Raw genomic sequence first — 57,671 nt, forward strand, 5'->3', positions numbered from 1 at the left:
ACCGGCACTGCAGAGGTTTTCATGACCGCGCGGCCGAGGTTTCCGCTCAGCACCTTGGTGCCGCCATGACGGGAGAACGGTTTATCAAACGTGGCGATAACGGCTTCATCGAGAGGCTCACGCGCACCGTCGCGCCAGTCCAGTTCACCGTTATTCAGCCATGGCTCCATGGTGTAGCGCTGCAGGCCAAAGCCCGCAACGGTGTTAACGTCTTCGTGTAGCAGACCGCCTTTCAGCAACTCGCGGATCAGAACTGGTACGCCGCCAGCCGCCTGGAAGTGGTTGATGTCTGCCGGGCCGTTCGGGTAGAGGCGTGCCATCAGCGGAACCACATCGGAAAGCTCAGAGAAGTCATCCCAGTTAATCAGAATGCCCGCTGCGCGTGCCATCGCCACCAGGTGCATGGTGTGGTTCGTTGATCCGCCCGTTGCCAGCAACGCGACAATACCGTTCACCACCACTTTTTCGTCAACCATTTTGCCGAGCGGCATCCACTCGTTTCCGTTGCCGGTCAAGCGCGTGACCTGACGCGCTGCCGCTTCAGTCAGCGCCTGGCGCAGCGGGGCATCCGGTTGAATGAACGATGAACCCGGCAACTGCATACCCATAAATTCCACGACCATCTGATTGGTGTTGGCCGTGCCGTAGAAGGTACAGGTGCCCGGTGCGTGATAAGAGGCCGCTTCTGCTTCAAGCAGGGCAATACGATCGGCTTTGCCCTCGGCATAGAGCTGACGAATACGCACCTTTTCTTTGTTCGGCAGGCCGCTCGCCATCGGGCCAGACGGCACGAATATAGCCGGTAAATGGCCGAATGAGAGCGCGGCCATCGCCAGACCTGGGACGATTTTATCGCAGACGCCAAGGTATAATGCGCCGTCAAACATATTGTGGGACAAACCAACCGCGGCTGACATGGCAATGATTTCGCGGCTCAGCAATGACAGCTCCATGCCGTCCTGGCCCTGCGTCACGCCATCGCACATCGCCGGAACGCCGCCTGCGACTTGTCCGACTGCGTTGGCACTGTGCAGCGCTTTACGGATGATTTCTGGATAGTGTTCGTAGGGCTGATGCGCGGACAGCATGTCGTTGTAGGAGGTGATAATCGCAATATTGTTACGCAGCATGCTTTTCAGCGACGCTTTATCCTCTGGCTGACAGGCGGCAAACCCGTGGGCCAGATTACCGCAGGCCAGCTGGGAGCGATGGACGGTGTCGGTTTTGGCCTGCTGGATGCGGGCGAGATAGGCAGAACGTGTCTTTTGCGAGCGTTCGATAATACGCTGCGTTACCCGTAACATTACTGGATTCATAAAGGCTCCTCAAATTTATCTGTCCGTGCTCGTGGTTAACAAGGTGACGCGCAAGTATTAACATGGCTGAAACGCTTGTAGTCAGGAGCCCAGGGGCAAAATCTCTGAGGCCAGTGTAATAAAAAAAGCTCCGCGGGTGAATCCACACGGAGCTTAAATGCTTAAAAATTGTGCCACAATCTGTGTTAGATCATGTTACCGGTAAAATAACCCCTTAGGATTATCAGCCGGTTCTACTCAAACTCGTTCCAGGAGCGGCCATCACGGGTGATCATCGCGACAGATGCAACGGGTCCCCAGGTGCCTGCCTGATACGGTTTTGGCGCATCCTGATCGGCGGCCCACGCTTCCGTGATGGAGTCGACCCATTTCCAGGCTTCTTCAACTTCATCGCGACGCACAAACAGTGCCTGAATACCGCGCATGGTTTCCAGCAGCAGACGCTCATAAGCATCGGCAAGGTGCGTTTCATTGAAGGTTTCGGAGTAGCTCAGATCCAGTTTGGTGGTCTGCAGGTTGTGCTTATGATCCAGACCAGGCACTTTGTTCAGAACCTGAATATCGACACCTTCGTCAGGCTGCAGACGAATGGTCAGTTTGTTCTGCGGCAGTTCTTGCCAGGATTCTTTGAACAAATTCAGCTCTGGATTTTTGAAATACACCACCACTTCGGAACATTTCGTCGGCAGGCGTTTCCCGGTGCGCAGATAGAACGGAACACCCGCCCAGCGCCAGTTATCGATATCCACACGGATAGCGACAAAGGTCTCGGTGTTGCTGGACTTATTCGCGCCCTCTTCTTCCAGATAGCCCGGTACTTTTTTACCCTGCGCAAAGCCCGCGGTGTACTGCCCACGAACGGTCTTCTCACGCACGTTCGAGCGATCGATACGGCGCAGCGACTTGAGAACTTTCACTTTCTCGTCACGAATGTTATCCGCAGACAGGTCAGACGGCGGAGACATCGCAATCATGCACAGGATTTGCAGAAGGTGGTTTTGGATCATGTCGCGCATCTGACCGGCCTGGTCGAAATAGCCCCAACGGCCTTCAATACCCACTTCCTCGGCCACGGTGATTTCAACGTGATCGATAGTGCGGTTATCCCAGTTATTGGCAAACAGGGAGTTAGCAAAACGCAGCGCCAGCAGGTTTAGCACCGTCTCTTTGCCGAGATAGTGGTCGATACGATAGACCTGACACTCTTCGAAATATTCGCCCACCTGATCGTTGATTTCGCGTGAAGTCGCCAGCGAGGTACCCAGCGGTTTTTCCATCACGACGCGCGCAGGTTTTGCGTTCAGCTTCGCTTCGCCCAGACCTTTGCAGATCGCGCCAAACGTGCTAGGCGGCATGGCGAAGTAGTTGATCGTTACGCGGTTTTCCTGGTCAAGCATCTCCCCGAGGCGTCCGAACGCGGTGGTATCGTTGACATCCAGGTTGCAGAAATCAAGACGTTTGCTCAGCGCATCCCATAAACTTTCATCGATTTTCTCTTTCATGAAGGTTTCGAGCGCTTCACGCACCACTTTGGTGTAGGCGTCTTTATCCCAGTCGGCGCGACCCACACCCAGGATGCGAGTTTCCGGGTGGATCTGGCCTGCTTTTTCCAGTTGATACAGGGAAGGCAGCAATTTTCGGCGTGCAAGATCGCCTTTCGCGCCGAAAATGACCAGGTCACATGCCTGGGCTGTTTGCGTTACCGCCATGTCATTCTCCTCAGTTGGATTCCCTGGTGCTTATGCCAGGATATCGTTGTAATTTTATTACAATGCACTGTACTGCTTTTACGTCATTCCCGAAACCATTTGCGCTTATCCTCACGTGCGATAACGCGTTTTTTCGCTGTTTATCCGTTTCAGTGAGGGGAATCACGATGAAACCGTTGAATCTTTGTTCGACCTGATTTTTGCCAAAACTCGACAGCGATCAAGTAATGAAAAAAAACAACAACTTTTAATGTCGTTCATTAGCCCTCGACAAGGCCGGAGGGGTATATTCTTCCTCATTAGAATCACGATTTCTTCTATTAATGAAATCGCTTCCACACGTGAGTGCCTTGTCATAATGAACATGCTGGAAAAAATCCAGTTTCAACTGGAACACCTTAGCAAATCCGAGCGAAAAGTGGCTGAAGTTATTCTCGCCTCCCCTGCACAGGCCATTCATTCAAGCATCGCTACGCTGGCACAAGAATCCGGTGTGAGCGAGCCCACCGTTAACCGCTTTTGCCGCAGTCTGGAGACACGCGGTTTTCCCGATTTTAAACTGCATCTGGCGCAAAGTCTGGCAAACGGCACGCCTTATGTAAATCGCAATGTCGATGAAGATGACAGCGTTGAAGCCTACACCGGTAAAATTTTCGAATCGGCGATGGCAACACTCGATCATGTTCGCCAGTCGCTGGACAGAACGTCAATCAATCGCGCCGTGGATTTGCTCACCCAGGCGAAAAAGATTGCCTTCTTTGGTCTTGGCTCATCCGCCGCGGTCGCGCATGATGCGATGAACAAATTTTTCCGTTTTAACGTGCCGGTGATCTATTCCGATGACATCGTGCTGCAACGCATGAGCTGTATGAATTGCGATGAAGATGATGTGGTCGTGCTAATCTCGCACACGGGGCGGACTAAAAGTCTTGTCGAACTGGCGCAGCTAGCGCGTGAAAACGATGCCATGGTCATCGCAATCACCACCGCTGGCACTCCACTGGCGCGAGAAGCCACCTTAGCCATTACGCTTGACGTACCCGAAGATACGGACGTTTACATGCCCATGGTGTCCAGACTGGCGCAGTTAACCGTCATTGATGTACTGGCAACCGGTTTTACGCTGCGTCGTGGAGCAAAATTCCGAGATAACTTGAAGCGGGTCAAAGAAGCGCTTAAGGAATCGCGTTTTGATAAAGAGTTGCTCATTAAGGGCGATGTACCCTAAATGATGTTATAAGGTTGTTACTTTTTTCGGTATTCGGTAAGTTTCTACACAGCGCCGAATCAATGTTCACGCAACACCAAAGTTGTTTCAGTCAACGGAGTATTACATGTCCAGAAGGCTTCGCAGAACCAAGATCGTTACCACCTTAGGTCCGGCTACCGACCGCGATAATAATCTCGAGAAAATTATTGCCGCAGGCGCCAACGTGGTACGCATGAACTTCTCTCACGGTACACCTGAAGACCACAAATTACGTGCAGACAAAGTCCGTGAGATCGCGGCTAAACTGGGGCGTCACGTGGCTATCCTCGGCGACCTTCAGGGTCCGAAGATCCGCGTGTCGACATTTAAAGAAGGCAAAGTTTTCCTCAATATCGGCGACAAATTCCTCTTAGATGCCAACCTGGGTAAAGGTGAAGGCGATAAAGAGAGAGTCGGCATTGACTATAAAGGTCTGCCCGCTGACGTTGTGCCAGGCGATATCCTGCTGCTTGATGATGGTCGCGTACAGCTGAAAGTGCTGGAAGTTCAGGGCATGAAAGTGTTCACCGAAGTCACCGTGGGTGGCCCGCTGTCGAACAATAAAGGCATTAACAAACTGGGTGGCGGTCTGTCCGCAGAAGCGCTGACCGAGAAAGATAAAGCCGATATCATCACTGCCGCGCAGATCGGCGTCGACTATCTGGCCGTCTCCTTCCCGCGCTGCGGCGAAGATCTGAATTATGCTCGTCGTCTGGCGCGCGATGCCGGCTGCGATGCAAAAATCGTCGCGAAAGTCGAACGCGCAGAAGCCGTTTGCAGCCAGGACGCCATGGATGATGTGATTCTGGCCTCCGACGTGGTGATGGTGGCTCGTGGCGATTTGGGTGTCGAAATTGGCGATCCAGAACTGGTGGGTATCCAGAAAGCGCTTATTCGCCGCGCGCGTCAGCTTAACCGCTCGGTGATCACCGCGACTCAGATGATGGAGTCAATGATTACCAATCCGATGCCAACGCGTGCAGAAGTCATGGACGTGGCAAACGCCGTGCTGGATGGGACGGATGCCGTCATGCTGTCGGCAGAAACCGCAGCGGGTCAATACCCTGCTGAAACCGTTGCTGCTATGGCGCGCGTGTGCCTGGGCGCTGAGAAGATCCCAAGCATTAACGTGTCTAAGCACCGCCTGGATATTCAGTTCGACAATGTGGAAGAAGCGATTTCCATGTCCGCGATGTACGCGGCAAACCATCTGAAAGGCGTAACCGCCATCATTACCATGACGGAATCAGGCCGTACGGCGCTGATGACGTCACGTATCAGCTCAGGTCTGCCTATCTTCGCCATGTCCCGCCATGAGCGCACGCTGAACCTGACGACGCTGTACCGTGGCGTCACGCCAGTGTACTTCGACAGCACCAGTGATGGCGTTGCGGCTGCTAACGATGCCGTTAACTTGCTGCGAGACAAAGGCTATCTGGTGTCTGGCGATATCGTTATCGTGACCCAGGGCGACGTGATGAGCACCATCGGCTCAACGAACACTACGCGTGTCATGACCGTCGAGTAAATGCGTTAGCTGTCGCGCATAAAAAAATCCCCCGTTTCCGGGGGATTTTTTATTTCTTCGGATATAACTCTTTACGCCGGTAAGGCTCTTTTTCGCCCGGCTTACGTGTTTTCAAGAGCTTGAGGATCCAGGTGTACTGTTCTGGATGCGGTCCCACCAGAATTTCGACCTCTTCATTCATGCGACGCGCAATCGTGTGATCATCTGCGGTGAGCAAATCATCCATAGGTGGGCGGACTTCAATGGTCAGTCGATGGGTTTTCCCGTCGTAGATAGGGAACAGCGGTACGACGCGTGCGCCGCACACTTTCATCAAACGGCCTATCGCGGGCAGCGTCGCTTTGTAGGTGGCAAAGAAATCAACGAACTCGCTATGTTCAGGGCCATGATCCTGGTCCGGCAAATAGTAACCCCAATACCCCTGACGAATGGATTTGATAAAGGGTTTAATGCCATCGTTACGCGCATGCAAGCGCCCACCAAAGCGGCGGCGAACGGTGTTCCAGACGTAATCGAAAATCTTATTGCCCTGGTTATGGAACATCGCCGCCATTTTCTGGCCCTGCGATGCCATTAACATGGCGGGAATATCCACCCCCCAGCCGTGCGGCACCAGAAAAATCACTTTCTCATCGTTGCGACGCATCTCGTCGATGATTTCCAGTCCTTTCCAGTCGACCCGATTCATCACTTTTTCAGGCCCACGTAACGCCAGTTCACCCATCATCGCCATCGCCTGCGGTGCGGTCGTGAACATGTCATCGATAATCACTTCGCGTTCGGCATCGCTTTTATCCGGGAAACAGTAGTACAGGTTAATTTGCGCACGGCGACGGGCACTTTTACCGAATCGACCAGCAAGTAAACCCATTTTACCGAGCACAGGGTCACGCACAGCCGCGGGAAGTAAGGCTATGCCTGCAAAGGCATAAACACCAAGCCAGGCACCCCAGTGGCGTGGATGGCGAAACGATTTCTCAAACTCGGGAATATATTCAATATTATTTTTTTGGGTTTCCATGCTGGTTCCAGGGTCTGGTGACGCACAAAATTATAATGAGGTAGTTTAGCGAGGCAGGCTCAAAGGCACAAAAGAAAAAGCCGGCGCATGCTCGCACCGGCTTCCTAGACGCAAGAGCACTAGTCGAAACGCAGTTGCGGCATCACTTCTTTCACCTGCGCCAGGTAGTCGCTGCGATCTTTACCGGTCAGCCCTTCGGTGCGCGGCAATTTAGCCGTCAACGGGTTAACCGCCTGCTGGTTAATCCACACTTCGTAGTGCAGATGTGGCCCCGTTGAGCGCCCGGTGTTGCCTGAAAGCGCAATGCGGTCACCACGTTTCACCTTCTGACCCGGCTGAACCAGCAGTTTACGCAGGTGCATATAGCGGGTGGTATAGGTGCGACCGTGACGAACGGCAACGTAATACCCTGCAGCGCCACTGCGTTTTGCAATCACCACTTCACCATCACCCACAGAGAGTACTGGCGTGCCTTGCGGCATCGCGAAGTCAACACCACGGTGCGGCGCGACGCGCCCGGTTACCGGGTTCAGACGACGTGGATTAAAGTTGGAGGAAATACGGAACTGCTTTGACGTTGGGAAACGCAGGAAGCCTTTCGCCAGCCCGGTCCCGTTACGGTCGTAGAATTTACCGTCTTCTGCGCGAATCGCGTAATAATCTTTACCTTCAGATCGTAAACGCACGCCCATCAGTTGGCTTTGCTCGCGCTTGCCGTCCAGCATTTCGCGGGACATCAAAATAGAAAACTCGTCGCCTTTTTTCAGCTTGCGGAAATCCATCTGCCACTGCATCGCTTTGATGACGGAGCTGATTTCACCGCTGGTTAAACCGGCGTCACGAGCGCTGGCTACAAAACTGCCGCCAACAGTACCTTTCAGCACGTTGTTAACCCAGTCGCCCTGCTGCATTTCGCTGGTCATTTTGAAACCGTTTCCAGCACGATCGTAAGTTCGGGTTTCGCGGCGGGAGACTTCCCAGGTCAGGCGCTGTAAATCACCGTCGTTAGTCAGCGTCCAGGAGAGCTGTTGACCAATTTTCAGGTTACGTAATTCTTTATCTGAGGCAGCAAGCTGGCTGATATCGCCCATCTCAATGCCGTACTGATTCAATACGCTGCTGAGTGTATCACCTGTCGAAACGACGTATTCGTGGATACCCGCTTCATTTGCAGTTTTGTCATCCAGCTCATCCTGAGGGATCGCTTCATCTTCCTGCGGAGCTTGATCGATTGGCTCGCTGGCTTCAGGTAGCAACGAACGGATTTCATTCTTTTCCAGCTCGATGGTTTTGACGATAGGGGCAGAATGCGGGTGGTACACATAGGGCCGCCATACGGCGACCGCTAAGGTGAGAACGGTAAGAGACCCCAGCATGACGCGGTGGGGTCTAGGCAGATTGTTAAATGCCAGGGCGACAGAGCGGGCTATCTGTTGCACGTATTCACTTCCTCGTTAATCTCCTTTCAGGCAGCTTGAATACTGGTTCGCCAATTGGCTGAGAAACTGCGAGTAGCTCGTTTTGCTCAACGTAATATTGGTTCCAAGCGGGTCCAGGGTTCCCATGCGCACGGAAGTTCCCCTGGCCACGGCTTCAACGACCGCTGGCCTGAACTGTGGCTCAGCAAAAACGCATGTCGCTTTTTGCTCAACCAACTGTGTTCTTATTTCATGTAAACGCTGCGCACCAGGCTGGATTTCCGGGTTGACGGTGAAATGCCCCTGCGGGGTCAGACCGTAGTGTTTTTCATAGTAGCCATAAGCATCATGAAAAACGAAATACCCTTTTCCTTTCAATGGTGCGAGCTCGTTACCTACCTGCTTATCGGTTGCGGCTAATTGTGCCTCAAAATCCTTCAGGTTGGCGTCTAGTTTGGCTCGACTTTGCGGCATAAGTTCCACTAATTTATCGTGGATTGCAACCGCTGAGAGCCGCGCTATCTCTGGAGAGAGCCAAAGATGCATGTTGTACTCGCCATGATGGTGATGGTCGTCACCTTTTTCACCTTGGCCGTGGTCGTGCCCTTCGTCATGATCGTCGTCATCTGACCCTTTCATGAGCAGCGGTTTCACACCGGCAAGTTCAGCGATGGTGACCTTTTTCTGCGCAGGTGTCTGGCTCGCGGATTTCTGCATGAACGCTTCCATCTCTGGACCAACCCAGACGACTAAGTCCGCGTTCTGTAAGCGTTTTGCATCAGATGGACGAAGTGAATAGTCATGTTCTGACGCACCGTCAGGCAGCAATACTTGCGTTTCAGTGACGCCATCGGCGATGGCAGAAGCGATGAATCCCAGCGGTTTAAGCGAAGCGACAACGGCGGCGTTAACATCTTGTGCTGTGGAGCCCAAAAGGGCAGCGGATAATGCTGCGAAAAGAAGCGTATTTTTATGTAACATAATGCAACTTATGATCGTAATGAATGAGTTGGATGTGATATTATAACATTCGATGACTTCTGCAAGCTTAAATTGACATGATGAATTTAGTTTCTATCGAAAATATCTCGGTCTCATTCGGTCAGCGCCGCGTCCTTTCTGACGTGTCCCTGGATCTGAAACCGGGCAAAATATTGACGTTGCTCGGCCCCAATGGTGCAGGTAAATCGACGCTGGTTCGCGTGGTTCTTGGTCTGGTAGCACCTGACACGGGTGTGATCAAGCGCGACGAAAAACTGCGAATTGGCTACGTCCCGCAAAAGTTACACCTGGACTCTACCCTGCCGCTGACCGTGAGTCGTTTTCTGCGACTGCGCCCCGGTACGCGTAAAGCCGATATTCTCCCTGCGCTAAAGCGCGTTCAGGCAGGCCATCTGATTGAAGCCCCCTTGCAGAAACTCTCGGGTGGCGAGACGCAGCGCGTATTGCTGGCGCGAGCGTTGCTAAGCCAACCGCAGCTTCTGGTGCTCGATGAACCGACTCAAGGCGTGGATGTTAACGGTCAAGTTGCGCTGTACGACTTAATTGACCAACTCCGTCGCGAGCTGAATTGCGCGGTGCTGATGGTTTCGCACGATCTGCATTTGGTGATGGCAAAAACCGACGAAGTGCTCTGCCTGAATCATCACATCTGTTGTTCGGGTACGCCTGAAGTCGTATCCATGCATCCAGAATTCATTTCGATGTTTGGCTCCCGCGGCGCCGAACAGCTGGGGATTTATCGCCACAACCATAATCATCGCCATGATTTACAGGGACGGATTGTCCTGCGTCGGGGAAATGGACACTCATGATTGAATTGTTATTACCCGGCTGGCTTGCCGGGATTATGCTCGCCTGCGCGGCGGGTCCGCTGGGTTCATTTGTCGTCTGGCGTCGTATGTCCTATTTCGGCGATACGCTGGCACATGCTTCACTGTTAGGCGTGGCATTTGGTTTACTGCTGGATGTGAATCCATTCTTTGCGGTCATTGCCGTCACGTTGATGCTGGCCGCGGGCCTGGTATGGCTCGAAAAACGCCCTCACCTCGCAGTCGATACCCTGTTGGGTATTATGGCGCACAGCGCGTTGTCTCTTGGCCTGGTGGTGGTGAGCCTGATGTCGAACATTCGTGTCGATTTGATGGCTTATCTGTTTGGCGATTTGTTGGCGGTGACACCAGAAGATCTGATCTTTATCGCGATTGGCGTTGTGATTGTGCTGGGGATTTTGCTGTGGCAGTGGCGCAATTTGCTCGCCATGACCGTCAGCGAGGATTTGGCCTTTGTCGATGGCGTTAAGCTTCAGCGCGTGAAGCTGTTGCTGATGCTGGTGACCGCGCTGACAATTGGCGTCGCAATGAAATTTGTCGGCGCACTGATTATCACGTCATTACTGATTATTCCGGCCGCGACGGCACGTCGTTTTGCTCGCACACCTGAGCAAATGGCGGGAGTCGCCGTGGTTATCGGCATGATTGCGGTAACGGGTGGATTAACCTTCTCGGCGTTTTACGATACGCCTGCTGGCCCGTCGGTGGTGCTCTGCGCCGCGCTGATGTTTATCTTCAGTATGATGAAAAAGCCCGCCAGTTGACGTGAATACCCTCTCCCACCGGAGAGGGTAAAAAAAAGTTAAGGCATTTCCGGAGGGGTGATGCCAAAGTGGTTCCACGCACGCACCGTCGCCATACGTCCACGCGGGGTGCGCTGCAAAAAGCCCTGCTGAATCAGATAGGGTTCCAGAACGTCCTCAATCGTTTCGCGCTCTTCACCAATCGCCGCCGCCAGGTTATCCAGCCCGACCGGCCCGCCAAAGAATTTATCCAGAATCGCCAGCAGCAGTTTGCGATCCATGTAATCAAAACCTTCGGCATCAACGTTAAGCATATCCAGCGCCTGAGCCGCGACGTCCAGGGAGATCGTACCGTCGTGTTTCACTTCGGCAAAATCGCGCACACGCCGCAGCAGACGGTTGGCGATACGTGGCGTACCACGAGAGCGCTTCGCCACTTCTAATGCGCCCTCATCGCTGAGTTCCAGGCCCATAAACCGGGCGCTGCGACCCACGATATATTGCAGATCGGGCACCTGATAAAATTCAAGACGCTGCACAATACCGAAACGATCGCGAAGCGGTGAGGTCAAGGAACCTGCCCGCGTCGTCGCGCCGATGAGGGTAAACGGCGGCAGGTCGATTTTAATAGAGCGCGCCGCAGGGCCTTCGCCAATCATGATATCCAGCTGATAGTCTTCCATTGCCGGATACAGCACTTCTTCGACCACTGGCGAGAGGCGGTGGATCTCGTCGATAAACAGAACATCGTGCGGCTCAAGATTGGTGAGCATTGCCGCCAAATCCCCTGCTTTTTCCAGCACCGGGCCTGACGTGGTACGCAAATTAACGCCCATCTCGTTAGCGACAATATTCGCTAACGTGGTTTTCCCCAGCCCTGGCGGGCCAAAAATCAGCAGATGATCGAGCGCTTCACCGCGAAGCTTCGCCGCCTGGATAAAGATTTCCATTTGCGAGCGTACCTGCGGCTGGCCGATGTACTCCTCCAGAAGCTTAGGGCGAATGGCACGATCCACCACATCTTCTGGCTGGTTGCTGGCTGCCGATATCAGGCGGTCTGCTTCAATCATCCTTTACCTCACAATGCAGCGCGTAGCGCTTCACGAATCAGGGTTTCGCTGTTAGCGTCGGGTTTGGCGATTTTACTCACCATACGGCTGGCTTCCTGTGGCTTATAGCCCAATGCAACCAGCGCAGCCACCGCTTCTTGCTCCGCGTCGTCTGACGTTGGGCCGTTCGGAGACGTCAACACCAGATCGGCGGCTGGCGTGAACAGATCGCCATGCAAGCCTTTAAATCGGTCTTTCATTTCGACAATCAGTCGCTCGGCGGTTTTTTTGCCAATGCCCGGCAGTTTAATCAGTGCAGCGGGATCTTCACGCTCAACGGCATTCACAAACTGTTGCGCAGACATGCCGGACAAAATGGCCAGCGCGAGTTTCGGTCCAACGCCGTTGGTTTTAATCAGTTCACGGAACAGCATGCGTTCCTGCTTGTTGTTGAAACCATACAGCAGCTGCGCATCTTCACGCACAACAAATTGGGTGAAGATGATCGCTTCTTTGCCCGCGTCCGGAAGTTCATAGAAACAGGTCATCGGCATATGGACTTCATACCCCACGCCTCCTGTTTCAAGCAGGACTAACGGGGGTTGTTTTTCAAGAATAATGCCTCTGAGTCTGCCAATCACATGACGCTCCTGCGTAAAGGGCTAAAGATTTACCGCCATCATAAAAAAAGGCTGGATGTTTATCCAGCCTGATTTGTGATTATCGTAACCGGCCTCGCGCCAGACTGAGCCGAGAGTCACTCATTTGCATGGAGTTTTGGGTTACGTGACAGTGCGTTATCGCAATGGCCAGCGCATCCGCGGCATCCGCTTGCGGATTTGCCGGGAGTTTAAGCAAGGTACGCACCATGTGCTGCACCTGGCTTTTATCAGCACCGCCAGTGCCTACCACGGTCTGTTTGACCTGACGCGCAGCATATTCGAACACGGGCAAATCCTGGTTGACTGCCGCAACGATCGCGACGCCACGCGCCTGGCCCAATTTCAGTGCTGAATCGGCATTTTTCGCCATAAACACCTGCTCGATGGCGAAGAAGTCGGGCTGAAACTGAGTAATGATTTCCGACACGCCCGCGTAAATCAACTTGAGACGAGAGGGTAAATCATCAACTTTGGTGCGAATGCATCCGCTGCCAAGATAGGTTAACTGACGCCCGACCTGGCGAATAACGCCATAACCGGTGATGCGTGAGCCGGGGTCAATCCCGAGGATAATCGACATCACGCATCTCCTGTAAGGGGTTCAGAGGCTCTCATCAGAGAGTCGCTGCAACCTCATCAGAAATTTCACCGTTATGGTAAACTTCCTGCACGTCATCGCAGTCTTCGAGCATGTCGATCAGACGCAGCAGTTTTGGCGCGGTTTCCGCATCCATGTCCGCTTTGGTTGATGGAATCATGGACACTTCCGCGTTATCCGCTTTCAAACCCATAGCAGCCAGTGCATCACGCACAGCGCCCATCTCTTCCCACGCGGTGTAGACATCAATCGCGCCGTCATCAAAGGTCACAACGTCTTCAGCACCGGCTTCAAGCGCTGCTTCCATAATCGCATCTTCATCGCCCGCATCGAAAGAGATAACCCCTTTCTTGCTGAACAGATAGGCTACGGAACCGTCAGTGCCCAGGTTACCACCGGTTTTGGTGAAGGCATGACGCACTTCGGCAACGGTACGGTTACGGTTGTCAGACAAACACTCGACCATAACCGCTGTACCGCCAGGACCGTAACCTTCATAAATGATGGTTTCCATGTTCGCGTCGTCATCGCCGCCCACGCCACGCGCGATGGCGCGGTTCAGGGTGTCACGCGTCATGTTGTTCGCCAGCGCTTTATCGATAGCCGCGCGCAGACGTGGGTTGGAACCCGCATCACCGCCGCCCAGACGCGCTGCTGTCACCAGCTCACGAATGATCTTTGTGAAAATTTTACCGCGCTTGGCATCCTGTGCCGCTTTGCGGTGCTTTGTGTTGGCCCACTTACTATGACCTGCCATAAAAAGTTCTCCAAAATTATCCTTCGCCTTTCAACTTCCAGATGCGTTGGCTGCGCCTGCTTAAGCCCGTCACTTACTGAAGTAAGCGCCTGGCGATTAACGGCTTTACCGCCTTGCCGGAAACTAAAATGCTCGGAAATTAATTAACATTAATTACAAATTCTTCAATCGCCTGCCGATTGCTCCACGACTTGGTGAGCGCCGCGGCCTCTGTCGCATCAACCCAGCGGTAGGTCAAATGTTCCGTGAACACAATTTCCCGTTCGTGGGGCAGCGCAAGACAGAACCATGATTCCGTATTGCGCTGAATTCCCGGCGCATAGCGATGACGTAAATGGCTAAAAATTTCAAACTCCACCGTGCGCTGGCAGTTCATCAAGGTCAGTTGCTCGTCGGCAACATCAATCAGGACCTCTTCCTTTACTTCGCGCGCGGCGGCCTGCAGCGCGGTTTCTCCCTCTTCCAGGCTGCCGGTTACCGACTGCCAGAAATCAGGATCGTCGCGCCGCTGCAACATCAGCACCCGTCTGGTGTCGGCTGCAAAAATGACGACTAACACCGAAACGGGACGCTTAAAGGCCATATCAGTTTTTCTCTTCCTTCTTCACCACGTCGATACCCAGCTCAGCTAAAGATGCCGGGTTAGCGAAACTTGGCGCTTCGGTCATCAGACACGCAGCGGCAGTGGTTTTCGGGAAGGCGATAACGTCACGGATGTTATCGGTGCCGGTCAGTAGCATCGTCAGACGATCCAGACCAAACGCCAGACCCGCGTGTGGCGGAGTACCGTACTTCAGCGCATCCAGCAGGAAGCCAAACTTCTCGCGCTGCTCTTGCTCATTGATACCCAGAATGCCGAACACAGTCTGCTGCATTTCACCGCTGTGAATACGCACTGAACCGCCGCCGACTTCATAGCCGTTAATAACCATATCGTAGGCGTTAGCAATCGCGGTTTCTGGCGCTGCTTTCAGCTCGTCGGCATTCATGTCTTTCGCGGAGGTGAACGGGTGGTGCATTGCGGTCAAGCCGCCTTCACCGTCGTCTTCAAACATTGGGAAGTCGATAACCCACAGCGGCGCCCATTTGGCTTCGTCGGTCAGGCTCAGGTCTTTACCCAGCTTGAGACGCAGCGCACCGAGTGCATCCGCAACCACTTTTTTGTTATCCGCGCCGAAGAAGATCATATCGCCGTCCTGTGCGCCCGTGCGCTCAAGAATGGACTCAACGATTTCTGCGTTCAGGAATTTAGCAACCGGGCTGGTAATGCCCTCAATGCCTTTCGCGCGTTCGGTGACTTTAATATACGCCAGTCCTTTCGCGCCGTAGATCTTCACGAAATTGCCGTAGTCGTCAATTTGTTTACGGCTCAAGCTTGCGCCGCCAGGAACGCGCAGTGCAGCCACACGGCCTTTCGCATCGTTAGCCGGGCCGGAGAAGACCGCAAACTCAACCGCTTTGAGCAGGTCAGCAACGTCCACCAGCTCCATCGGGTTACGCAGGTCCGGTTTATCAGAACCGTAACGACGTTCCGCTTCAGCAAAGGTCATGACCGGGAAATCACCCAGATCCACACCTTTTACATCCAGCCACAGGCTGCGAACCAGCGCTTCCATCAGCTCACGCACTTGCGGCGCAGTCATGAAGGAGGTTTCGACGTCGATCTGGGTAAATTCAGGCTGACGGTCTGCGCGCAAGTCTTCATCACGGAAGCATTTTACAATCTGATAGTAGCGATCGAAGCCAGACATCATCAGCAACTGTTTAAACAGCTGAGGAGACTGTGGCAACGCGTAGAATTTGCCTTTATGGACGCGTGAAGGGACCAGATAATCGCGCGCGCCTTCTGGCGTGGCTTTGGTCAGCATCGGGGTTTCGATATCCAGGAAACCGTGATCGTCCATAAAGCGGCGCACCAGGCTGGTGATTTTGGCGCGCGTTTTCAGGCGCTGAGCCATTTCCGGACGACGCAGATCCAGATAACGGAATTTCAGACGCGCTTCTTCGGTATTGACGTGGTTGGAGTCAAGCGGCAGCGATTCTGAACGGTTGATGATGGTCAGATCGGACGCGAGCACTTCGATTTCACCGGTTGCCATGTCCGCATTGATATTTTTTTCGTCACGCGCACGCACGGTGCCGGTAACCTGGATGCAGAACTCATTACGCAGTTCGGAGGCCAGTTTTAACGCTTCTGCACGATCCGGATCGAAGAACACCTGAACGATGCCTTCACGATCGCGTAAATCGATGAAGATTAGGCTACCAAGGTCACGACGACGGTTGACCCAACCACACAAGGTCACCTGCTGTCCGACGTGGGACTGACGTAACTGCCCGCAATATTCTGTACGCATGAGATATCCCTTAATTTAGCCGCAGGCTAAATGTCGCCTGTTTTACAGGCTACTATGTCGCAGCTTTCTGTATGTCACTAATAGGTGAAAAAAGGCGGCTATTATACTGGAAATTCCGCCGTACGATAAGAGAGAAGCGCGCCAGACGCGCGATTGCTGCACTCTTATTGCGCATTCTCACAAAAATTAACAAAATTATCCGATCTTCAACAGGGTTTCTCGTCGTAAGGTGTTACCTAAGCTAATTATTTGACTGGAGTTAACATGTTCACACTGGATGCTACCAAAACCGCGCTTGTGGTGATTGATTTACAGGAAGGCATTTTGCCCTTCGCCGGAGGCCCTCATGCGGCGGCGGACGTCGTCAGCCGCAGTGCGCGACTCGCTGAGATGTGCCGCGAAACCGGTTCACCCGTGGTAATGGTGCGTGTGGGATGGTCTGCGGATTTTGCCGAAGCGCTGAAGCAACCTGTTGATGCGCAGACCCCAGGTCAGGCGCTGCCGGACAACTGGTGGGATTACCCGCTCGCGCTGGGCAAGCAAGATAGCGATATCGAAGTCACTAAGCGCCAGTGGGGCGCGTTCTACGGCACCGATCTAGAGCTGCAGTTACGCCGTCGCGGGATCGACACCATTATTCTGTGCGGCATCTCCACGAACATCGGTGTGGAATCCACCGCGCGAAACGCCTGGGAGATGGGCTTTAATCTGGTGATCGCCGAAGACGCCTGCAGCGCAGCCACGACTGACCAGCATATGGGCAGCATGACAAATATTTTCCCGCGTATCGGTCGCGTGCGCACGACGGAAGAGATTTTAAGCGCGTTATGATTTATCTGGGCCTCCCGCAATGGTCGCACCCTAAATGGGTGCGTCTTGGCATTACTAGCCTCGAAGAGTATGCCCGACACTTTAATTGCGTCGAGGGCAACACCACGCTGTACGCACTTCCCAGAGCAGAAATTGTTGAACGCTGGCGCGAGCAAACGACCGATGATTTTCGCTTTTGCTTTAAATTCCCGGCGACGATTTCTCACAACGCCGCGCTGCGAAACTGCGGTGATCTTACGCAGGAATTCCTGGAACGAATGTCACCGCTGGCAAATCGAATCGGACAGTACTGGTTGCAACTGCCCGCCACCTTTAGTCCGCGAGATTTACCTGCGCTGTGGCAATTTCTCGATGCCCTGCCCCGCGACTTTAGCTATGGCGTTGAAGTTCGACACCCGGAGTTTTTCGCGAAAGGCGAAGCTGAAAAAGCGTTGAATCGTGGCTTACACGAACGCGGCGTCAATCGCGTGATTTTAGATAGCCGTCCAGTGCACAGTGCTATTCCTCATAATGAAGCCATTATTGAGGCCCAGCGCAAAAAGCCGAAAGTGCCGGTTCACGCGATTGTCACCGCCAACAACCCGATGGTCAGGTTTATCGGCAGCGATAACATGCAGCAAAATCGCGAACTGTTTGGCGTCTGGCTACAAACGTTGCCGAAATGGGAACAGACCACCACACCGTATCTTTTCTTGCATACACCGGACATTGCTCAGGCCCCTGAACTGGTCGATGCTCTTTGGCAAGCCTTGCAGGCTGCCGCTCCGTCTCTCGGCCCCGCCCCCGCCATCCCACAACAATCTTCTCTTTTCTGAAATCAGCCCCTATCATAGAAGTGCCATCTGCCAAAACAACAGGGAGTTTGTATGGTCAGCGCGCTGTACGCGGTGTTAGGTGCATTACTACTGATTAAATTTTCGTTCGATGTTGTGCGCCTGAGAATGCAATACCGTGTCTCTTACGGTGACGGTGGATTTTCAGAATTACAAAGCGCGATCCGCATTCACGGCAATGCCGTGGAATATATTCCTGTTGCATTAATTCTGCTCCTGCTCATGGAAATGGACGGCGCGGAAACCTGGATGGTTCACGTCTGCGGTCTGCTGTTGATCGCCGGGCGTATCATGCATTACTACGGTTTTCACCACCGCTTATTCCGCTGGCGTCGTTCCGGCATGAGCGCAACCTGGTGCTCACTGTTACTGATGGTGCTGGCAAACCTGTGGTATATGCCTTGGGAGTTGGTTTTCTCGTTTCATTAGCGCACAATACGCCACTTTATTTTTCCCGGATTTTTACGTTATGACCGATCGCGACACGCTTTTTTCCGCGCCTATCGCCAGTCTGGGCGACTGGACCTTTGATGAACGGGTAGCCGAAGTCTTCCCGGATATGATCCAGCGCTCTGTTCCAGGTTACTCCAATATTATCTCTATGATCGGCATGCTGGCTGAGCGTTTCGTTCAGCCCGGCACGCAGATCTATGACCTGGGCTGCTCGCTGGGCGCGGCAACGCTGTCCGTTCGTCGTAACGTGCATCATGACGGTTGCAAAATTATCGCTGTCGATAACTCTCCCGCCATGGTTGGGCGCTGCCGTCGTCACCTGGACGCCTATAAAGCGCCCACGCCGGTCGAAGTGATTGAAGGCGATATCCGTAATGTCGAGATCAAAAATGCCTCGATGGTCGTTCTCAATTTTACTCTGCAGTTTCTGGAACCCGACGATCGCCAGTTGTTGCTGGACAAAATTTATCAGGGGCTCAATCCCGGCGGCGCGCTGGTCCTGTCTGAAAAATTCAGCTTTGAAGACGCCAGCGTGGGTGAACTGCTTTTCAACATGCACCATGATTTTAAGCGTGCTAACGGCTACAGCGAACTGGAAATCAGCCAGAAACGCAGCATGCTGGAAAATGTGATGCTGACCGACTCCGTCGAAGCCCATAAGGCGCGTTTGCATAAAGCCGGTTTTGAACACAGCGAATTGTGGTTCCAGTGCTTCAATTTTGGTTCTCTGGTGGCACTGAAAGGCGGTCAGGCATGATTGAGTTCAGCAATTTTTATCAGCTTATCGCTAAAAACCATCTCTCCCACTGGCTTGAAACACTGCCCGCACAGGTTGCTGCCTGGCAGCGCGAACAGCTGCACGGTCAGTTTAAGCAGTGGAGCAATGCCGTCGAGTTTTTACCGGAAATGATGCCATATAAACTGGATCTGTTGCACAGCGTAACGGCTGAAAGCGAAGAGCCGCTGAGCGATGGGCAACTGCTGCGCCTCGATAAATTAATGCGCAATCTCATGCCCTGGCGCAAAGGACCGTTTTCACTTTACGGCCTGAATATTGATACTGAATGGCGTTCCGACTGGAAATGGGATCGCGTCGTGCCTCATCTGTCGGATTTGACCGGTCGCACGATTCTCGACGTGGGCTGCGGGAGCGGTTACCACATGTGGCGCATGATCGGTGCTGGTGCGCACCTGGCCGTCGGTATTGACCCGATGCAACTGTTCCTGTGTCAGTTTGAAGCCGTGCGTAAATTGCTGGGTAACGATCAGCGCGCCCACCTGCTGCCGCTGGGCATCGAGCAGCTTCCTGCTCTGGCCGCTTTTGACACGGTCTTTTCGATGGGCGTGCTTTATCACCGCCGCTCACCGCTCGAGCATTTATGGCAGTTGAAAGATCAGCTGGTCAACGGCGGCGAACTGGTGCTGGAAACGCTGGTGATCGAGGGTGATGAAAATGCGGTGCTGGTGCCGGGCGACCGTTATGCGCAGATGCGCAATGTCTATTTCATTCCTTCCGCCCTGGCGTTGAAAAACTGGCTGGAGAAGTGTGGTTTTGTGGATGTGCGTATCGCCGATGTGTGTGTCACATCGACTGAAGAGCAGCGACGCACGGAATGGCTGACCACCGAATCCCTGGCTGAGTTCCTCGATCCGAACGACAGTACAAAAACGATCGAAGGCTATCCTGCGCCTATGCGCGCAGTGTTGATCGCCACGAAGCCGTAAAAACAGTATCGGTGGCAGGAAAAAACGATAAAAAAAGGCCCCTGTTGAAATTGCAGGGGCCTGGTACAAGCAAGCATCATATTGGGCAAGATGATGCGCGGTAAAAATCGGTACGTTGCTACACGTGATGACGCTCAATTATCGATTTCATTACCGCAACCGACTCTCCCTCTACGCCATAGCGGGAATACTCATCCGCTTCGGCATCCGTCGACATTGACAATCCTGTATTGCGATAACGCATGGGTGAAGGCGTCCATTTGCCTGCAGAGCTGTGAAGCTCCTCAACCCCGGCGTTGATAAAGATTTCCAGATTGCTGGCACGGACACCCGCGCCTGCCATGATTATTGGAACACCTGATTGTGCTTTAAGTTCCGTAATTAATTTTATTCCTTTTTCAGCAGACGATGCCTGCCCCGATGTCAGGATACGTGCCACTCCTAATTCCGCTAACTTATCAAACGCTTGCGGCGGATTTCGGCACATATCAAACGCACGATGAAAGGTAACCGCCATCCCTTTCGCGGCCGTCATAACCTGCCGCATACGCGGCATATCGACATTGCCATCTTCATCCAGCAGGCCAATCACCAGCCCCGGGAAGCCCAGATCGTGAACCATCGCAATGTCTTCCAGCATGGCGTCAAATTCACCCGATGAATAGAAAAAGTCACCGCCACGCGGGCGAATAATCGGGTGTACCGGGATTGTCACGTTCTGGCGAACCGATTTCAGTACGCCGTATGACGGCGTTAACCCGCCCTCTTTTGGCGCCGCACATAATTCAATGCGATCGGCTCCGTACTGTTGCGCCGTTACCGCGCATTCCGCGCTGTAACAACAGATCTCTAAAAGCGCCAAAACATCCTCCTTAAAATTGACGTTAACGTACCATCATGCCACGCCGCAAAACGACGGACGTCGCGTGAGTTCACAAACTTATGTGACTTAAGCTTCACTCGCGACGATTTGCTCAAGGGTCCACGGGTGAAATTTCACGGTCACCCTGCCGTCTGTCACCGCCAGCGTTGGATTAGGCAATCGCTCGCGAGCCCCTTTCGGTGCGCTGGTTTTGACAAAGATACCCGGCTTGCTTAAACCTTCATCTGACAATAAGGCCAGTGCGCGGGCGTTCAGAGTTTCGGGGTCACCCGGCAACACAATTTCAATATGCTCCCAGCCCTCAATCGGGTAACGTTTTTCGCCCGGCCACGGCAATTCCACAACGCTAAACTGCCAGTGCGCAACGCACACGGGTTCGTGAAGCTTAAACAAACAAATAGGACGACCGTTAATTTCGGTTTCAGACAACAGTTCGCCACACTGTTCAAGCCCACGACGCCAGCGCTCCGCCGTCGCATTTTGATGGCAGCGAAGAGAAATGTGATCCGCGTCGAGGGGGGCAATATCCAGCCCAAGCTGAGTGGCAAGTTCTGTGAACGCCTGAGTGAAACGCGGAAGATCTGCGGAAATATCATGCAGTTCATCAATGGATTGCCAGTTCGTCATCAGAAGGTCTCTTATCGTGTCGCAAAGTCGCTAATTTACTCTGTTGGCTCCCGTCAACCAACCGCAGTTTTGAGGATTTTACCGTTGCATGCTTATGCACTCTTTCATCGCTTGTTTTCTGCACGCTCTTGAGGCGGTGCAATGCTGACGCCAGGTGCCATTTGCAGTATACTCCCGCCCTAAATTCTTAAACTGGCGCGGGTTGTCGCTCATCCGCTTCAAAAAGGTAAGGTATCCAGGTGAATATTCAGGCTCTTCTCTCCGAAAAAGTCAGTCAGGCACTGATTGCCGCAGGTGCGCCTGCGGATTGCGAACCACAGGTTCGTCAGTCAGCAAAAGTACAGTTTGGCGACTATCAGGCCAATGGCGTGATGGCAGTGGCTAAAAAACTGGGCATGCCGCCGCGACAACTCGCTGAGCTGGTGCTGACTCATCTGGATCTCTATGGCATCGCCAACAAGGTTGAGATTGCAGGCCCTGGCTTCATCAACATTTTCCTGGATCCTGCCTTCCTGGCAAGCCACGTTGACGCCGCGCTGAAGTCCGAACGTCTGGGTGTTGCTCAGCCGAAGGCCGAAACGATTGTGGTCGATTACTCGGCCCCTAACGTGGCGAAAGAGATGCACGTCGGTCACCTGCGTTCCACTATTATCGGTGATGCCGCTGTCCGCACGCTGGAATTCCTCGGCCATAAAGTGATTCGCGCTAACCACGTGGGTGACTGGGGAACGCAGTTCGGCATGCTGATCGCGTTCCTTGAGAAACAGCAGCAGGAAAATGCCGGTGAAATGGCGCTGGCTGACCTCGAAGGTTTTTACCGCGAAGCGAAAAAACATTACGACGAAGACGCTGCTTTCGCCGAACGCGCGCGCAGCTACGTTGTAAAACTGCAGGGCGGCGACGAATACTTCCGCGAAATGTGGCGCAAGCTGGTTGACATCACCATGTCCCAGAACCAGCTCGCGTATAACCGTCTGAACGTTACGCTGACCCGTGACGACGTGATGGGTGAAAGTCTTTATAACCCAATGCTGCCGGGCATTGTGGCCGATCTGAAAGCCAAAAAACTGGCGGTAGAGAGCGAAGGGGCAACGGTTGTTTTCCTTGATGAGTATAAAAACAAGGAAGGCGAACCGATGGGCGTGATCATCCAGAAAAAGGATGGCGGCTATCTGTACACCACCACGGATATCGCCTGTGCGAAATACCGCTACGAAACGCTGCACGCCGATCGCGTGCTGTATTACATCGATTCCCGTCAGCATCAGCACCTGATGCAGGCCTGGACTATCGTGCGTAAAGCCGGTTATGTGCCGGAATCCGTTCCGCTGGAACACCACATGTTTGGCATGATGCTGGGTAAAGACGGCAAGCCGTTCAAAACCCGCGCGGGTGGCACGGTAAAACTGTCCGACCTGCTTGACGAAGCGCTGGAACGCGCACGCCGTCTGGTGGCTGAGAAGAACCCAGACATGCCTGCCGAAGAGCTGGAAAAACTGGCAAATGCAGTGGGTATTGGCGCTGTGAAATACGCGGATCTCTCCAAGAATCGTACCACTGATTACATTTTCGACTGGGATAACATGCTGGCTTTCGAGGGCAACACTGCGCCGTACATGCAGTATGCCTACACCCGCGTGCTGTCCGTCTTCCGTAAAGCCAATATCGATGAAAGCGCGCTGGCAAACGCCGCCGTCGTCATCACCGAAGATCGCGAAGCACAGCTGGCTGCCCGCCTGTTGCAATTCGAAGAAACGCTGACCGTGGTTGCCCGCGAAGGCACCCCGCACGTGATGTGTTCTTATCTGTACGATCTCGCAGGTCTGTTCTCAGGCTTCTACGAGCACTGTCCTATCCTGTCTGCCGATAATGAAGAAGCGCGCAACAGCCGCCTCAAGCTGGCGCAGTTGACGGCCAAAACGCTGAAGTTAGGTCTGGATACCCTGGGTATCGAAACCGTCGAGCGTATGTAACGCAGAAACAAAAAACCCGGCACATGCCGGGTTTTTTATTCTCAGAAGTATTTTCGCAAATATTCCGTGAGGCACAGAATCGCCATCGCCTGTCCATATGGCATTGAGGTTCGCGGGATCTGACGGTAAAACTCCAGATTGCTTCCCATCCCCGTCCCAAACGACGTTTGTAGCAGCTCGCCCTCCGGTGAGATGTTTTTCACTATCCCGCGAATTGCCCTTTCCGCCACGTCGGCGTATTCCGCACTCACATAATGCTTACGCACGGCTTTCAGTATTCCGTACGCAAAGCCTGCCGTCGCCGATGATTCCAGATACGAATTCGGGTCGTCGAGCAGGGTATGCCACAGCCCACTGTCATCCTGACACGTCGCCAGCGCCGCAATTTGGGCATCTAAAACCTGCACCAGATAACGCCGTACGGCATTGTTTTTCGGCAAATCAACCAGCTCAAGGAAATCGGGAATCACGATTGTTAACCAGCTATTCCCACGCGCCCAGCGCGCCTTGGCAAAGTTGTGCTGCCCGTCGTAGTTCCAGCCGTGAAACCACAGACCGGTTTCCCTGTCCATCAGGTTCTGGACATGGAGCAAAAACTGATAAACCGACTCTTCCACGTAATCGGGACGATTCAACAATTTGCCGATTTTCGCCAGCGGCAGCACTGTCATCATCAGCGTGTCATCCCACATCTGCTGATGATTTTCTTCTGCCAGAGTGATGTGTTGCATCCCTCCGTGGTCCGTACGCGGCATGTCATTCATCGCCCATTCAGCCCAGGTTTGCAGCCACGGCAGATACGTTGGGTTTTTCGTTTCTTCGTAGCGGTACGCCAGCGTAAGAAAGGGTGCCATCGTGTTGACGTTTTTGGTGGTGGCGCCTTCAGCAAAGCGATCGGCAAACCAGGTGTCGATGATTTGACGCATTTCCTCGTCACCGGTCTGGGAGTAATACTGCCAGATTCCGTAAAGCCCCACGCCGTGGGTCCACTCCCACCCCGCCCAACCTTTAGTATCAATGACGCGCCCATCGTCCAGCCGCAGTAAAAACTCGCCGTTTTTATCAGTAATATTCACCAGGTTGTGCGTCACCTTTTGAATCAACGATTTCAGTTCATCCCTGGCAATAAAATGCTCAGGTTGACGCAGTAACGGGCTATGCTTGACAGGCCAAACCTTCATTTTCTTATCCTCTGTGATAGGTCGAGTTCAGTACCGCGCGATCCTTCAGCGCAGGTGCAACAGGTTTATTGCGATTCAGATAACCAATATTGTTGTTACCCCATAGCGATTCGAACGGCATTCCCGCCAGCATTTCTACGGTCGCGCGGGCCTGCGGCGTGGCGGTCTCAGGCATAGCCCGGCCGGACTCACGCATTTTGGCGGTCTCTTCGCGTAGCGTGCTGTGCGTTTGCAGGTTGAGCTTAAAGCGCAATGAGACGAGGAAACCGCAGAACAGGACCAGAATAGTGCCTACACTCAGAATCATCAGAATCGTGTGGCTGACTTCTGCTGGCTGTGTTTTCTGACCGCTCACAAAGCCAGACATTTGCATCACAATACCCACCAGCATGATGGCACCCGCCTGCGAGGCTTTGCGCGTCAGGGTCATAATCCCGGCAAAAATCCCTTCTCGACGCTGACCGGTGATCACTTCATCAACGTCCGCGATATAGGTGTACACGTTCCATGGAACATAGTTGATTCCGCCGCGTCCCAGGCCCGCAACAGCAGAGACCAGCAACAGAAGAGCGTAAACATCGCTAAGCCCTGCGTAATAGAGCACCGCGTAGGAAATTGACGCCAGACCAAACAGCACCACCACCATGCGGTAGGACGGCGCGGGTCCAAAACGAATGCACAGCGGGATCATCGCGATAACGGCGATGAACTGGAAGATCGCCATTGTGCCCAGCAGGTTAGACGCCATCGACGCTTCCTGCATCAGCACGAAAACGACGTAATAGGTGAATACCGCGTTAAACACGTCCTGCGCAATGTAACCACCGAGGTACATGCCCAGATGCTGGCGGAAAATCTTTACGCGCAGAGTGGAGCTTAACTCAACAAACAGACGGTTAAGGCTTTGCCCAAGGTTGAGCTGTTTCTTCTCTTCTTCCGCCCTGAGCGCCGCTTCAGACCACTCTTCTCGCGGACGTTCCCAGGTAAAGAACCAAACGAAAGTCAGCATGACGGCGCAAAGTACGGAGAACACCAGGCTTGCGTAGAAGAAAGAGACGGCGTTGTCTTTGCCAAAATGCGTCAGCAAAATACCCGGCAGGAAAGAGGCCAGAATCGCCGACATCTGCGCCATGGAGATACGTGCCCCTGAGAATTTGGTCTTCTGTTTGAAATCGTCTGTCATTTCCGGCACCAGTGTTTCGTAAGGCACCAGAATCATGGTGTAGACGATATCAAAGACCAGATAGGTCAGCAGGTAGTACCAGAATCCCATATCGCCGACCCACATCAGTGAGTAGCTAAATACGCAGGGAATACCCAGCAGGATAAAGAATTTACGGCGGCCAAACCGTTTGCCGAGCCAGGTGGTACCGAAGTTATCCGTCAAAAAGCCCATCAGCGGACTGACAACGGCATCCAGAACCCTTGCCGCAGCAAAGATGAAAGTCGCCTCAATCGGCGTGAGTCCACAGAAGGTCGTGTAAAAATACAAAAGCCAGGCAGCCGTCAGCGCGGTCGTGCCTGCGCCAAGAAAGTCGCCTGAACCATAAGCGAGGTAATTTGAGAGTCCTATTTTGCGTGTTTTCATTGCCGTTAACCCTTTCAGTTTTGGGAGACTCCCTGGGAAGCAAACCTCATCCGGGAGTTTTTACACGGCTACAGTAGAAGTATCGTCAAGGGGATACCTTTCTGTTTCTGCCATCGCACTGAAACAAATGGCAATAATGCAAAGAGATTATGTACGCGTGTCACTGATTTATAAAACAGCGTTTCTCTTGCATCAAAAGGTTGGGTCATTTTTTGCGAGCCAGCCGTCAGATTCTTCCAACGGCTGGTGAAAAGGCAGGCAACTAGCGGTAGTTAACAATCACCTGGTTACTTTGAACTTTGAGTGCAGGAATCAAACGTCCCCCGCCCGGAACTTCCCAGACGAAACGCAGCGGTTCGATGGCGGGAACGCCATCCAGTCCGCGCGTTGTACCACTTTCTCCGTCCAGTTCAGTGCAGCGCGTCTGAGAACATAAACGAACCTGAAGCCCTGCGGGAGTGGGGCCAATAAGTTGATAGCGCCAGGCCACAAGCGTCATCAATCCTGACACTGGCTCCGGTGCTGAAAGTGGTCGCGACGATGCCGAAACGCCACGGTTACTGAGCGTGATCCCAATGCTGCTCGCCTCCCATGAACCCTCTCCGGCGGCCTGCGCCACCAGCGGGAAAAGTAAAATCAAAAGCCATTTGCGCATTATTTTCCTCCGATTGTCGCCGTCATACGGATATGGCGGTTATCCGACAGTTCCATATTTGAGAGCACCACCAGTTGCGTCAGACTGCGGCGTAGGAAGCGAGAAAGCAGCGGACGAAGTGCGTGGTTCACCAGCAGTACCGGCGGCGCGCCGAGCATTTCCTGACGCGAAAGCGCTTCCTGCGTTTGTGCCAGCAGTCGGTCGGCAAGGCCAGGCTCGAGGCCACCTCCGCCCTGCAATGCCTGCAGAAGCAAACGCTCAAGCGGTGTATCAAGACCGATAACCTGCACTTCTCCCGTCCCCGGGAACCACTGCTGAGTGATTGCGCGCCCTAACGCCACGCGTACTACGGCGGTCAGTTCGTGCGGATCGCTTTGCAGTGGAGCATGCTCCGCCAGCGTTTCCAGAATGGTTCGCATATCGCGGATCGGGACTTTTTCTTCCAGTAGATTTTGCAGCACTTTGTGCAGCGTGGTTAACGTCACCACACCAGGCACCAAATCTTCAGTCAGTTTTGGCATCTCTTGCGTGACGCGGTCGAGCAACTGTTGCGCTTCCTGGCGTCCAAAGAGTTCCGCCGAGAACTGACCAATAAGATGGTTAAGGTGCGTCGCAACCACGGTGCTGGCTTCAACAACCGTGTAGCCCTGGATCTGCGCCTGTTCTTTCAATGCACTTTCAATCCAGATCGCCGCCAGGCCAAATGCCGGATCGATGGTTTGTTCACCGGGCAGCGTTCCTGCCGCAGTGCCAGGGTTGATGGCCAGCCAGCGCCCTGGATAGGCGTCACCGCTGCCAATTTCAACGCCTTTCATCAGAATACGGTAGCGTGCAGGAGGCAGATCCATGTTGTCACGGATGTGTACCACCGGCGGCAGGAAACCCATATCCTGAGCGAATTTTTTACGGATACTGCGAATGCGCCCGAGCAGTTCGCCGTCCTGCTGGAAATCAACCATCGGAATCAAACGATAGCCCACTTCCATCCCAAGGGAATCCTCAAGCTGGACGTCGTTCCAGGTTGCTTCAACCGCCTGCGTATTTTCCGGCATTTTAACAGGAGTGATTTCCGCAGCGGGCTTGATTTCACGCCCACGTAACCACCAGGCCAGGCCTAGCAGTGCTGCGGTGAAAAGCAGGAAGACAAAGTTTGGCATGCCAGGCACCATACCCAGCAGGCCGAGCACAGCAGCAGAGAGCATCAGCACGTTCGGGTTGCTGAACAACTGCGTCACCATCTGCTGACCGACATCTTCGTCGGTGCTTACGCGGGTAACGATAACCCCTGCCGCAGTGGAGATGACGAGGGCCGGAATCTGCGCCACAAGGCCGTCACCGATCGTCAGCAGCGTATAGCTTTCCGCTGCCTGGCCCATATCCATACCGTGTTGCAGCACGCCGACCAGCAAACCGCCCACCACGTTGATTACCATGATCAGGATGCCGGCGATGGCATCACCACGAACGAATTTACTCGCACCGTCCATGGAACCGTAGAAGTCAGCTTCCTGAGTCACATCAGAGCGGCGTTTCTTCGCTTCATCTTCACCAATCAACCCGGCGTTTAGATCGGCATCGATAGCCATCTGTTTGCCCGGCATCCCGTCGAGCACAAAACGCGCGCCAACTTCCGCGATACGCCCCGCACCTTTGGTAATGACCATAAAGTTGATGATAACGAGGATCACGAACACCACGATACCGATGGCAAAGTTCCCGCCCACCAGGAAGTGGCCAAATGCTTCAACCACTTTACCCGCTGCCGCACCGCCGGTATGGCCATCCATCAGAATGATACGTGTAGACGCGACGTTCAGCGCCAGGCGCAGTAACGTTGTGAACAGCAGAATGGTTGGGAACGCAGCAAACTCCAGCGTACGCTGGGTGAACATCGCCACCAACAGCACCATGATGGACAGAGCAATGTTGAAGGTGAAAAGTAGATCGAGGATAAATGCTGGCAACGGCAGCACCATCATCGACAGAATTAGCAGGATGAGAATCGGCCCGGCAAGGATCTGCCATTGTACCGATTTCAGGTTGCTGGGCAGGCGCAACATCGCCACCAAATTAGCCATCAGTGTCCTTCTCGTTCAAAAAATCCAGTGCTGCAGGCACCGGAAGATTGCCAGGTTTTTCAGGTCGTTGACCGCCTGCTAAACGCCAGCGTTTCAATTGCCATACCCATGCCAGCACTTCCGCTACGGCAGCGTAGAGCTGCCCCGGAATTTGCTGACCAATTTCAGCGTGACGATAAAGAGCACGCGCTAAAGGTGGTGCTTCAAGTACCGGCACGCGGTTCTCACTTCCAATTTCTCGGATGCGCAGCGCGATAAGCCCCGCCCCTTTCGCGACCACTTTTGGCGCGCTCATTTTGTTTTCGTCGTATTTTAAAGCGACAGAATAGTGCGTCGGGTTCGTGACGATAACGTCAGCCTTCGGCACATCTTCCATCATGCGGCGGCGCGCGGCGGCACGCTGCATCTGGCGGATACGCCCTTTAACATGCGGATCGCCTTCCATCTGTTTATATTCGTCGCGCAAATCCTGGCGTGACATACGCAGCTTTTTGATATGGCTATAGATCTGGAAGAACACATCAAATCCAACCATGGGGATAATACTGAGTACCACCAGTACCGCGCAGAAACCCACTAAATCCATCGCATTACGCATGGCAGTGAGCGGGGATTCACTGAGGAGGCGCATCATATCTGGCCAATGGTGCCAAAGGTAAAACCCAGCAGTGCTGCCCATCAGCGTTGACTTAAGGATCGCCTTAAGCAACTCCGCCCCCGTTTGTGCAGAAAACATCTTTGCAATGCCCGGGAACGGGTTCAGTTTGGAGAATTTGGGTTGCAGCGATTTCCCGCTGAATATCAGACCACCCAGCATTATTGGCGATACCAGTGCCACCAGCACGACACCGCTGATCAAGGGTAACAACGCTATCATCGCGTTTTTAATCAACAGGATTATCTGGCTGAGGATCAAATTTTGGTCATTGACGATACTGTGATCGAAGCGTAACCCTGCCGAGAGCATACCCGCCAGCCGGTTGGCAAACGCCCCGCCGCCGAACCAGATAATGCATACCCCTACGATTAAAATCAGCAGGGATGTCAGCTCTCGGGATCGGGGGACTTGCCCATCCTCACGCGCTTTGTCTAGTCGGTGGGGTGTGGGGGCTTCTGTTTTGTCGTCGCTATCGTCTGCCACTGTCTTGCTCGCTGCCCATTACGTCAGACTTATCATGCCAGAGCCTCGGCTGACCAATGGCGGGAAAAGCTCATATAACTTGTCCTTTTTGTCCCGTTTAATGCAGCAAAGATGACGGTCGGAACGATCTAAAAACTCCAAATTTGGAGTGATAGTTATTATCGCCCCCTTTAACTGTTCATGATGCGTTAAAGAAACGGACCGTTCTATCAGTGTTTTTAAACATTAAATCAACACTAACCTTAAGTTATATCAACAAATAAAATAAACCACTTCGTTATTTATACCTACTAGTTATGCCATTTATAAAACTAATAATTCAGACTAATATCAAAAACCAGCCAAGTTATATTACAATCACCTTTAAATGAGCCGTTAAAATTTTCAATTATTAACAACCCTCTTTCCTGAAATAAACAAAGTTGTATACTGAGGTTAGGGATGAAATAAGTTTATATAAATCCCGATGTAAACATTCAACTACTGGATATAAATATCACGGAGCTTCAGCTTATGAATTTAAGGAAAAATGTCATTGCCGCCACTATGCTGGCGTTTATTTCCGGCAGCGCCTGTGCGGCTGAAACCAATGCCGGGACTATCCATTTTACCGGCCAAATCATAGAACCCAGTTGCACTATTAAGGGTGATGATGGTACGGATAGCACAGTTCCTCTCGGAACCTATCCCACCAGCTTATTTACGGCCCCAGGCGATGAGTCCACGCTTGTGCCTTTTGCAATCACCCTCGTAGATTGCCCGGTAAAAAGTGATGGCTTACCTCAGGTTCAATTAACCTTTACTGGACCCACAACGCTGACAGGTGCTACGACTTTACTGGACGTGAGCAAGATCACCACGACTGGTGATACCGCGGCAACCGGCGTCGGCATCGCAATCAGCTCTCAAGGGGAAGATGATCAACTGCTTTCGCTGGATGGTAAGGAAGGACAAATCTACATTGATCTTCCTGAAGCTAAAGAAGATCAGATTAAATCAAACTTCAACGCCAGATATAAATCATTCGCATCAAAAGTGACTGCAGGCCCGGCCGATGGTGATTTGACTGTGAATATTCTTTACCGCTAATAGCGCTTCCATTATCCATAAAGAGATATTTTTTTTCGTTTTCTCGGGAGTTATTCCTATTGATAGCCTGAAGCCCTCTTCGGGCTATCACTCCCGTTGATTTTAAAAACGTGATTCATAGGGAATGTTGATGCGTATTTCAGTGATTTTTTTATTATGCATTTCGGTATTTGCCACATCATTTTGCTATGCAACAGGTATACAAATTGGGCGCACACGAATAGTTTATGACGCAAGTAAAAAAGAGATTTCTCTTCCGCTGATAAATAAAGACAGCATCCTCCCCTGGTTGGTGCAATCATGGACCGATACGGGTGATGGAAAAACTCGTGGTCCCTTCATTGTGACCCCCCCTTTATTCCGTCTCGACCCGGAAAAAGAACAGAGCCTTCGTATTGCATGGAATGGCGCAGCGCTTCCAGAGAATAAAGAATCCCTGTTCTACATGAACATTCGCACTATCCCGGCAACGGCAAAGGAAGACGATCAGAAAAACGTTCTGCGCTTGATTTATAAAACGCGTCTGAAACTCTTCTGGCGACCTGAGGGACTGAAAGGCACTCCCAGTGAGACCTGCCAGCAACTTCGTTTCACGCGAAGTGGAAAAATGTTGACCGTGGTGAATAGCGGCGATTTCTACAGCATTTTTGACAACCTGAGATTGGGAAACACGAAGATTGAAAGCGCCGATCAGGTCAGCCCTCAGTCAAGCGTCAGCCTCCCTGTTCCTGACGGTGCTACCGGTACAAGCGTCACCTGGCGTTGCATAACAGATTACGGTAATGCCTCAATGCAATACACATTCAAACTGGCTTAGGACGAAACAAAATGATTCATGGATTATGTCCTTCGCTCAGCCATCGCCGCCTGCGCCTCAATCCCATTGTACGCTATTTAGGCGGTTTCTTGATGATGGCTTCGGCTGTGGCTCATGCTCGAGAATATCGTTTTTCACCCTCTTCACTGGAGGGCGACATGCTGATGCAACAGGATATCGACCTGTCTTTATTCTCGAAATCTAATGCCCAGTTACCCGGCGTCTACCCTTCAAGAATCAAAATCAACGATAACCCTATCGATAATCTTGATATCACTTACCTCAGCGATAAAAATGGCGATCTTGTTGCGCAACTGACACCCGAAATGCTGCGTAAATGGGGAGTTGATATTGATAAATATCCTTCACTTTCATCACAAGCGGCGACCCGTCCCCTGGCAAAACCACTGGGAGATTACATTCCTCAGGCGGCGTCGAAACTCGATTTTTCCGTCATGACGCTGAACCTCAGCATTCCGCAAGCGGCGATTAGCAGTAACGGCAGGGATTACATTGATCCTTCACGTTGGGACGATGGAGTCCCTGTTGCCTTTGTCGATTACAGTTTTTCCGGTTCACAAAGCGAGGATGATGCGCGTAGCAAGACCACCAATCAGTACTTGAATATGCGTAGCGGCGCTAACCTTGCGGGCTGGCGAGTGCGCAACTATTCCACCTGGAGCAAAACTGACGATGCGAACAGTTGGGATACCATTAATACCTATCTGCAACATGATATCGATGCATTGAAGGCTCAATTTACCGGCGGTGAGAGCAGTACGCGCGGCGAGGTTTTCGATAGCCTGCAGTATCGCGGGGTCAACATTGCATCCGATGAAGAGATGCTGCCATACAGTCAGCGGGGTTACGCACCTACGATTCGCGGTATCGCAAGTTCAAATGCGGAAGTTTCGGTGCGTCAGAATGGCTATCTTATTTACCAGCAAAACGTCGCGCCGGGGGCCTTTGCCATTGATGACCTTTACTCTACGACCAACAGCGGCGATCTCGAAGTGACAGTAAAAGAAGCGGACGGTACTGAACACCGCTTCACCCAACCCTATTCAAGCGTCGCCGTGATGCAACGCCCTGATCACCTTAAGTATGAACTCACCGCAGCGCGCTATCGTGCTGATAGCGGCAGCGATCAAAATGAGCCAGTCTTCGCTCAGGGCAGTCTCATCTATGGTGTGAATAACTACTTCACCGTCTTTGGTGGCGTGACCACGTCGCAGGACTATCAAGCAGCGAATGCCGGTAGCGGTATTGCGCTCGGTGCTTTGGGCTCCATATCTGCGGACGTCACGGTCGCTAAAGCCCAGCTCGATAATGATGAGAAAAGCACTGGCCAATCATATCGGCTGCTTTACTCCGGCAAAGTCGATGCGACCGACACTAACTTCACCCTGGCCAGCTATCGTTACTCAACAAGTGGCTACTACAGTTTTGCCGATGCCAACCAAAAATATGATCAGCATGAAGATGATTACCTGTTTCGCTACAACAAACGTAACCGTATTCAGGCAAGCATCAGTCAAAAGATTTACGACGTCAGCCTCTATCTAAACGGCTATCAGCAGGATTACTGGAAAACCTCTCAAACGGAACGCAGCATTTCAGCCGGGCTTAACACCGTCGTGAAAAGCATCAGTTTCCATCTGGCGTACACCTATAGTGAAACCAATGACAGTGAAAATGACCAGATGGTTTCTTTCGGCTTAAGTATGCCGCTCAGTCAATGGCTTCCCCGCGCCTGGAGCAGCTATAACATAAGTAACAGTAAACACGGTTACACACGACAAAATGTGGGGGTGAATGGCACGTTGCTTGATGACGAGCGCTTAAGCTATTCACTTCAGCAGAGCCACTCAAACCATGATGGGGATGATACCAGCAGCGTTTACGGCAGTTACCGCTCGCAGTATGCCAATCTCAACGCAGGTTATTACTACTCTTCTGATAATTCCCAGCAACTCAGCTACGGTCTTAGCGGGGCAGTGGTTGCACATCCTCTGGGGGTGACGCTTGCTCAGCCATTAGGGAACCAATTTGCCATTGTCAATGCAGGTCATGCGTCAGGCGTACGTTTCGAGAATCAACGTGGAATTCAGACTGACTGGCAAGGGAATGCCATCATTCCTTCACTGAGCCCGTATCAGGAAAACCGCATCCGCATTGATACCACCAGCCTCCCTGAGAACGTTGATTCTGCCGACACAGCCGTCACCGTGATTCCTTCACGTAATGCAGGTGTGGTGGCCCGTTTTGATGCCCACGTCGGTTACCGCACACTTATCACCTTGACACGTAACGATGGCAAAACCGTTCCATTTGGTGCAGTTGCTACTGCACGGTCACCGGTTATCAGCGGTATCGTTGACGACACAGGCACCCTCTATCTTGCCGGCATATCGGACAGCGTGCAGCTTGACGTCAAATGGGGTAATGCAGCTAACCAGCATTGCACGGCAAACGCGTCATTGGATCCGTCGCAAAATGCGATAAACCCAACAGGCATTCGCTCCGTCCGCGCAATTTGTCAGCAGGGAATGAAACATGTTAACTGATATGAAAACCTTTTCTCGCGCCTTCATCGGTGCGCTGCTTTGTCTCGTCTTTTCGGCTTCAACACCAGCAGCAACGACATTGTTCAATTGTTTTGACGCACCACAGGAATACAACATCACCTATGACAGAGATTTAAACGCCAGCGAAAACATCACTCATCACGAAATCAATGTGGATCATTTGGTCGGCGATGGGATGGAAATGGAGGCTAACTGCAGCTGTCCAAAAAATATGTCTGGCACCACGCCTGTACTGGAACTCACATTAGCGGGTAGCCCCCTTTCGCCAGGCGTCAGCGGGTATGGATATTTGACGGATAAAGTGGATATCGATGTCAGGGGATATACGGATGCGGTCAACTCGCCTGATGGCGGCGGATTATTCGGGCTGAATATTAATCAGTACCCAACATCATTCTCATCAATGCCTAACACGATTGAAGATATTAAAACCAAAGAAGGGACAGCCAGCGTATGCAGTGCGAGCACACGACCTTCTGACTCCACGTCAGTTAAGCGAAAATTCAAACTGAACGTGATTGGGGCAAAGTTTTACATCAAAAAACCAATTATTGGCAAAGAAGCGATCCCCACTACCCTCGTCGTTCAAAACTATACCTGCCTCTATTTCGGTTCAGGAAGTTGTGATACCACCGGCGCGCAGCAGGTGTCGAATATCTGGCTGAGTGGGTCGCTCTCAGCTCCGTTAAGTTGCACTATTAATGAGGGCAGCACGATTGAGGTCGATTTTGGCAATATCGTGAGCAAGCAATTTAACGGAAAAAGTCGACCACCTCAGGGATACGTCCTAAAAAATGTCGATATATCTTATCATTGCGATGATAACGCCATTGGGAATAATGACCGAATTAAGCTGACGCTAACCGCCGATCAGGGGGTTGTCGATAGCAGCGAGCCGCTGGTCGCGAAAATGCTTGATAAGGATGATGTAGGCGTTCGAATTTATGATGAGAATAACCAAAATGTGGCGCTAGACGGCACATTCGAATTCCCGGTCCCCATGGACGATCAAGGAAATGGTGTGGTGCGAATCAAAGCCGCGCCCGTCAGCACTACCGGAAAAACGCCGGAACCTGGTCAGTTTGAAGGTAACGTCACGGTAAAAATGGATTTGCGTTAAGTTATACGCAGGTTGCGTAAACAACCTGCGTATAAGTCGCAATAATTAGAACCCGAGGCTGTCCAGCAAATCGTCCACCTGATCCTGGCTGGCGACTACGCCCGCCTTGGTGGTATCGAGTTGCGGGCCATTCAACAGGCTTTCATTCTCGCGTTTCGGACGGGATGCGGGTTCCGGCATGTTTTCCAGAAGCACCATCAGTAACTGACGTTCGATTTCCTGAATCACATCCATCATACGCTTGATGACCTGGCCCGTAAGGTCCTGGAAATCCTGCGCCATCATAATGTCCAACAGCTGAGCATTGGTGAAGCTGGTATGATCCGGCACTTCACCCAGATACTGACGCGTATCGGTCACCAGCTCACGCGCATCGGTCAGTTCGATTGGATTTTCGAACCACTCGTCCCAACGTTTGCTCAGCGACTTTGCGCCTTTTTCCATCGCATCCTGGTGGGGTTGCGACGCTTCAACGCTGTTCAGCGCGCGCTCTGCTGCCTGCGCGGTCATCTGAACCACGTAGTCCAGACGATCGCGTGCATCAGGAATCGCTTCGGCGGCTTCGGCAATAGCCTGATCCAGGCCTAGTTCGCGTAAGCTGTCACGCAGCATGCGCGTCAGGCTACCAATGCGAACAATTATGTCGTTGGGCGAAAGCGCGTCAACGGGTTTAATAGAAGATTGCATCATCACCAGCACCTCACATGCCGAGTTTCTCGAAGATCTTGCCGAGTTTCTCTTCCAGGGTCGCAGCAGTAAATGGTTTAACCACATAACCGCTCGCGCCCGCCTGTGCTGCCGCAATAATGTTTTCTTTCTTGGCTTCTGCTGTCACCATCAGAACCGGGAGAGAAGACATATTGCCGTCAGCGCGAATTGTTTTCAGCAGTTCCAGACCATCCATGTTAGGCATGTTCCAGTCAGAAATAACAAAATCAAAGCCACCGGCTTGCAGTTTGTTCAGCGCATCGACACCGTCTTCTGCTTCTTCAACGTTATTAAAACCCAGCTCTTTCAGCAGATTGCGTACGATGCGACGCATGGTGGAAAAGTCATCCACAACCAAAAATCTGAGCTCTTTGTCCGCCATAAAACTACACTCCTCGTTAAATACGTATTGCCTGTCCGGCACTGATTTTCGCCAGCATTTGCTGGCTTACCTGGCTAAGATCGACCACTTCGCTCACGCCACCCATATTGATGGCCTCGCGCGGCATGCCGAACACCACACAACTTGCTTCATTCTGCGCAATCGTCCATGCGCCAGCCTTATGCATCGCTAGCATTCCGGCCGCACCATCGTTGCCCATTCCCGTCAGGATAACCCCAACGGCATTGCGCCCCGCATGTTTCGCCACCGAATGAAACAGCACATCCACTGACGGACGATGCCGGTTAACCGGCGGTCCGTCATGAATTTTGATCTGGTAGTTAGCGCCACTGCGCGCCAGCTCCATATGTTTGTCACCCGGCGCAATATAAGCATGACCCGGCAGAACACGTTCGCCGTCTTCCGCTTCTTTTACGCTAATCTGACACAGCTTATTCAGACGCTCCGCGAACGAACGGGTAAAGCCTGGTGGCATATGTTGGGTAATAAGAATACCCGGACTTGAGAGCGGCAATGGCTGGAGTACATGGCGAATTGCCTCTGTTCCTCCGGTTGACGCGCCAATCACCAGCAACTTTTCCGAGCTCAGCAGCGGCCCTGCTTTAATCGCCACGGGAGCCGAAACAGGCGTATGTGCCGTTAGTTTCGCCCGCGAGGCGGTACGAATCTTCTCAGCGATCATTTCGCTGTACGCTAACATCCCTTCACGAATGCCAAGCTGCGGTTTAGTGACGAAATCTATCGCCCCCAACTCCAGCGCACGCAGGGTAATTTCTGAACCTTTCCCCGTCAGAGAAGACACCATCACCACGGGCATTGGGCGCAGACGCATTAATTTTTCAAGAAAATCAATGCCGTCCATACGCGGCATTTCCACATCCAGCGTGAGTACGTCGGGGTTGAATTTTTTAATTAAATCACGCGCCACCAGAGGATCGGGGGCAGTGGCCACCATCTCCATATCGCTGTGACTGTTGATAATCTCCGTCATAATCTGGCGCATCAGCGCGGAATCATCGACAGATAAAACCCTGATTTTACTCATGCTTTTTCCTTACTCAGCGCATAAACCGTTTGTCCACGCAGGCTAAATTCGCGGGCAAGGTTGCTGAAGTTCTCCGAATGCCCTGCAAACAACAAGCCATCCGGCTTAAGCAGCGGGGCGAAACGGCGCAAAATGTCCTGCTGCGTCGTTTTGTCAAAATAAATCATTACGTTACGACAAAAAATAGCGTCAAACGGACCCGGCACGTTGTACTGCTTATCCAGCAGGTTTACCGAGGCAAATTCGACACAATTCGCCAGCTCCTGACGCACACGAACCAGCCCTTCATGGGGCCCGGTCCCGCGCATGAAATAGCGCTGTAACTGTTGAGGTGACAGCGTTTTCAGCTCTTCAAGGCGATACACACCGTTGCGTGCTTTTTCCAGCACTTCAGTATCGATATCGCTGGCATAGACTTTCCAGCGTCCAGGCGCCATTCCCAACGTATCAGCGAGCGTAATCGCCAGTGAATACGGTTCTTCACCTGTAGACGCGGCGGCACTCCAGACACGATACTCACCGCCACGTTTACGCGCGTGCTCCGCAAGCACCGGGAAATGGTGACCTTCGCGGAAGAATGCCGTCAGGTTGGTGGTCAGCGAGTTAATGAATGCCTGCCACTCTGCACTGTTCTGGTTGGCCTCCAGCATGCTCAAGTAACGACCAAAGTCATCAAGCTCAAGGGTACGTAAGCGCCTGACCAGTCGGTTGTAGACCATGTCTCGCTTATGATCGGCGAGCACAATCCCAGCACGCTGGTAAATCAACTGACAGATCCGACGGAAATGCGCGTCGGACAGCGCGAGGCGCTGTGTCATTTGCAACAATAATGACGATTGGCCCGAGGGCTGTGGTGTTGTCATGGCGCCTTCTTAATCACTTTCAGGTTACAACGGGCACGGTCTGCGACCGTCCGGCTTCGGCTACTTTTTCGACTTGCTCTTTCACGTTAAATACCGCAACCAGACTTGTCAGATGATCGGCCTGATTTGCGAGCTGGTCGGTAGCGGCGGCCGCTTCTTCTACAAGCGAAGCGTTCTGTTGCGTTACCTGATCCATTTGCGTCACCGCCAGAGCGACCTGCTCAATCCCACGGCGTTGTTCGTCAGAGGCGGATGCTATTTCGCCCATGATATCGTTCACTCGCGTGACCGAGGTGACGATTTCCGTCATGGTGTGCGCGGCGGTATCGACGAGTTCAGAACCTTGCTGAACGCGAGTAACTGACTCTTCGATTAACACTTTTATCTCTTTCGCCGCGTTCGCGCTGCGGCTGGCCAGATTACGTACTTCACCGGCGACCACGGCAAAGCCACGGCCCTGCTCACCGGCGCGCGCGGCTTCGACAGCAGCGTTCAGTGCCAGAATATTGGTCTGAAACGCAATGCCATCGATCACGCTAATTATGTCGCCAATTTTCTGCGAACTGGTGGCGATGTCCTGCATGGTGGTCGCAACATGCGAAGCCTGATCGCCACCTTTTTTGGCGGTTTGCGCTGCTTGCTTCGCCAGGTCCGACGCCTGGCGGGCGTTATCGGCGTTCTGACTTACCGTCGCCGTCAACTCTTCCATGCTGGCTGCCGTTTGCGCCAGCGATGCCGCCTGCTGTTCAGTGCGCGAGGATAAATCGTTATTCCCCGCTGCAATTTCTGAAATACCGGTGTGCATCGCATAACTGCCCTGACGCACATCGGTAACGGTTTCACGCAGTGAACCTTGCATGGCCTTGAGGCTGGCAAAAATGGCCGAAATTTCGTTCTTGCCATACACCGAAACCGGACGCGCCAGGTTGCCTTTCGCGATGCTGTCAAAATGGCTGCTGATAATCGCCAGCGGCAGCACGATCATTCGGCGCGACCAGAGCAACGACGCGCCTGTCAACAGTGCCGCCAGCACCACCATCGTGGCAAAAATCACGCCCGACATGTGATAGCTGGTCTGGCTGTCTCCGCTGGCTTTGGCCACGAACTGATTAATATCCTGCTGCCAGGCGTTAAAGCTTTTATCAAATGCGGCCTGGGAATCCTGCACCGGTGCGGTCAGGAAATCCGACAGCTGATTGTTCTCAAGCCAGGTCGCCTGATGCTCCAGATCGCTGTGCCACTGCGCATAATCCTTCTGCATTTGCGCTGTCAGCGCTTTCCCTTTTTCACTGACCGCTTCCTGCTCGCCAAACGCTTTAAATTGCGCTTGCGCCTGCTTCAGGCTGTCGCGTGCGGTGGTCATCAGCGCCTTAATGTCATCCGGCGGATAGCTCAGGGCGGTTAATGTGCCCGCTTTGTTCAGCGCAGTGCTGGCCTGCAAAAGCACCGCGCGCGTTTGTGCGAGCGTGGAGCGTTGCTGATTACTCGTCTCAACTTCCTGTAAGTTCTGATAGCCATCGCGAAAAGCCCAAAAAGACAACCCGTTACTGCCAACCTGCAACACACCGCAAAGGATCAGAATTAAAAACAGTGTGGTCGAGATACGAATACGATTTAACATCCACGCTCCCATCAAGCGGCAATCTGCCGCAGTTAAATTTCAGTCAAAATGTTTCCCAGTTTTCTTCTTTTCCATGGGCTGTCGCACGGGTGTTTTTCACCACAGCGGCAGACGTCGTCCCGGCAAAAACTGCACGCGACGTATCCGTATTGACAGGCGTAGAGGTAAGGCGGAACGCCGAGACGGCCATCTTCAGACGGCTCGCCTGATCTTCCAGCGCAGCGGCCGCCGCAGCGGACTCCTGCACCAGCGCGGCGTTTTGTTGTGTAACGCGATCCATTTCTTGTACGGCCAGAGCGACCTGATCGATCCCCCGGCTTTGTTCGTCAGATGCCGAGGCAATTTCGCCCATGATGTCCGTCACGCGGGTCACCGCGTTTACGATGTCCGTCATCGTTTCACCGGCGCTCTCAACCAGCACTGAACCGGTATTAACGCGTGAAACGGAGTCATCAATCAGGGTTTTAATTTCTTTGGCCGCATTTGCGCTGCGGCTCGCAAGGTTACGCACTTCACCCGCAACGACGGCAAACCCACGACCTTGTTCACCTGCGCGCGCGGCTTCAACTGCGGCGTTCAGTGCCAGGATATTGGTCTGGAAGGCAATCCCATCGATCACGCTGATGATATCGGCGATTTTTTTCGAACTGCCGGTGATTTCCTGCATGGTTTTCACCACACCATCCACCACTTTCCCGCCGTGTAGCGCCGTTTCTGAGGCTCTTTCAGCCAACTGGGACGCCTGACGGGCGTTATCGGCGTTTTGCTTCACGGTGGCGGTCAGCTGTTCCATGCTGGCGGCCGTCTCTTCCAGCGCGGAGGCTTGCTCTTCAGTACGCGAGGAGAGGTCGTTGTTACCCATCGCGATTTCGCTGGTACCGGTGTAAATCGCATCTGACCCCTGACGCACATTGGCCACGGTGTCCGTGAGTGAGCGCTGCATGTGATCCACGCTGCTCGCCAGTTCAGTGATTTCGTTACGCCCGGAAATCGTCAGCTTTTTGGTGAGATCGCCACTGGCGATTTCACGAATATGGCCGATAACGTTCCCTAACGGATTCAGCAGAATATGACGAATGCCGTACCAGACGCCCACCAGCACAATCACTAACGCCAATGCCAGAACCGCCATCTGCCATTTGGCAAAGCGGTAATCGTCACGGGTTTCTGTGAGCGCCGTAAGATATTGCTGGCTGCTGGCGGTGTCGTATTCTTTGAGTGCTGCCCCCAGTGCATTTTGCATTCCCTGGGTCGGTTGGGCGAAATACGCATCCGTATTACCGCTCTCGAGGAACTGAATCAGTTCCGTCAGCCCTGCCGCGTAGTTAGTATATTTTTCATCAATGTTAAGACTCACCTGCTCCATTGCAGGCTGAGGCGTAATTTGTTTGAAGGCGTCGTAATGTTTCGCCGCATCCGCCAGCGTGGCACGTGCATTTTTCAACAGGTCTGTTTTAGCCGTGCTCTGTTGATTATTGGGGTCCATCATCATACGGGCGGAGGAGCGGCTCAGGTTGATGCGCGTTTGCAGCATCAGATCCCAGGCCGAAGTGAGTTCACGCTGCTGCAAACGCAGATCGTTTGAAGCCGTGTAGCTCTCCTGATTTTGTTTCAAAGATGAGAAAAATAGCCCACCGGAAATAAGCTGCAAAAGTGCGAAAATGACCAGCACCATCATCAGCATTGTGACTACGCGGATACGGTTCAACATACAACACCTTCTCTAAGTTTTATTAACGGTGTTATCGGCACGGGTAGCAGGAACTTTACATTTGCGAAAGGGAAAAGCGTGAGCTTAGAACATGACGTCAACGATCAGGGTGTCGTTATAGGTTCCGGCGGGGGGAGTGGCCTGGTTGGTGAGAACTTTCGCGGTGTAGTTATACGTGCGTAAAAGCCCGTCAGTACTGACTTGCGACGAGGCTGCGCTGGCCCAACGTTCCGTCCCGCTTCCCCCCCAGCGGTTGTTTGTTGCGCCTTTGTAAATATCGTAACTCATGAAGTTATTTCCGCTCGCCATTCTGCGCACGCTATTGAGGGAATTGGCACCATTGTTAATGCCAATCGTGTATACACTGCCTTTGGTGCAGGTCACAGATACGGCCTGGGAAATGGTCGGGAAATTTTGCACCAGCGGTGCACTGTTGAAATTGACGTTTGGCGTGGTCATCGCGCTACAGTCATTGGTCACATTCATATTGAGCGTGATGCTGGTCGTCGCCGTCCCGGTTTGCGGCGTCAGGCAAACCCCTACCAGGCCGACCGAACAGACGTTGTAGTTGATACTAAACGTTAAGATCACCTGATATGGCCCCGCCGTGACGTTTTGTCCAGGAACGGTGCGGAAATAGAGCGGTATATTGTACTGTTTTGCACCCAACAGGCTGAGCAGCGTGCTGCCGCTCCAGGTATAGGCTTTTGCGATTTGCACTTCAGTGCTGCCCGAACACCCCGTCAAACCGCATAACCGCGTCGGAATCACATCCGTGATGGCCGCATTATCCGTACGCTTCATGGTGGCGCGGCTGTTTGCCGACACGGTTGCCGAGGTGTAATTCAGCGTCACCGAATCGTTGGTCAATAAATTCAGTACCGCATCGCAGCTCACTACCAGCGTGCCCGTCGTTTCGACCTCTCCCGCTCCGCTAAGAGCAAACGAGGTGACACTCCCAAACGACGCGTTGACGGTACTCACGTTACATACCGCCCAACTGACGCCCGATGTCATCAGCAGCAGGAGTAAGAGCAACAGGCGTTTCATGGTCCCACCCGACAGGTCAGCGGTCCGAAGGTTTGCAATTTATGTTCAGGATTCGCGCCAACCGTTAGCGTGGCATGACAGCGCTTGCCCCCCTGCATAATCACCTCCAGCGGGTTCACATTATTCAAATTTTCAAGCCAGGCGATGCCGTCATACCCGACCACCGCCGCACTGCGAGACGCGCGTCTCACCTGACTCCCGACCGGAATAGCGACCCCATCCACATCATGAAGAATCACGCTGGCCACCCGCTCTTGCTCCATCGGGAAATCCACCAGAAAACCGCTGTTACGACGGAGAGCGACACGGCGCTCGGTCTCTTTTAGCCGCGTATCTGCCGGCAAATTCAGCGTGTTGATGCTGTAGCTCGCCGGATAATAGGCCGAGACACCGCTGATCAGCAGATAACCGTTATTGTTTGTCTTACCGACAGGCTGATTTTCGTAATTCACGGGCACATCGGGATGCCCATCGGTGCTGATCACCACAAATGCGTCGTTGATTTTGTTTGCGGCGAACAGTTCGCCATCCATCAGCACAATCGAGCCCATCGCTTCGCCCCACCAGGTCATTCGGTCCTGCTCGCCGTACCCGCCGCCCTGCAGCTCGATATTGTTATTACGCCAGCCCAGCGAGGCCTGCTGATAGTTACGCGACTGGGATTGGTTCGCCCACGCCATATTCCAGCTCAACCCGCCATCCGTCGGCATGGAGTGGTTGTAGTTCACGCGCTGCGTGCTGCCCGAATCAGGCGTATTTTCGAACGTTACGGCGGCACTGTCGCGCTCACCAATCGGGATTTGTAGGGACATGGCAACCGTCCAGTCACCACGCTGCTGATCGCGGCTGGCCGCCAGATAGATGCTGCTACTGCCCCACAAATTACGGCTCCACGACAGGTTCAGAAGCTCGGTTTTTTGGCTGTCAAAACTCTCAACGCCAATCCACGCCGCGCCGATATTACCGAAATCGCCCAGATTAAAGGTCAGCGAATATTGGTCGGTATTCCGACTCAGGCTGGCAATGGGTTGTTTTTTTTCATCGTAAAGCGTGGGTTGATCGTAAAGCGCCAGATTGCCGTATCCCCGATCGCGGCGTGAATGCTGAGTAGCAAGGCTGAATTCGCTGGTGCTGTACTGATAACCCCAGCTGGTTTGCCCGCCTTCTTCCCCGCGCAGGCGACTGTGTGTGTAAGAGGAGTTGATCACCCCATAGCGCCCGAGTTTGACGATGGCCCCTGCACCACCTAATGCCAGCTCTTCGGCCCCTTCTCCGTGCCCCTCAAGCGTCAGCCAGTCGGTCAGACCATAGCGATACGATCCGCTGCCCGCTGCGGGGCCGTAATCAAAATTCTTAATGCCATAATTGCGTCGCAGGCTCCCCAGAGTCACGGCACCGTCACTCAGTCCCTGCTTTAACAGTTCGCTGGTAACGTAAAATGGCATGGTGGTACTCACCTGACGCCCCAGCGCATCGGTGGTGATCAGCACGGCATCGCCGGCACCGTTGATATACGGCAGATTGGTGAGCGTGAAAGGACCGGGCTGTAATTGTGTTGATCCGGAGCGATAGCCGTTGATGAACAGATCGACCGACGTCGGCACGGCGGCTTCACCCGAAAACTCGGGCAGCGGCCAGGTCACCAGATCCGGGCGCAGCGAGAAGTCACGTCCATAGCTGATGCCGCCCATACGCACGCTGCTGCTCCAGCTGACGGCATCACTGATGACATCCCCGGCGGTCCAGGTGGTGGCGTCCTCTTCGTTGGTCACCATCAGGGTAGTGTCATACCGCACGTAGCCCTCTTCCTGACCCTTGTTGCCGGTAAACGTTTTGCGGGTATAGCCCGTTGAAGAGAGTGACCCGTTTTCGTTGAAATAGCGGAATTCATGCCACAGTGACGCCTGGCCGCCAAGGTGTTCCGTATGATTGGTGTAGAGATCGTAATTGAGCAACGCGCCGCGGCCAAACTGGGGTTTGCTCTGCCTGGGTTGGCCGCCGAATGGCGTCACGCGCGCTGAAACCCACTCACGCGGCACGGTGAGCAGCAGGCGTTGCGCGGCACTGTCATACTCCACGCGCACGTTAGCCAGCTGCGAGAGATTCACCTCCCCTGTCGGCACCTGCTCAGGCGGCAGACCGGCGCGCAGCAGATCGGCACTGGAGATAAAAAAGGTGCCATTACGCTGCGTGACAGGCACCACTAGCCCCGTGTCGTAGTGGTTTATCACCACCGAAAGCTGGAAAATGGCGTCGTTGTTCATCGTCTGCGCATCTGGCGGGGGCGGTAAACTGTCGTCGCCCGGTGTAGCCCAGGCGCTCGTCGACACACACAGCAGGATGATCATCGTCCGTTTCAGTTGACCGGCGCAGACTGCCATTGCGTATCTCTGGCATTAATTTGCGCACTGAGTTGGTGAGGTCGCTGTAACCCGGACGGCAGCGGCCAGCTGCGGGTGCTGTGCGGTAGCACGTAGCCCAATAACCCGTCGGCGACGGTGCGCTTCTGCCCTCCTTCCTGCATCGTCACGTGGCTAATCCTGACGTGAGTATCCCCCTGATTTTGCACCTGCACCGCAGGTTTTCCTCCCTCCTGGATGATCCGCCAGCTCAGGTTATTCGGGTCAACCAGCGCATGATGCGCCCCTTCCTTAATGGTCGGAATACCCTGGCCATATACGAACAACGGAATGGAATAACGCATTTGGATTTTCAGGCCAATCTCGGGCTGGGATTTGTCATTTGGCTGGGGAATTTCATCGACAATAATGCGGTAGGCTTGCTCGACACCCATCGGGACCGTGTTTTGTTTGATAAGACGAATGAGCTGCTTGCCCTCTTTGCCAATGGTGACAATCGGCGGGCTGGCAACCACATCCTGCTGCGCCGTGTAGCGCTCATACCCGTTTTCCTGCTTCCATCGCACGATGCGTACCTGCATAGTGGTGGCAGTGTTACCCTGATTCTGGATCCATAATTCCGTGGCTTTGGTGTCGGCAGACAACCACGGGTCAATTGGCCAGAGCAGAATCGTCGCCGCTGCGTGCGTCTTGCCCGTCAGTGCCGCAAAAATCACCCCTAAACTCAGTACGCCATAGCGTAAATAAGATGCCTTCATCAACCTTCTCCCTGTTTCACCAGGACAGCGTCACGGTGAGTTGATCTGAATAAGTACCTGCGGGACTGAATCCCGTCAAAAGCGCCACACCAAAGAGCGGCAGCGCAATATTGTTGCTGTTGGTATAGGTCACCGGAACGGCCTGATTGAGACCAATTTCACTGTTGGCCGCCAGCGAACTGCTGCTGTAAAGCCGATATGCCACCACGTCAGTTCCACCGGCACGCTGCATTCGACGTACTGACGCGTAATGCTGCCCACCATCAATGCTCATACTCAGCGAAACACCCGGCGTACAGGCAATAGATAACGATCCGTTGGGGACAAAACTGGTGCTCACCTGACCGGTCGCCACGCCTGAGCGCGTGCCAAAATTCAGCGTTCCTAGTACTCCACCGGTTCCTGCCGTCACCGAGCATCCCGGCGTGATGGTCGCGGCAACCAGGAACGACTGCGTGGTGACAGCTTGCGCGAACGGAGTGCACAAAAGGCACACCGTCAGGGCAAAAAAAACATGCAGTTTTCCCTCTGCGAAGGGTCGCAGATCTGGAATCACTTCCGTCATTTCCGGCGCTTGAGCTAGTAGGTCACGCTAACGTTAATGGTGTCGGTATACGTGCCCGGTACGACGGTAACGCTGTTGCCGCCCCCCGTAATTCGTCCATACAAGGTGTAACTGTCGATGCCCCCTGCCGTTGATGCCACAGGAATAGGCGCGTTGTTCGCGATAATATTATTGAATCCGCTGTCGCTGAAGAGGCTGTAAGCCACGCCCTGAGCGGTATTGGCGGTGTTTACCAGATACCGCGCTGGCGTGCCAGGCGTGCCGACGACAGTGCCCGGTGCCGTGGAGTTGGTATTGCCGGTGATCGCGACCGTATAACTGGCCGTTGTACATTGGATCGTAAAGGTGTTCCCGCCGCTGGCCCCGGCGAGCTGGGTCGTTAGGGTCGAAAATGTGGCGGGATGTGTGCCAAAGTCCAGACTACCGAAGTTAATGCCGTTTTGTGTCGGCGAGCCGTTGATCAGGCAACCATTGGTCAATGTTAACGTTGCACCAATGGTCCCGCTGCTGGTGACTGCCCCGGCATTTTGCGCCGCCAGGGCCAATAATCCACCCGTACATATCAGAAGGAGTTTACTTTTCATTTACTGCCCTCCAGAAAATGCTGCCTTCGCTTTTCGTATTTTATTGATAACACTCAATCTGTTAGCACCGCTTAACATTCCTGATGAGCAGTTATTGAGAATTTAGTTTACGGATGAGGCTTCAACCACCTACCTATTTTTATCTACGACGAATGCCTGATTTACGGTTTATTTCACGATAAAACAATGTGTTATATTTGTTATCGACCGGTTAAATCCTCTGAATTTAAAGATATATTCATTATTCTGTGACCGGCATCACAATATATCGATCTCGAAAGAGCAACTAAAATAATAAATCTTAAAAAATAGTTGTATGCAGTGTCGCTTTACTTCAATTTATGTGATGAATATTTAGATGCGCTGAAATTAAAAAATTATATGACTCAGCGTGCGACAAACACTTCATTGCATAACAGAGGGTCTTTTTTCGTGGCAAGTGCAAACAAACTCACGCTCTTCATCGTGATTTTCATGCTGGCGGGTATTCTTTCAGGGGCAGCGATTCATGAGTACGCATCGGCCAGCGCCATCGCGGCCTGGGCGGATAACATCACACTCCTCACCGATATTTTTCTCCGTCTGATTAAAATGGTTATCGCGCCTCTGGTGTTCAGCACCCTGACCGTGGGGATCATGAGACTCGGCGAAACCTCAACCATTGGGCGCGTTGGCGGCAAAGCGATGGTGTGGTTTATCAGTTCCTCCGTGCTCTCCATTCTGGTGGGCTTATTCATTGTTACGCTCGAACAGCCGGGCAGCGGCCTGAATCTGGCGATCCCCGTTGAGTCTGTCGATACGGGGCTGGCTGTCAGCGGGATGTCGCTAAAAGCGTTCCTGTCGCACACCATCCCTACCAGCATTGCCGGTGCGATGGCCAATAACGAAATCCTGCAAATTGTCGTGTTTTCGATGTTCTTCGGGATTGGTGGTGCGTCCCTGGGCGAGAAATTTAACGCCCCGCTTGTTGCCGCACTCGATGTGGTTTCCCATATCATGCTGAAAGTCACGGGCTATGTGATGTACGTTGCGCCGCTGGCCATTTTCGCCGCCATTTCATCGGTCATCGCCACGCAGGGTCTGGGGATTCTCCTGAACTACGCGTCGTTCATTGGCGGGTATTATGTTGCCATTCTCCTCACCTGCCTGGTGCTGCTGGCGGTGGGATATATGGTGCTGAAGAAAGAGGTTTTCCGCCTGGTCAGCATGCTGAAAGATCCGGTGCTGGTGGCGTTTACCACCAGCAGCTCTGAGGCGGCTTATCCAAAAACGCTGGAACAGCTCACGCGCTTCGGCTGCTCGCGCAATATCGTCTCGTTTGTTCTGCCGATCGGATATTCCTTTAATCTGGTAGGCTCAATGGTGTATTGCTCGTTTGCGTCGATGTTTATCGCTCAGGCGTACAATATTCAGCTGAGTTTCGCTGAAGTCACCGTTCTGATGCTGACCCTGATGCTGGCGTCAAAAGGCATTGCCGGCGTTCCGCGTTCTGCGCTGGTGGTGTTGGCCGCCACCATCCCGAGTTTCCATATTCCGGTTGCCGGGATTTTACTACTGATGGGAATCGATCACTTCCTGGATATGGGTCGTTCGGCGATTAATGTGCTGGGGAATGGGATTGCGACTGCGATGCTGGCGCAAAATGAGGGGTTGCTGGAGGAGGCGCCGGAGCTTTTGGAGCAGGAAGCGTAATCTGGCGATTTGCCCCAGTATTCATAGGTATCCTATGGGATAACAGTGGAAAACTCCGTTCACTCACCTTTCTCAGTAACCTTTCATACCCGCTGCGGTGAACGTGTAAAGGGGGCTATCGCCGCCCCCTTTACAATCCCGACTCCCGCCAGCATCGCAACCGTATGTATTGGGCACGGGTGTTGAGTTCCCGCTGAAATCGGCGAACCGGAGACCGAATGACAAGGGCTGGACGCCAGGGATGGCGGACAGAGGCGAAGCGAGACAGGAGTTGAGTAGAGCCGACCGCAGGAGAAGGTCGAGAGGTGAGCACAGTGCGAAGCACCGATTTTATTACGGGTCGCGGGGATTGTTAGGGGGGGCGCAATAGCCCCCCTTAACACGTTCACCGCAGCGAATCTGAAAGGTGGTGATGAATCCTTAGTGAACGGAACCATTCCACCTGTACAACATAGAATTCCCCCCTGCGATGAGGGGAACGGACCGCAGAGTTTACGCTACGTGATTCGCTGCAATATCCAGCAAAGCCATCTCATCGCTGTTCAACAGCTTCTCGATGTTCACCAGTATCAGCATACGGTCACCGAGCGCACCCAAACCAGTCAGGTATTCGGTCGACAGCGTGACGGCAAACTCTGGTGCCGGGCGAATCTGGTCTGCGGCCAGGGACAGCACATCAGAAACACCGTCAACCACAATACCCACGACGCGTTGACCCAGGTTCAGGACGATCACCACGGTATTCTCGTTGTACTCCACGTCGCCCTGGCTGAACTTCACGCGCAGATCGACGATAGGAACAATGACACCACGCAGGTTAGTCACACCTTTGATAAACGCAGGCGTGTTGGCAATGCGAGTCACCTGATCGTAGCCGCGAATTTCCTGCACTTTAAGAATATCGATGCCGTACTCTTCATCGCCTAAAGTGAAAACCAGAAATTCTTGCCCTGATGGCTCGCCTGCCAGTTTCGTTACATTACTCATACCGGTCATGTTTTTACCTTCTTTACTAATCAGGCGGCTGTGTACGCCACACGTTGTTCACGATTTAATCCCTGAAGCGCCGACACATCGACGATCAGTGCGACGCTGCCATCGCCAAGGATGGTGGCAGCTGAAATTCCCGGCACTTTGCGGTAGTTGCTTTCGAGGTTTTTCACCACGACCTGGTGCTGACCAATTAACTGATCGACCAGCAGCGCATAGCGACGGCCTGCACTTTGCAGAATCACCACGATGCCCTGAGTGGCTTCGGTTTTCGCACCGTCAACCTCAAACACTTTCCACAGTTCCACAAGCGGCAGATATTCGCCACGCACTTCAAGTACGCGCTCACCACCGGCCAGCGGATGCAAATCTTCATCACTCGGCTGCAAGGATTCCATGACCGCATTCAGCGGCAGGATAAACACTTCACCGGCCACTTTCACCGACATACCGTCGAGAATAGCCAGCGTCAGCGGCAGCAGGATACGAATCGTCGTGCCTGAACCTTGCTTGGATTTGATTTCAACGTGACCCCCCATTTCCTGGATGTTACGTTTCACCACGTCCATACCCACGCCACGACCCGAAACGTCAGTAACCTGCTCAGCAGTTGAGAAGCCTGGCGCAAAGATCAGCATACCCACTTCTTCGTCGGTCATGTTTTCGTTAACGGCCATCCCCTGCGACATGGCTTTCGCCAGGATACGTTCACGATTCAGACCTGCACCGTCATCAATCACTTCGATGCAAATGTTGCCGCCCTGATGTTCAGCAGACAGCGTCAGGTTACCGATTGGGGATTTACCCGCCGCAATACGGTTTTCCGGTGATTCAATACCGTGGTCAAGACTGTTACGCACGAGGTGCGTTAACGGGTCGATAATGCGTTCAATCAGGCTCTTATCCAGCTCAGTAGAGCTCCCGATTTGTGTCAGGTCGATTTGCTTACCCAGCTTGCTGGCCAGATCGCGAACCAGACGCGGGAAGCGGCTGAACACATATTCCATCGGCATCATACGGATGGACATCACCGATTCCTGCAGATCGCGGGCGTTACGTTGTAACTGACCCATGCTGGTAATCAAATCACCATGCGTCACTGGGTCCAGTTCGTTAGAACGCTGTGCCAGCATAGACTGGGTGATCACCAGTTCGCCTACCAGGTTGATCAGCTGATCAACCTTCTCTACCGCGACGCGGATGCTGGTCGATTCACTTGAGCGGGCTGCCGGTTTTTCGCGCTCAGCACGATTCGGTGCCGCAACATCATTTGGCACCGCTTTCAGGGCCGTCGTAGGTGCAACAACCGCAGGTGCCGTGAATTCAGGTTCTTCGTCGACTTCAGCTGGTGCTTCAATGGCGGCAGATTCCATTTCGAAACTGATCTGATCGGCCTCGATAACGAAGCAGAGAACCGCCACGATATCATCCTGACCGATACCACCGTCGATGGTGGCTGCCAGGCTGTCTTTGCCTTTCACCACGTTGCTCAGCGTCGCCAGATTACCCAGTTCTTCTTCGAGCAAATTGACTTCGCTTTCTTTCAGACGAGAGAGCACGACGCGGAGTTTGTCTTCAGCGACGGGAGCAACCGCCTCGTTTGACGCCAGCGCATCCACGACGCTCAATTTTGCCGCGCTAACGGCTGGCGTCGCCGCCTGGCCTTTCGCTTCCAGCGCTAACTGACGCAGCGCGTTGCAGATGTATTCAAAGCTGGCTGCATCCGGCTCTGATGAGCTTTTATAGGCATCAAGCTGTTCCTGCATAATATCTTTGGTTTCCAAAAACAGGTTAATAATGTCGGTGTTGAGCTGCATCTCACCGCGACGCGCCTCATCCAGCAGGTTTTCCATTAAATGGGTAGTTTCCTGCAAAATGGTAAAACCAAAGGTTCCGGCGCCACCTTTAATAGAATGTGCCGCACGGAATATGGCATTCAGCTGTTCTGAATCCGGGGCCTCAGGCACCAAATTCAGCAGATGCTGCTCCATATCAGCCAACAACTCGTCGGCTTCATCAAAAAACGTCTGGTAAAAATCGCTAATATCCATGCTCACGCTATCACCTCGGATTGGCTTGTGGCGATGTTGGAACGGCAGCCGAAGGAACTGCCCTAGGCTGTTTTAAATCGTCCAGTGACTCATTCTGACTGTCGGCGTTTTCGTGCAGAATGCTCTGCTCCGCCTGCTGATTGAGTACCAAAAGACTAATACGACGGTTAACGGCATCCTCCGGCCCGCGGTCGGTCACACGCATACTGGATGACATGCCGACTACGCGCAGAACTTTGCCATCATCAAGCCCACCTGCTACCAGCTCGCGACGCGAGGCGTTGGCACGATCGGCTGAAAGTTCCCAGTTGCTGTACCCCTTCTCACCATTGGCATACTGGAAATCATCCGTATGGCCCGAAAGGCTGATGTGGTTAGGAATACCGTTCAAAACAGGCGCAATACCGCGCAAAATATCGCGCATGTAATACTCCACTTCTGCACTACCTGTTTTGAACATTGGGCGGTTCTGGCTATCAATAATCTGGATGCGTAACCCCTCCTGCACCAGATCAATTTTCAGATGTGGACGCAGGGCGCGCAGTTTTGGGTCGGCCTCGATCAACTGGTCAAGGTCGCCACGAAGCTTTTTCAGACGCGCTTGTTCCATACGCTTTTTCAGCTCATCAATGTTCGGCTCTTTTTTGACTTCACCCTTCTGTTGGGTGAAATCATCGCCGCCACCCGGAATCGGGCTTTCACTGTTAGAGATTCGCGGCCCACCCGTGATGGCTGTCGCCAGCGGGGTTCTGAAATACTCCGCAATCTGAATCAGCTCCTTGGGGCTTGAGATCGATACCAGCCACATCACAAGGAAGAACGCCATCATCGCGGTCATAAAGTCCGCATACGCGATTTTCCACGAGCCATGGGAACCGTGCCCGTGGCCTTTGTGCTTACGCTTTTTGACTATGACGATGGGATGGGACTGGTTTTTCATGCGTCCTCAGTCGTCGTCTGTTGGTTTGGGTTTTTCACCGCACGAACATGTTCTTCAAGCTCGATAAACGATGGACGCTCGCTGGAGTAAAGGGTTTTACGCCCAAATTCCACCGCGATTGGTGGTGCGTAGCCGTTCAGGTTCGACAGCAAGGTAATTTTCACGCACTGCATCATTTTGGTTGTTTCTGCGCTCTTCTGACGTAACACACTCGACAGCGGAGAGATAAAACCATACGCCAGAAGAATACCGACGAACGTTCCCACCATCGCGTGAGCAATCAGCGCACCCAACTCCGCTGCCGGACGGTCTGCTGACGCCAGGGCATGTACCACACCCATTACCGCTGCAACGATACCGAATGCTGGTAAGGAGTCGCCGACCATCGCCAGCGCTGCGGCCGGCACTTCGGACTCGCTCTCGTGTGTTTCGATCTCTTCGTCCATCAGCGCTTCGATTTCGAAGGTATTCATGTTGCCGCTGATGATGAGACGCAAGTAGTCGACAATGAAATCCAGCATCATCGCATCAGCGAGAATACGCGGATAACTGGCGAAAATTTCGCTCTCTTTCGGGTTCTCAATGTCCCTTTCCAGCGAGAACATGCCCTGTTGACGCGACTTCGCCATCAGGCGATAGAGCAGCGCGAGCAGATCCATGTACATGCTTTTGGTGTATTTCGAACGACGAAACAGTAATGGGAGCGCCTTAAGCGTGCCCTTAATGGATTTACCGTTGTTACCAACGATGAATGCACCTATGCCTGCGCCGCCGATGATAATCAGCTCAGCGGGTTGATAGAGTGCTCCAAGGTGTCCGCCGGTCATCATGTAACCGCCGAAAACTGTACCGAGAACTACCAGGTAACCTAATACGATAAGCACGACATCATCCTTCAGCTAGTGACTATGGCAGGATACTCAGTTCGAATGATTAACCGGAATGCGGGGTAAAAAAAAGCAGCGGTAATTTCTTACCGCTGCTGGAATCTTGCCCCTACGTTCGGGTTAAACAGCTTGTTCGATCTGTTCATCCAGCAGTTGTGGATTACTATCGGCAGATTGCGGGGAAAGTTTACGTCTTTTTACCGCACGTGATGGCGGTTGGCATAAACTGCAGGCAAAGCTACCTACAGGCTGATGAGCGTGGGTGATAAAGTTGCCGTCACAGCAGTTACAGCGTGACAATTGCAACAGGCCGCTTTCAACAAAGCGCACCAAAGTCCAGGCGCGGGTCAGCGCAAGTAACGGGCCTTCTTCAGGCTGCGGACATTGCTCAAGATAAAGTTTGTAAGCTTTGATAACGGCGTCTACGCCAGTGCATAAACCCGTTTTGAGAAGATATTGCCAGGCATTGCAAAACATCGACGCATGGATGTTTTGCTCCCAGGTCATAAACCAGTCGGTTGAAAATGGCAGCATGCCTTTTGGCGGTGGGCTGCCACGTAATTCTTTGTACAACTTGATAAGGCGACCGCGGCTCAATTGAGTTTCGCTTTCCAGCATTTGCAAGCGGGCACCCAGCGTGATCAGTTCCATTGCCAACTGAATGTCGCGAGCTTCCTGAACAATGCTTTTTTCGCTCATCGTTAAGCCCTTTTCTTCCGGGCCACTTCGTCAGTCTGGCTGACTTCAGTGAGGAGACGAGTCGAAAGCAGAATACCGGTATGGATCTGTTGCAGATCGTCTACACGAGAATCTTGAGTCAGACGCGTAATGGTCTGGTGACTGTCGAAACGGAACTGGCAAACCAGCTGATTAGTTTCCGCCAGTTTAACCATCTGCGGAAGCGTTAAACCGCCCAATGTTGTCGCCATTTCTTCACTAATACCGAGGCGGAACATCGCGGAAGGTTTGTCCTGACTAATCAAACGCTGAGCGAGTAATAAGTATGACAAATTAATGTCATAGACGTGTTTCAACATTTCGGATGTGTGCATTTTTCCCATCCACAATAACCAACTATAATTTTTATGCGGATAAACCGCATCCCGTGATGTCGCCGGGAAAACCCCCGGTAAAAAAATAAAGTAAAGGCTAAATGCATAGTTGTATTAAGGGTCATGCTGAGTAAAACGCGCAGTGCTGTAAATGTTACATTCTGTTTACACGCTTTATCGATTCTTACAAATAACTAAGATTTTTCCTAATTGCGGCAACTCTACTCGTCAGGTTTGAGACATACAATCCAGCCCCGCCAAGAATTTAAAAAAAGTGTGACCTGGATCACAAAAATTAGCCAGATAAATCTGCAAATCCATCAGTATGACTTGTTGATTGAATAAAAAACGCTCAAACACCACTCTTTTCTATTCTCTCTGAACGAATAGTCATGCATAAGTATTAACAATAAGGATACAAACAGCATGAGGCTGGCTCACTGTCAGTCTGAGCGGACGCAAGATCATTTCTACCTTAGAAACAGGATAATTATTTACCTTAAATACAATAAGTTAACTTAAATCACACCGTTATTAATTGCCACCCGTTATCATACATTATCCGTTAATAACAGGTTAAAATTATTAAACAGACCATTATTTTATTTGTATGGTTTACGTTAAGTGCTTTATTTACGGCAGCAACCCACGTTATGCCACTATTCGTTTTATAAGAATAATTAATGAATAATTATGATAAGCGTCACACGAGTGTCGTATTGCCCCCTTGCGAACTCAGTAGAATCGCGGTAATGGTGATTGATATCGTGGGCTTATAGTATAAGGAGTGCGTAATGAGTTACTCCCATATTTTGGTTTCTGTCGCCGTTTCACCCGAAAGCCACCTCCTCGTCGAACGCGCTGTTTCCATTGCACGCCCCCTCAACGCTCGCGTCAGTTTTATCACCCTCGCCCCTGAGCCGGAAATGTACAATCAGCTAGCCGCACCGATGCTGGAAAACATACGGGGACTCTTGCAGGAAGAGACGCAGCAATTTCTTCAGGAACTGGAAGATAAAGCCCACTACCCGGTCGAGCGGACCTTTATTGCGACGGGTGAGCTGAACGAACATATTCTGGATGTGTGTCGCAAACAGAGCATCGATCTGGTGATTTGTGGAAACCACAACCACAGCTTTTTCTCACGCGCCGCGTGCTCTGCAAAAGCGATTGTCAGTTCAAGCCAGGTGGATGTGCTGCTGGTGCCCCTCGGCAATTGATTTACCGAGGGGCCGCGATCAGGCGAGTTTAGGGAAGGTTGCGATCTTTTTTTGCAGGTTGCTCTCCACGCTGCGGGGAGTCGTACGCTTGAGATCGCGGATAAACGTCTCTTGCCAGTGATTTATATCGTTTTCGCGAATGACCTTCATCATCTCCGCATGTCGGGAAATGCGTTCCGTTAACGGCATTTTGAGCGCCCGATCCAACGCATTCGCCACGTCATCACTGTCGTATGGATTGACCAGCAGCGCCGAGGTGAGTTCATTGGCCGCCCCCGCAAACTGCGACAGAACCAGCACACCAGGGTCTTTAGGATCTTGCGCAGCCACATACTCTTTTGCGACCAGATTCATCCCGTCACGCAACGGCGTCACCAGGCCAACCTCGGCGTAGCGGAACACTTTCATCAACACTTTTCGCTCGAAGTGTTGATTCAGATAATAGAGCGGCGTCCAGCCCAGCTGTCCATAGCGCCCGTTGATGCGTCCGGCTTCGGTTTCGAGTTGATGACGAATGTCCTGATAGGCCTGCACTTCGCCACGCGACGTCGGTGCAATCTGCGTATAACGAATTTTACCATGATGCTGAGGATACTTCTCCAGCAGCCTTTCGTAAGCCTGGAAGCGCTCTGGCAACCCTTTTGAGTAATCCAGTCGCTCGACAGAGAAAATGTTTTTAACGTTTTTCAGTTCATTTTTAAGCTGAGCCAGTTTGGGTGGCAGCGGCCCGGAGGCGTCAGCCGCAATTTCGTCTGGCTCAATCCCAATCGGATACACTTCGGTATCAAAGGTTTTCCCCCATGCCTGATGGGATTTTCCATTGTGGGTAGTCAGACGCGTTTTGCCCGAGACGCTCTCAAGGAATGCCTGACGGTCATTCTCAGTCTGGAAGCCCAGCAGGTCATAATCGCACAGCCCTTCCAGCAGCTCTTCGTGCGGTGGAATGGCGGTAAAAATTTCCGGCGTCGGGAAGGGAATATGCAGGAAGAAACCGATGCGATTGTTCACGCCCCGTTTTCTCAACTCGCTGGCAAACGGAAGCAAGTGATAATCGTGGATCCACAAAATATCGTCTTCTTCGATCAGAGGCAGCAGTTTATCCGCTAACAGCGCATTGACGCGCGTGTAGCCTTCCCAGGAGTCTCGCTGGAACTTCACCAGGTCCAGACGATAGTGAAACGCAGGCCACAGCACAGCGTTTGAGAACTGGGAGTAATACTCCTCGTGATCTTGTTCACTCAGATTAAACGAAGCCCACGTGATATTTCCCCGCGTGACTTTCTGTAATGGCTTATCTTCGTTACCGACTTCCCCACTCCAGCCAAACCAGAGTCCACCCGCTGTTTTTAA

The 57,671-nt window shown here is 52.8% G+C and carries 52 protein-coding genes (2 of these 52 running past the window's edge); 16 read left to right on the top strand and 36 right to left on the bottom strand.

Annotated elements, in window-relative coordinates; all coding sequences use genetic code 11:
* Positions 1 to 1,316: the 5' portion of a phosphogluconate dehydratase gene (gene edd / locus ACKI5T_RS20960; RefSeq protein ID WP_407439943.1), read on the bottom strand. 496 nt of this gene lie to the left of the window's left edge; the window shows 1,316 of its 1,812 coding nt (coding positions 1-1,316); the start codon lies at positions 1,314 to 1,316; the stop codon falls past the left edge of the window.
* A gap of 233 nt (positions 1,317 to 1,549) precedes the next feature.
* Positions 1,550 to 3,025, bottom strand: coding sequence for a glucose-6-phosphate dehydrogenase (gene zwf, locus ACKI5T_RS20965; RefSeq protein WP_407439945.1), 1,476 nt, complete (start codon positions 3,023 to 3,025; stop codon positions 1,550 to 1,552).
* A gap of 358 nt (positions 3,026 to 3,383) precedes the next feature.
* Here zwf and ACKI5T_RS20970 point away from each other — a divergent pair, with 358 nt between their 5' ends.
* Positions 3,384 to 4,253 (top strand): MurR/RpiR family transcriptional regulator, encoded by an 870-nt coding sequence (locus tag ACKI5T_RS20970; protein WP_235133515.1) that lies wholly within the window; start codon positions 3,384 to 3,386, stop codon positions 4,251 to 4,253.
* Between the two features lie 106 nt (positions 4,254 to 4,359).
* Positions 4,360 to 5,802: a pyruvate kinase gene (gene pyk / locus ACKI5T_RS20975; protein ID WP_059179714.1), complete on the top strand. Its 1,443-nt coding sequence runs from the start codon at positions 4,360 to 4,362 to the stop codon at positions 5,800 to 5,802.
* 49 nt (positions 5,803 to 5,851) lie between these two features.
* Here the strand turns inward: pyk and lpxM are convergent, their stop codons facing one another.
* The 3 genes from lpxM to znuA form a co-directional block, all read right to left on the bottom strand.
* Positions 5,852 to 6,823, bottom strand: a complete 972-nt coding sequence (gene lpxM / locus ACKI5T_RS20980) for a lauroyl-Kdo(2)-lipid IV(A) myristoyltransferase (RefSeq protein WP_407439947.1) — start codon at positions 6,821 to 6,823, stop codon at positions 5,852 to 5,854.
* Between the two features lie 119 nt (positions 6,824 to 6,942).
* On the bottom strand, positions 6,943 to 8,262 hold the full coding sequence (mepM, locus tag ACKI5T_RS20985) for a murein DD-endopeptidase MepM (RefSeq protein ID WP_015959427.1): 1,320 nt from the start codon (positions 8,260 to 8,262) through the stop codon (positions 6,943 to 6,945).
* Between the two features lie 15 nt (positions 8,263 to 8,277).
* Positions 8,278 to 9,222 carry a zinc ABC transporter substrate-binding protein ZnuA gene (gene znuA, locus ACKI5T_RS20990; RefSeq protein WP_407439949.1) on the bottom strand — a complete coding sequence of 315 codons (945 nt, stop codon included), beginning with the start codon at positions 9,220 to 9,222 and terminating at the stop codon, positions 8,278 to 8,280.
* A 77-nt stretch (positions 9,223 to 9,299) separates the two neighbouring features.
* On the opposite strand from znuA, the gene znuC reads away from it, so the two are divergent.
* Together znuC and znuB are read left to right on the top strand one after the other, a co-directional pair.
* Complete coding sequence (gene znuC / locus ACKI5T_RS20995; protein WP_407439951.1) at positions 9,300 to 10,055, top strand: zinc ABC transporter ATP-binding protein ZnuC; 756 nt, start codon at positions 9,300 to 9,302, stop codon at positions 10,053 to 10,055.
* The gene (gene znuB, locus ACKI5T_RS21000) at positions 10,052 to 10,837 is read left to right on the top strand and encodes a zinc ABC transporter permease subunit ZnuB (RefSeq protein WP_407439953.1); all 786 of its coding nucleotides are present in this window, start codon (positions 10,052 to 10,054) and stop codon (positions 10,835 to 10,837) included. Before znuC ends, znuB begins: the two co-directional genes overlap by 4 nt.
* Positions 10,838 to 10,875: 38 nt before the next feature.
* Here znuB and ruvB read toward each other — a convergent pair whose 3' ends face one another.
* The 6 genes from ruvB to aspS form a co-directional block, all read right to left on the bottom strand.
* The gene (gene ruvB / locus ACKI5T_RS21005; RefSeq protein WP_407439955.1) at positions 10,876 to 11,886 is read right to left on the bottom strand and encodes a Holliday junction branch migration DNA helicase RuvB; all 1,011 of its coding nucleotides are present in this window, start codon (positions 11,884 to 11,886) and stop codon (positions 10,876 to 10,878) included.
* 8 nt (positions 11,887 to 11,894) lie between these two features.
* The gene (gene ruvA, locus ACKI5T_RS21010; RefSeq protein ID WP_133630016.1) at positions 11,895 to 12,506 is read right to left on the bottom strand and encodes a Holliday junction branch migration protein RuvA; all 612 of its coding nucleotides are present in this window, start codon (positions 12,504 to 12,506) and stop codon (positions 11,895 to 11,897) included.
* A gap of 79 nt (positions 12,507 to 12,585) precedes the next feature.
* Positions 12,586 to 13,107, bottom strand: a complete 522-nt coding sequence (gene ruvC, locus ACKI5T_RS21015) for a crossover junction endodeoxyribonuclease RuvC (RefSeq protein WP_407439957.1) — start codon at positions 13,105 to 13,107, stop codon at positions 12,586 to 12,588.
* Between the two features lie 34 nt (positions 13,108 to 13,141).
* Positions 13,142 to 13,882 carry a YebC/PmpR family DNA-binding transcriptional regulator gene (locus ACKI5T_RS21020; protein ID WP_015959434.1) on the bottom strand — a complete coding sequence of 247 codons (741 nt, stop codon included), beginning with the start codon at positions 13,880 to 13,882 and terminating at the stop codon, positions 13,142 to 13,144.
* A 139-nt stretch (positions 13,883 to 14,021) separates the two neighbouring features.
* Positions 14,022 to 14,465 (bottom strand): dihydroneopterin triphosphate diphosphatase, encoded by a 444-nt coding sequence (gene nudB / locus ACKI5T_RS21025; RefSeq protein WP_015959435.1) that lies wholly within the window; start codon positions 14,463 to 14,465, stop codon positions 14,022 to 14,024.
* A 1-nt stretch (position 14,466) separates the two neighbouring features.
* A complete protein-coding gene (aspS, locus tag ACKI5T_RS21030; protein WP_407439959.1) occupies positions 14,467 to 16,239 on the bottom strand; it encodes an aspartate--tRNA ligase in 1,773 nt (590 codons plus the stop codon).
* A 264-nt stretch (positions 16,240 to 16,503) separates the two neighbouring features.
* On the opposite strand from aspS, the gene ACKI5T_RS21035 reads away from it, so the two are divergent.
* The 5 genes from ACKI5T_RS21035 to cmoB are packed head-to-tail and all read left to right on the top strand — an operon-like array spanning position 16,504 to position 20,081.
* A complete protein-coding gene (locus tag ACKI5T_RS21035) occupies positions 16,504 to 17,070 on the top strand; it encodes a hydrolase (protein WP_407439961.1) in 567 nt (188 codons plus the stop codon).
* Positions 17,067 to 17,885 carry a DUF72 domain-containing protein gene (locus ACKI5T_RS21040; RefSeq protein ID WP_407439963.1) on the top strand — a complete coding sequence of 273 codons (819 nt, stop codon included), beginning with the start codon at positions 17,067 to 17,069 and terminating at the stop codon, positions 17,883 to 17,885. Before ACKI5T_RS21035 ends, ACKI5T_RS21040 begins: the two co-directional genes overlap by 4 nt.
* Before the next feature lie 51 nt (positions 17,886 to 17,936).
* A complete protein-coding gene (locus ACKI5T_RS21045) occupies positions 17,937 to 18,332 on the top strand; it encodes an MAPEG family protein (RefSeq protein ID WP_015959439.1) in 396 nt (131 codons plus the stop codon).
* A gap of 40 nt (positions 18,333 to 18,372) precedes the next feature.
* Positions 18,373 to 19,113, top strand: coding sequence for a carboxy-S-adenosyl-L-methionine synthase CmoA (gene cmoA, locus ACKI5T_RS21050; RefSeq protein ID WP_407439964.1), 741 nt, complete (start codon positions 18,373 to 18,375; stop codon positions 19,111 to 19,113).
* Positions 19,110 to 20,081 (top strand): tRNA 5-methoxyuridine(34)/uridine 5-oxyacetic acid(34) synthase CmoB, encoded by a 972-nt coding sequence (cmoB, locus tag ACKI5T_RS21055; protein WP_407439966.1) that lies wholly within the window; start codon positions 19,110 to 19,112, stop codon positions 20,079 to 20,081. The genes cmoA and cmoB overlap by 4 nt, the downstream gene beginning before the upstream one ends.
* 118 nt (positions 20,082 to 20,199) lie before the next feature.
* Here cmoB and cutC read toward each other — a convergent pair whose 3' ends face one another.
* Positions 20,200 to 20,943 carry a copper homeostasis protein CutC gene (gene cutC, locus ACKI5T_RS21060; protein ID WP_407439967.1) on the bottom strand — a complete coding sequence of 248 codons (744 nt, stop codon included), beginning with the start codon at positions 20,941 to 20,943 and terminating at the stop codon, positions 20,200 to 20,202.
* Between the two features lie 87 nt (positions 20,944 to 21,030).
* Positions 21,031 to 21,591 carry a VOC family protein gene (locus ACKI5T_RS21065; RefSeq protein WP_407439969.1) on the bottom strand — a complete coding sequence of 187 codons (561 nt, stop codon included), beginning with the start codon at positions 21,589 to 21,591 and terminating at the stop codon, positions 21,031 to 21,033.
* 239 nt (positions 21,592 to 21,830) lie between these two features.
* On the opposite strand from ACKI5T_RS21065, the gene argS reads away from it, so the two are divergent.
* On the top strand, positions 21,831 to 23,564 hold the full coding sequence (gene argS / locus ACKI5T_RS21070; protein ID WP_407439970.1) for an arginine--tRNA ligase: 1,734 nt from the start codon (positions 21,831 to 21,833) through the stop codon (positions 23,562 to 23,564).
* A gap of 41 nt (positions 23,565 to 23,605) precedes the next feature.
* Here the strand turns inward: argS and ACKI5T_RS21075 are convergent, their stop codons facing one another.
* From ACKI5T_RS21075 to flhB, 5 genes are all read right to left on the bottom strand, one after another.
* Positions 23,606 to 24,745 (bottom strand): glycoside hydrolase family 105 protein, encoded by a 1,140-nt coding sequence (locus tag ACKI5T_RS21075; protein WP_407439971.1) that lies wholly within the window; start codon positions 24,743 to 24,745, stop codon positions 23,606 to 23,608.
* A 4-nt stretch (positions 24,746 to 24,749) separates the two neighbouring features.
* On the bottom strand, positions 24,750 to 26,333 hold the full coding sequence (locus ACKI5T_RS21080; RefSeq protein WP_407439973.1) for an MFS transporter: 1,584 nt from the start codon (positions 26,331 to 26,333) through the stop codon (positions 24,750 to 24,752).
* Positions 26,334 to 26,595: 262 nt separating this feature from the next.
* Positions 26,596 to 26,988, bottom strand: a complete 393-nt coding sequence (locus ACKI5T_RS21085; protein ID WP_407439975.1) for a flagellar protein FlhE — start codon at positions 26,986 to 26,988, stop codon at positions 26,596 to 26,598.
* Positions 26,988 to 29,066: a flagellar biosynthesis protein FlhA gene (gene flhA, locus ACKI5T_RS21090; RefSeq protein ID WP_407439977.1), complete on the bottom strand. Its 2,079-nt coding sequence runs from the start codon at positions 29,064 to 29,066 to the stop codon at positions 26,988 to 26,990. The genes ACKI5T_RS21085 and flhA overlap by 1 nt, the downstream gene beginning before the upstream one ends.
* Entirely contained in the window at positions 29,059 to 30,207 is a 1,149-nt protein-coding gene (gene flhB, locus ACKI5T_RS21095; protein WP_015959449.1) for a flagellar biosynthesis protein FlhB, read from the bottom strand. The genes flhA and flhB overlap by 8 nt, the downstream gene beginning before the upstream one ends.
* 513 nt (positions 30,208 to 30,720) lie before the next feature.
* Between flhB and ACKI5T_RS21100 the strand changes: the two genes are divergently transcribed.
* The 4 genes from ACKI5T_RS21100 (at position 30,721) to ACKI5T_RS21115 (ending at position 35,821) form a co-directional block, all read left to right on the top strand.
* Positions 30,721 to 31,296, top strand: coding sequence for a fimbrial protein (locus tag ACKI5T_RS21100; RefSeq protein ID WP_407439978.1), 576 nt, complete (start codon positions 30,721 to 30,723; stop codon positions 31,294 to 31,296).
* Between the two features lie 130 nt (positions 31,297 to 31,426).
* Positions 31,427 to 32,113, top strand: a complete 687-nt coding sequence (locus ACKI5T_RS21105) for a molecular chaperone (protein ID WP_407439979.1) — start codon at positions 31,427 to 31,429, stop codon at positions 32,111 to 32,113.
* Positions 32,114 to 32,124: 11 nt separating this feature from the next.
* The gene (locus ACKI5T_RS21110) at positions 32,125 to 34,680 is read left to right on the top strand and encodes a fimbria/pilus outer membrane usher protein (RefSeq protein WP_407439981.1); all 2,556 of its coding nucleotides are present in this window, start codon (positions 32,125 to 32,127) and stop codon (positions 34,678 to 34,680) included.
* Complete coding sequence (locus ACKI5T_RS21115; RefSeq protein WP_407439983.1) at positions 34,670 to 35,821, top strand: fimbrial protein; 1,152 nt, start codon at positions 34,670 to 34,672, stop codon at positions 35,819 to 35,821. The genes ACKI5T_RS21110 and ACKI5T_RS21115 overlap by 11 nt, the downstream gene beginning before the upstream one ends.
* Before the next feature lie 45 nt (positions 35,822 to 35,866).
* Here the strand turns inward: ACKI5T_RS21115 and cheZ are convergent, their stop codons facing one another.
* From cheZ to ACKI5T_RS21170, 11 genes are all read right to left on the bottom strand, one after another.
* The gene (cheZ, locus tag ACKI5T_RS21120; protein ID WP_015959454.1) at positions 35,867 to 36,511 is read right to left on the bottom strand and encodes a protein phosphatase CheZ; all 645 of its coding nucleotides are present in this window, start codon (positions 36,509 to 36,511) and stop codon (positions 35,867 to 35,869) included.
* Between the two features lie 10 nt (positions 36,512 to 36,521).
* Entirely contained in the window at positions 36,522 to 36,911 is a 390-nt protein-coding gene (gene cheY / locus ACKI5T_RS21125) for a chemotaxis response regulator CheY (RefSeq protein WP_015959455.1), read from the bottom strand.
* A 16-nt stretch (positions 36,912 to 36,927) separates the two neighbouring features.
* A complete protein-coding gene (locus tag ACKI5T_RS21130; protein ID WP_015959456.1) occupies positions 36,928 to 37,977 on the bottom strand; it encodes a chemotaxis response regulator protein-glutamate methylesterase in 1,050 nt (349 codons plus the stop codon).
* The gene (gene cheR / locus ACKI5T_RS21135) at positions 37,974 to 38,840 is read right to left on the bottom strand and encodes a protein-glutamate O-methyltransferase CheR (RefSeq protein WP_015959457.1); all 867 of its coding nucleotides are present in this window, start codon (positions 38,838 to 38,840) and stop codon (positions 37,974 to 37,976) included. The genes ACKI5T_RS21130 and cheR overlap by 4 nt, the downstream gene beginning before the upstream one ends.
* Before the next feature lie 19 nt (positions 38,841 to 38,859).
* Positions 38,860 to 40,461: a methyl-accepting chemotaxis protein IV gene (gene tap / locus ACKI5T_RS21140; protein ID WP_407439986.1), complete on the bottom strand. Its 1,602-nt coding sequence runs from the start codon at positions 40,459 to 40,461 to the stop codon at positions 38,860 to 38,862.
* Between the two features lie 43 nt (positions 40,462 to 40,504).
* A complete protein-coding gene (gene tar / locus ACKI5T_RS21145; RefSeq protein ID WP_407439987.1) occupies positions 40,505 to 42,172 on the bottom strand; it encodes a methyl-accepting chemotaxis protein II in 1,668 nt (555 codons plus the stop codon).
* Positions 42,173 to 42,256: 84 nt separating this feature from the next.
* Positions 42,257 to 43,222 carry a spore coat U domain-containing protein gene (locus ACKI5T_RS21150; RefSeq protein ID WP_407439989.1) on the bottom strand — a complete coding sequence of 322 codons (966 nt, stop codon included), beginning with the start codon at positions 43,220 to 43,222 and terminating at the stop codon, positions 42,257 to 42,259.
* The gene (locus ACKI5T_RS21155; protein ID WP_407439990.1) at positions 43,219 to 45,603 is read right to left on the bottom strand and encodes a fimbria/pilus outer membrane usher protein; all 2,385 of its coding nucleotides are present in this window, start codon (positions 45,601 to 45,603) and stop codon (positions 43,219 to 43,221) included. Before ACKI5T_RS21155 ends, ACKI5T_RS21150 begins: the two co-directional genes overlap by 4 nt.
* Entirely contained in the window at positions 45,579 to 46,340 is a 762-nt protein-coding gene (locus ACKI5T_RS21160; protein ID WP_407439992.1) for a molecular chaperone, read from the bottom strand. Before ACKI5T_RS21160 ends, ACKI5T_RS21155 begins: the two co-directional genes overlap by 25 nt.
* Positions 46,341 to 46,356: 16 nt before the next feature.
* On the bottom strand, positions 46,357 to 46,905 hold the full coding sequence (locus ACKI5T_RS21165) for a spore coat U domain-containing protein (protein WP_407439993.1): 549 nt from the start codon (positions 46,903 to 46,905) through the stop codon (positions 46,357 to 46,359).
* Positions 46,906 to 46,919: 14 nt separating this feature from the next.
* Positions 46,920 to 47,489 carry a spore coat U domain-containing protein gene (locus ACKI5T_RS21170; protein WP_407439995.1) on the bottom strand — a complete coding sequence of 190 codons (570 nt, stop codon included), beginning with the start codon at positions 47,487 to 47,489 and terminating at the stop codon, positions 46,920 to 46,922.
* Between the two features lie 432 nt (positions 47,490 to 47,921).
* Here ACKI5T_RS21170 and ACKI5T_RS21175 point away from each other — a divergent pair, with 432 nt between their 5' ends.
* Complete coding sequence (locus tag ACKI5T_RS21175) at positions 47,922 to 49,181, top strand: dicarboxylate/amino acid:cation symporter (RefSeq protein ID WP_407439996.1); 1,260 nt, start codon at positions 47,922 to 47,924, stop codon at positions 49,179 to 49,181.
* A gap of 492 nt (positions 49,182 to 49,673) precedes the next feature.
* On the opposite strand, the gene cheW is transcribed toward ACKI5T_RS21175, so the two are convergent.
* From cheW to flhD, 6 genes are all read right to left on the bottom strand, one after another.
* Complete coding sequence (gene cheW / locus ACKI5T_RS21180; RefSeq protein ID WP_015959467.1) at positions 49,674 to 50,177, bottom strand: chemotaxis protein CheW; 504 nt, start codon at positions 50,175 to 50,177, stop codon at positions 49,674 to 49,676.
* Between the two features lie 20 nt (positions 50,178 to 50,197).
* Complete coding sequence (gene cheA, locus ACKI5T_RS21185; RefSeq protein ID WP_407439997.1) at positions 50,198 to 52,228, bottom strand: chemotaxis protein CheA; 2,031 nt, start codon at positions 52,226 to 52,228, stop codon at positions 50,198 to 50,200.
* Positions 52,229 to 52,232: 4 nt separating this feature from the next.
* Positions 52,233 to 53,162: a flagellar motor protein MotB gene (gene motB, locus ACKI5T_RS21190; RefSeq protein ID WP_407439999.1), complete on the bottom strand. Its 930-nt coding sequence runs from the start codon at positions 53,160 to 53,162 to the stop codon at positions 52,233 to 52,235.
* Positions 53,159 to 54,046 (bottom strand): flagellar motor stator protein MotA, encoded by an 888-nt coding sequence (gene motA / locus ACKI5T_RS21195; protein ID WP_015959470.1) that lies wholly within the window; start codon positions 54,044 to 54,046, stop codon positions 53,159 to 53,161. The genes motB and motA overlap by 4 nt, the downstream gene beginning before the upstream one ends.
* 123 nt (positions 54,047 to 54,169) lie before the next feature.
* The gene (gene flhC, locus ACKI5T_RS21200) at positions 54,170 to 54,748 is read right to left on the bottom strand and encodes a flagellar transcriptional regulator FlhC (RefSeq protein ID WP_015959471.1); all 579 of its coding nucleotides are present in this window, start codon (positions 54,746 to 54,748) and stop codon (positions 54,170 to 54,172) included.
* Positions 54,749 to 54,750: 2 nt separating this feature from the next.
* Complete coding sequence (gene flhD / locus ACKI5T_RS21205) at positions 54,751 to 55,101, bottom strand: flagellar transcriptional regulator FlhD (RefSeq protein WP_041689445.1); 351 nt, start codon at positions 55,099 to 55,101, stop codon at positions 54,751 to 54,753.
* A gap of 794 nt (positions 55,102 to 55,895) precedes the next feature.
* On the opposite strand from flhD, the gene uspC reads away from it, so the two are divergent.
* Positions 55,896 to 56,321 (top strand): universal stress protein UspC, encoded by a 426-nt coding sequence (uspC, locus tag ACKI5T_RS21210; protein WP_407440002.1) that lies wholly within the window; start codon positions 55,896 to 55,898, stop codon positions 56,319 to 56,321.
* A gap of 18 nt (positions 56,322 to 56,339) precedes the next feature.
* Here uspC and otsA read toward each other — a convergent pair whose 3' ends face one another.
* Positions 56,340 to 57,671 carry the 3' portion of an alpha,alpha-trehalose-phosphate synthase gene (gene otsA, locus ACKI5T_RS21215; RefSeq protein WP_407440004.1) on the bottom strand. The gene runs 93 nt beyond the window's last position, so only the last 1,332 of its 1,425 coding nucleotides appear in the window; its start codon lies off the right edge, out of view; the stop codon is at positions 56,340 to 56,342.

It is taken from the genome of Lelliottia sp. (assembly GCF_045627565.1).
GTDB lineage: Bacteria > Pseudomonadota > Gammaproteobacteria > Enterobacterales > Enterobacteriaceae > Enterobacter.

Bases quoted from the DNA above. Each gene is read 5' to 3' on its own strand.
- zwf (WP_407439945.1), bottom strand. From the start codon at position 3,025: ATGGCGGTAACGCAAACAGCCCAGGCATGTGACCTGGTCATTTTCGGC.
- ACKI5T_RS20970 (WP_235133515.1), top strand. From the start codon at position 3,384: ATGAACATGCTGGAAAAAATCCAGTTTCAACTGGAACACCTTAGCAAA.
- pyk (WP_059179714.1), top strand. From the start codon at position 4,360: ATGTCCAGAAGGCTTCGCAGAACCAAGATCGTTACCACCTTAGGTCCG.
- lpxM (WP_407439947.1), bottom strand. From the start codon at position 6,823: ATGGAAACCCAAAAAAATAATATTGAATATATTCCCGAGTTTGAGAAA.
- znuA (WP_407439949.1), bottom strand. From the start codon at position 9,222: ATGTTACATAAAAATACGCTTCTTTTCGCAGCATTATCCGCTGCCCTT.
- znuC (WP_407439951.1), top strand. From the start codon at position 9,300: ATGATGAATTTAGTTTCTATCGAAAATATCTCGGTCTCATTCGGTCAG.
- znuB (WP_407439953.1), top strand. From the start codon at position 10,052: ATGATTGAATTGTTATTACCCGGCTGGCTTGCCGGGATTATGCTCGCC.
- ruvB (WP_407439955.1), bottom strand. From the start codon at position 11,886: ATGATTGAAGCAGACCGCCTGATATCGGCAGCCAGCAACCAGCCAGAA.
- ruvC (WP_407439957.1), bottom strand. From the start codon at position 13,107: ATGTCGATTATCCTCGGGATTGACCCCGGCTCACGCATCACCGGTTAT.
- ACKI5T_RS21020 (WP_015959434.1), bottom strand. From the start codon at position 13,882: ATGGCAGGTCATAGTAAGTGGGCCAACACAAAGCACCGCAAAGCGGCA.
- nudB (WP_015959435.1), bottom strand. From the start codon at position 14,465: ATGGCCTTTAAGCGTCCCGTTTCGGTGTTAGTCGTCATTTTTGCAGCC.
- aspS (WP_407439959.1), bottom strand. From the start codon at position 16,239: ATGCGTACAGAATATTGCGGGCAGTTACGTCAGTCCCACGTCGGACAG.
- ACKI5T_RS21035 (WP_407439961.1), top strand. From the start codon at position 16,504: ATGTTCACACTGGATGCTACCAAAACCGCGCTTGTGGTGATTGATTTA.
- ACKI5T_RS21040 (WP_407439963.1), top strand. From the start codon at position 17,067: ATGATTTATCTGGGCCTCCCGCAATGGTCGCACCCTAAATGGGTGCGT.
- ACKI5T_RS21045 (WP_015959439.1), top strand. From the start codon at position 17,937: ATGGTCAGCGCGCTGTACGCGGTGTTAGGTGCATTACTACTGATTAAA.
- cmoA (WP_407439964.1), top strand. From the start codon at position 18,373: ATGACCGATCGCGACACGCTTTTTTCCGCGCCTATCGCCAGTCTGGGC.
- cmoB (WP_407439966.1), top strand. From the start codon at position 19,110: ATGATTGAGTTCAGCAATTTTTATCAGCTTATCGCTAAAAACCATCTC.
- ACKI5T_RS21065 (WP_407439969.1), bottom strand. From the start codon at position 21,591: ATGACGAACTGGCAATCCATTGATGAACTGCATGATATTTCCGCAGAT.
- ACKI5T_RS21075 (WP_407439971.1), bottom strand. From the start codon at position 24,745: ATGAAGGTTTGGCCTGTCAAGCATAGCCCGTTACTGCGTCAACCTGAG.
- ACKI5T_RS21080 (WP_407439973.1), bottom strand. From the start codon at position 26,333: ATGAAAACACGCAAAATAGGACTCTCAAATTACCTCGCTTATGGTTCA.
- ACKI5T_RS21085 (WP_407439975.1), bottom strand. From the start codon at position 26,988: ATGCGCAAATGGCTTTTGATTTTACTTTTCCCGCTGGTGGCGCAGGCC.
- flhA (WP_407439977.1), bottom strand. From the start codon at position 29,066: ATGGCTAATTTGGTGGCGATGTTGCGCCTGCCCAGCAACCTGAAATCG.
- ACKI5T_RS21100 (WP_407439978.1), top strand. From the start codon at position 30,721: ATGAATTTAAGGAAAAATGTCATTGCCGCCACTATGCTGGCGTTTATT.
- ACKI5T_RS21105 (WP_407439979.1), top strand. From the start codon at position 31,427: ATGCGTATTTCAGTGATTTTTTTATTATGCATTTCGGTATTTGCCACA.
- ACKI5T_RS21110 (WP_407439981.1), top strand. From the start codon at position 32,125: ATGATTCATGGATTATGTCCTTCGCTCAGCCATCGCCGCCTGCGCCTC.
- ACKI5T_RS21115 (WP_407439983.1), top strand. From the start codon at position 34,670: ATGTTAACTGATATGAAAACCTTTTCTCGCGCCTTCATCGGTGCGCTG.
- cheZ (WP_015959454.1), bottom strand. From the start codon at position 36,511: ATGATGCAATCTTCTATTAAACCCGTTGACGCGCTTTCGCCCAACGAC.
- cheY (WP_015959455.1), bottom strand. From the start codon at position 36,911: ATGGCGGACAAAGAGCTCAGATTTTTGGTTGTGGATGACTTTTCCACC.
- ACKI5T_RS21130 (WP_015959456.1), bottom strand. From the start codon at position 37,977: ATGAGTAAAATCAGGGTTTTATCTGTCGATGATTCCGCGCTGATGCGC.
- cheR (WP_015959457.1), bottom strand. From the start codon at position 38,840: ATGACAACACCACAGCCCTCGGGCCAATCGTCATTATTGTTGCAAATG.
- tap (WP_407439986.1), bottom strand. From the start codon at position 40,461: ATGTTAAATCGTATTCGTATCTCGACCACACTGTTTTTAATTCTGATC.
- tar (WP_407439987.1), bottom strand. From the start codon at position 42,172: ATGTTGAACCGTATCCGCGTAGTCACAATGCTGATGATGGTGCTGGTC.
- ACKI5T_RS21150 (WP_407439989.1), bottom strand. From the start codon at position 43,222: ATGAAACGCCTGTTGCTCTTACTCCTGCTGCTGATGACATCGGGCGTC.
- ACKI5T_RS21155 (WP_407439990.1), bottom strand. From the start codon at position 45,603: ATGGCAGTCTGCGCCGGTCAACTGAAACGGACGATGATCATCCTGCTG.
- ACKI5T_RS21160 (WP_407439992.1), bottom strand. From the start codon at position 46,340: ATGAAGGCATCTTATTTACGCTATGGCGTACTGAGTTTAGGGGTGATT.
- ACKI5T_RS21165 (WP_407439993.1), bottom strand. From the start codon at position 46,905: ATGACGGAAGTGATTCCAGATCTGCGACCCTTCGCAGAGGGAAAACTG.
- ACKI5T_RS21170 (WP_407439995.1), bottom strand. From the start codon at position 47,489: ATGAAAAGTAAACTCCTTCTGATATGTACGGGTGGATTATTGGCCCTG.
- cheW (WP_015959467.1), bottom strand. From the start codon at position 50,177: ATGACCGGTATGAGTAATGTAACGAAACTGGCAGGCGAGCCATCAGGG.
- motB (WP_407439999.1), bottom strand. From the start codon at position 53,162: ATGAAAAACCAGTCCCATCCCATCGTCATAGTCAAAAAGCGTAAGCAC.
- flhC (WP_015959471.1), bottom strand. From the start codon at position 54,748: ATGAGCGAAAAAAGCATTGTTCAGGAAGCTCGCGACATTCAGTTGGCA.
- flhD (WP_041689445.1), bottom strand. From the start codon at position 55,101: ATGCACACATCCGAAATGTTGAAACACGTCTATGACATTAATTTGTCA.
- uspC (WP_407440002.1), top strand. From the start codon at position 55,896: ATGAGTTACTCCCATATTTTGGTTTCTGTCGCCGTTTCACCCGAAAGC.